This is a genomic window from Cupriavidus sp. GW823-FHT06D04 (assembly GCF_058795055.1).
On sequence record NZ_JBXAHL010000040.1, the window covers coordinates 1 to 55,874 of the forward strand.

Genomic DNA, 55,874 nt, shown 5'->3' on the forward strand with positions numbered 1-55,874 from the left:
GCCGCATCCCGCTGGGACACCTTCGCAGCAAGAATCCGAATGTCCCGAACGGGACACCTTCCTACCGGGTAAGCGCGTGGCCGCATCCCGCCTGGACACCTTCGCAGCAGGAATCAGAGTGTCCCGAGCGGGACACCTTCCTACCGGGTAAGCGCGAGGCCGCATCCCGCTGGGACACCTTCGCAGCAAGAATCCGAATGTCCCGAACGGGACACCTTCCTACCGGGTAAGCGCGAAGCGGCATCCAGCCCGAGACACCTTTGCAGCGAGAATCCGAGTGTCTCGACCGGGACACCTTCCCTACCGGGAGAGCGCGAGACAGTATTCCGCCGGACACCTTCACAACGAGAGTCAGAGTGTCCCGAACGGAACACTTTCCTCCCGAGCGGCTACGCGGTGTCCCGACCGGGAACCCGCTAGAGGCGGCTAACCAATCGTACGGGGAAGCAGACGTCGTAGAGTTAGGTCGAGCGTGGGGCTACGCGCTCATTGCCGAAGGGCACGAATTCAGTGACTGAAAAACTTCGTCGCCTCGTCGATGCCACGGGCACGCTCGGCCTGGACGTAGATGGACGTGGTTTGTTGGAAGGCGTGACCCAGCAAGCGCTGAAGCACGTCGACGGGCATCAGCTTGGCGGCGGCCTGCGTGGCGAAGGTATGGCGGAACGCGTGCGGGGCGGCTCGCTTGAGCAGTATCCGTTCTTCAGGGGAAAGGCTGACGTCCTGGTCGTCGGCCAGCCGGAGCAACGCACTCTTTATGACCTTGTAAATCCCGTCCGGTGAGAAGCCATTTCCCGACAGCGTGCTGATCGCCTCGTTTGGGACAAAGTGCTTGTCCTGGGCCCAAGGCGTATTCGGCACGACGACGGGCGATAGCAGTGCGTGGACACCATCGGGTAAGTCGAAGTCGTGGCCGCGGTCGTCCCAGTGCGCTTGGAGCGCATCCACGACTCGCTTCGGCAGGAAGACGGTGCGCCACTTCTTCCTCTTGCCCTGCACGGCAAGCTCCCAGAGCCCATTTGCTGCCCCAGCCTGCTCGCGGACGGGTTGCAGCTTGTCGCGCGTAGCGCCAGCCGCCTCCTCCCGCCGGATGCCGGTGTACCCCAGCAGGAAGATGATGGCGCGCGCGAGGCGGTACTGCGCGCCGGGCGTGGCTGCTTGCTTGGCCTGCAGCGCGCCGGCGGACGCCAGTCGGGCTTCATCGTGACGGTCGCACGCGCGGTCGAGCAAGCCGCCTTTCGCAGTGAGCGCCTGCCAGAGCTGGGAGGGCAATGCCTTGTCGATGGCCATCTCCAGCTTTTTCTCCTCGACTACCGGGTCGGCGACGGTCGCCCAGGGATTCCCGCCAAGGTAGCGCACGCGGACGAGCCACTCGAAGAAGGCCCGGATGACCTGCACCGCGTACTTCTGGGACTGGGGCGACAACGGGCCCTCGAATGGCCGCCACCGCGGCGAACCGCGACCACCGGGGACTTTGGGCCCAATCCATTCCGGGTCGGGATTAGCCAAGAAGTCCTTGTAGGCTTCGCATTCGTCAGTCAGGACGCTTGAGAGCGGCACCTTGCGATTGCACACACACCACAGCAGGAAGCGTTCAAGCTCTTTCTGGTAGGCACGGTGCGTCTTGTCGCGGCCGCGATAACGGTACAGATAGGCTTGCACCACCTCCAGGTCGTTGCGCGCCGAGATGAGGCAGAACGCGGCATTGCGGTTTCGACCCTGGCTGCCATCGAGCGAGTGGACGATCGTGGAGACGCGCTCCAGCGGCACCAACGGCATGGCGACGTCGGGTGTCAGCGTAACCAGGTTGTTGGGTAGCTTCTCGGGCTGTAGTTGAAGGCTTCCCAGGGAGGCCTGGTTGGTCGCAAACCACCGCTCGAACGCGCGCGCCTTGCCAGGACCGATGCGCGGAATCGGCCGGTGCCAGCCGCTACCCCGAGTTTCAATGCACTGCTTCAGGTCGCCCAGTGTTTGCAGCCCTTCGGCCGCCAAGGTGCGAAACACCACGGGGCGAAACCAGACCGAGATACCGTCCGACAGCTTCGGCAGGGCCCTGTCCTGTTCGCCGGCCTTGATGATGAAATCGAGAACGGCCTTCGGCCAGGAGCCCCGGCGGCGGGCGTCGTCCAGGGTGTTGGAAACAAGAGGGTTGGCCAGACGTGCGCGTTCGACCAGATGGTCGCGCAATTCGTCAAGCCAGGCGTACAGCTCGGCAGGGGAGGAGAGGCCTCGCTTTTCGAGTTCCTCCTCGCTGTACAGGTTGAGAATCGCCGGCCCCTCGACGCGTTGCAGCTTGAAGCGCAGGGCGGCGAAATCGGTCCGGGTGTACTCCCGTACGGGCTCGGCAATGTTGTTATGTTGGGCCATGGGCCATCCGGTCAGAAACTCCCGCTAATCATAATGGATTCATAGGGCCCTCCGAAGCGATTCAAATAGATAGGTAGGTAGATAGGTATACAGACTGGCCGCCTCTAGATTGCCGCTTTGGGGGTAAAAAACCTTGGGGCGGGGAAGGGCGTGGAGCGGCGGGAATCCGTTCACTGGGCCGTGACCGGGGGCGCCTCTGGAGTGGATGGACAGCTGAGGCATCCGGCTTGGCGCCGGGATTGTCTATCAGCACAGCAAAGTTAGCAGGCAGGCTCTCGAAGTAACCGTCTTCTTGAACGCCACGAACGCTGTCGTCGTGCGCGGAAACGCGTTCCACGCGACGCAGCACCTGTTCCAGCCATTTTGGCCAAGGGTCCGGACGCCTGTCGTTCACGTCGAACGCGTTGACCGAGTTCATGTCGCGGTAGCCACCGCTGGTCGCAAGGAGCTCGGCCGTACGGAACACCCCTCCACCGTTTCGTCGCACACTTTGCGGTTGAAAATGAAAGCGCGACCGATGGTCTTGTCAGGCTCCGGAGCTTTCACGCCGGCGTCGAAGTCACCCTGCTTGACGACCTCCTCCCAGTCACGGCTGTACGGCACCATCACGCCGGTGTATTTGCACTTGGCTTTGCCATCAGAGCGCACCGTGCGCGGTACGTGCTCACCGCGACCACGGATTCTCGGTCTGGGTGATAGTCCGCGTCGTCCCATATAGCCTCCGACGCTCCCGGAAACCGGCAGCCAGGCTCAAGGTGCGCTCTAAACATATGTTGGGCGGCTGCGACGCCATGCCGAACCCCGACGAAAAAGGCACCAACGCGGCGCAATGCGACGTATCATTTACGTAGTCCGAGAGGACATCGCGCGGCCAACGAGCCGCCAAATCCGACCAGGCTGCGGCAAGCGCGCCGGGTCGCCGCAGTCGGCGCCACGGGCGCCGGACAGCCAAATGCCCGCCAAGCCGGGCGTATCAAGGCCTCGGAACCCCAGGAAAGCCGTCAAGGAAACGCCAAAACCCCGTACTTCAGGCAAAAAATCTTTACTGATAATATGGATTATCAGTAAAGAAGGCCGTATGGGCCACAAAAGCACCGGCGACCTCCATCCGCTTCTTGCCGACCGACTTGACGGTCACTTTCGCCGCTCGATTTCTTCGCGTTGCCGTTCAAACTGCAGTCGAACCACAGCTTTTGGCCTACCACGGGTTTTTCATAGAGAGTCCTATCGGCGACGCGAGCGATCCGCCTCTGCCTCTATCTCGACGGCGCGACCGACATCCAGATCAAAGCGGCCTGCGGCATGGGCCGCAGCCAAACCTACCGATTGCTGACCGAGCACTGTCTTAAGCAGCATCCCGACGGGCACGTCTATGGCTGGCGCGGGCTGTTACCGCAAAGTTGCAGTACCAGTTCGATCCGCTCGGGCGTCACGGCCAGCGGTGATGGGCCGAACGGTAACGCGACCCGGCCGATCCCGCTGGTAGTCCTTCGCACAACGCCGCCGGCCTGCGATCGCCGCGCTCAGTGTCGCGGCGCATACCTGCAGCAGGTCCATGATCCCAACGAGCGACAAAGCGGCAATCGGCCGCGCGACAGAGCCTTCACCACGCTCGCCCGTCCTTCAGACCCAACACTTCGCCAAACCTCTTCTGACCGCCCATGCCGCGAGTCGCAAAATTGAGTCCCTCGTTTGCTGGCAGGCAAGCTCAAGGTATGTGCCTCGAACTCAGGGCACAAAACCTCTTGAGAGGCCAGTCTGACACCCCACCAATTTGCGAAGGCGCTGAATAGCTGCGTCTGCCATGGCCGACGACGACCGTTTCGTTGACCTTGGTGGGGGAAAAGCAGGGGAGGGTCCGGCAGCTGCTCGGTCCATCTCGATTAGCCAGGCACGGGCTTGGTCATGCCCTAATGAATTACGGCGACCGTTGGCCTCGGTGATCACAATCGACGCCGAGTCGACCTCATAGATCCGACCGTCTGGCGCAGACACCCGTCGCCCACGGTATCGCTCAATGAGTTGGGCAACCTCCAACCGGTCCTGCGCCGCCTGCGCGGCGGTTGCGCGCCTCTCGTCTTCTTGGGCCTTCCGACTTCGGACGACATAGCTATAGTCTATGGGCTTTCCGAGGAGCGACTTGAGGTAGGCGAACAGCTCTCGTCCCCGGAGCGGCCCAAGAACATGACCCGCTGCCGAGACAACGTCCGACAGTCGGTGGCCGGCCTCCCTCGCGAGCCGCATCAGAAGGAAGAGGGCGGACGTCGTCAGCTCTTGGTCGCGCACGAGAGGCGCTAGATCAATGGGCACAGCCCGATCGTGAATTTGCACAAACTCTCCCGGCCCCGAATGTTTCTTCGTAGAAGACTGCTTGGGTCTGTTTACGTCACTCACCGGTGCGAGACACGCAGCGCTTGGGCGACACGTCGGAGCCCGTTCGAGGTTCTGGGTACCCCAGCTCCCGGCCAGCGAGCCCAATGCACTGTAGCAACTTTGCGGTGAACCCGATCCGCCCGACGACCTCGAGCTGCACCCTCGTGCGTTGCTGCCTTTCACGCTCAATAAGCCCGGCATCTTCAAGTACACCAAGCGCCCGATAGACAGTGGCCTCGCTAATCGCAAGATGCTGCGCAATCGTTGCCTTCTTTATGAAGGCGAGCGAGGTGGGATCCTTCTGGTTCAGGGCGAACCGGATGAGCGTTGCCAAGACTTGGCGATTGGTGATGTGTAAAGCCCGGAGCCCATCGGACTCGTAGACCAACGCGATCGCTCTGAGAATCCGCTCCGGCAGCCGGTGGGCATCGCACCTGGCTGCCTTGGGTTGCGAACCGCTGCTTTCGACAGCGGCCGGAGAGTGCGGCGCACCGCCACACGTTGCTGTTCTTCGGGCAATAGGAAGCCCGTCGAAGCGATATCTCATTTTCTTCGATCAATGCGCAAACTTGTGGGGAGCATTGACAACGCTTCATAAACCTGGACTGTCTTGTTGTTGGACGAGTCAAGAGGGTTTCGAAGCCTGCTACGCCTGTTGTCAATGCCGATTAAAAGCCTGGAGTTGGCGGACTCCAGGCTTTTTTTGTTGGGGCGTGCCTACGGGCTCAACGACAACTTCTCCAAAATGCAATTGGTCGCGCTAGCTCCAGAAGGGTCCGCGCGAATAATATTGGGCGCCTGCAGGGCGCCGCAGGCATCGGCGACTCGATCGGCGGGTTCCATTCGCCGTGCGCCAACATTCGCCGGCGGCGTAATGCGGGGTAGCGTGCAGTACCTTCTTGTTTTCGACATCGGCGGCTGCAATTGCTCATCTCGTCGAGCAGTCTCTACTCAACCGCAAGACACGTACCAAGTCACCCAAGCTCGGCTTCAAGGATGAACCTGGAAGTCGGGTTCTTCTTGGTCATGGATACCCGTAGATCCTGCCGGGCACGCGTCACTGCTACGTAGAAGAGGCGGCGCTCCTCAGCCTCGGTGCTCTTCTCGTCGGGGACCACCGTCTCCTCCGCCCTGATAATCCAGACGCGGTCCCATTCGAGGCCTTTCGAGCTATGCATCGTCGTCAGCACCAGCGCATCAGGCGCCGGCTTGTTGTTGTCTCGCCGCAGGAATTCCAAGCGATCGGAGAAGGGACCGTTCAACCGCGACAGCACGTCATACGTCGTCGTGATGGCGCGGCGGGCCTGATCAGCACCTGCGTGCTGCATCATCCACTCGTGCACACCCTCCAAAACTAACGAGTAGAACTGCCGGTCGCAGAGCGCGCGCCATTCAGCCAAACGCTTCATTAGCTCCCGATACTTGTCGGCCGAATTCTCGGAGAGACCCAATTCGACCAGGTCCTTCCTCTGATGCTGCTCGCCGGTGGTCTTGCCACTGTTGTGGAGTAGTCGCAGTTCATGCGTTCCGACACCCACGAACGAGAGCAATGCGTCGATCCCGGCCTTCCTAGTCTTCTGGACGAGTTCCAGAAGGGTGCACATCAGGGCACCCTCAGGGCGGCTGAGAATAGATTTTCCCGATGCCCTGAAGTATTTGATGCCGTGGGAGCGACAGACTGCCTCGACCGGATCGAGGATGCGATTCGTACGGGCCAGTATTGCCGCAGACTGGCTTTGGGAGAGCGCAGGCGCGAGGTGTTCCATTGCGGCGACTGCCTCGGCGTATTCGTCCGCAAACCTTTGGAAGGCTACATCGCCGCCTGGGCCTTTGTGAGCGACGAGGACTTTCGGAATCCGATCGCGGTTGTTGCGGATGATCTTGTCGGCAGCGCCAAGAATCTCAGCATGACAGCGATAGTTGTTGCCCAGCACCACAGGTTGCGCATCAAACTGCCGAATGAAGGACTCCATGCCACGGAAGCCAAGGGCCGACCGGAAGCCATAAATACTCTGATCGTCGTCACCTACGACGGTCACAATTGAGCCTGCGTGAGCATGGAGCGCGATCCACTGGTACTGCAGCGGATCGGTATCCTGAAATTCGTCAACGAGCAGATAGGTGAGGGGGTAAGGCGCGATCGTGCCGCGCTGCATGCCTTCGACCGCCAAGCGCAGCATGTCCTGAAAATCGATCTTCCCATTGCGCTCCAGCGAATCCTGATAGGCGCGGTACAGGACCTCCTCGGTTGTCCCTGCCTGGACTTGGCCAAAGTTTGTCTTGATGGCCTCGATGGCAGTGACAGCGTCCTCTACCTTCCAGTCCAAGCCGGTGTCAGAAAGCGCCTGCGTAAGCAATCCGATGCGATCTCCATCGGTTGCAATATCGCGTCGTCCCTCGACGCCGCTGCTGAGCTGCTTGTAGGCGAGCGAATGGAATGTGCCCGCCATAAGCCGCTTCTTGGCGTTACCGCCAGCCAATGTCGCAATACGGTCGCGCAATTCGACGGCGGCATCCTTGCTGAAGGTGACGGCGCCAACGGTCGCGTTGGGCTCTGACAGGAGCATCGCGGCCTTCGTGGCAATGGTCTTCGTCTTGCCGGCTCCAGGGCAGGCCACTGCAACGCAATGCCGGCGCAGCTCCACCACTTCGCGCTGGGCCGGATTCAGTTCATCGAGCATGGTTGAGTACCACGATATGATCCTCGACGCCGCGCCAGTGGATGCCTTCGGCGTCACGGATCACGATACTGCCGTTGCTCTCGACATGCACGATTACGATGCCTTCGCCGAATGAATCGACGTCGGTCTGGAATTCAACAGTGGCGTTCTTCAGGCTCATAGGATGGTCAACCGGTTGGGATTGCGAGGGGGCCGCCGGCCAGCGGCGGCACGTCAGGTTCAGATGCCGCGAACAGTGGTCATCAGCTTCAGGTGGGTCATGTAGCTGCGCAGACCGAGCGGGTGGAAGGTGCGCAGAAAGCGCGCCACCTCGTCGTTGATATCGGTCTGGTCGCGAATACCGTTCCAGACCATGAAATCGAACTGATCCATCGCTCGGTCGAACTTGGCCAGCACGCCCAGTACCCGCATCGAGAACCGGGAGTAGGCTTCGACAGTCAGGTTCAACGACGGCAGCGTGACCGACGGCTCAAACACAATGTCGTTCTTCGCGCGCATCTCGGCTTCACGCTGGGTGCGCAGCGCCTCGGCCACGCGCAGCTGCTCGTCGACGTAGTCCTCCAGGCGGGAAAGGGCGCTCTCGAAGTACGCTTCGACGGTGGCCAGCTCGGCCTTGCTGTACGTGGCCACGCCAAAGCGCTGCAGGTTGATGCTCATGCGGTTCATGAACGGCCACCATTGTTCGAACAAGGGGCGCAGGCGGGTGTGGTTCAGCTTGATGGCGACCGGCACCACCGCGGCGCCAGCCAGTTGGCGCGTCAGGATCTGGACGCCGATCTCGCGGCGGCGGCGGACGATCGCTGCGCGGTCTTCCGGCTTCAGTTCGCGGAAGCGCTTGCGGGTGTTGGCAACCTCTGCCTTCTTCTCTTCGGCTTCCGCCGACGAGATCAGGCCCTCCTTGCGCAGCGTCTCCGCTGCAGCATCCATTTCCTGCAGTTCGCGTTCGAGCGAGCCATCGTCCGCGCCGTCGGTGACGCCGGGGGCCGCGAGAGCCAGGGTGTCGGTTTCAGCGGCGAGCGGGATGTCGTCCTGGACGGTGGCAACGGTGGCGGTGTCGGTGATGGTGGTCATGCGGTTTTCTCCTAAATGGACTCCCACGGGTGGGTGATCCGCGTTGAATGCGTGAAGTTGTGTTGAATGCGAGTACAGCTACCGGTTCACATGGAACGACGCGGCCAGGCGCCAGGCAAGGGCACCGACGCAGGCCGCGGCAATCGTCCAGACGCCGGCCGGCAGCGACACTGGCAGCAGCAGGGCCGAAGCGCAGACCCCCAGCGCGATCAGCAGGCCGTGCGCGGCGAGGTGGAAGCCCAACGGGCTCGCGACCCCGGCCGCGGCGGCCCGGATGCGCCGCTGCACCGCGCCGTCGTTGAGCATGGCCGCCCCAAAGAAGAGGGCGCCCCATGCCCAGTTGCCGGCGACCGTTGCACGGTAGATGGCGCGGTATAGCTCCATCCAGAGGTGCCGCATCCACGCCGAGGCAATGCCGGCGGTGCCTCCGTCGCTGATGAGCGACTGGTTGGCAGACCCGGCATAGGAGCGGCGGATTGCGCCAGAGTCGACAAACCACGCCCGGAACCGTTCGTTGGCGCGGCTGGCCAGGTCATCGGCCCGGTCTTCCCCAAACAGTGCTTCGACCGAGGCCAGCTCGGACGTGTCGATCTCGAAGTGCCTGTCATCGGGCAGCATGGGCGCGAGCGTCGCCAGCAACACGGGCGTGACGATCAGCCACAGGCGCAGGTGGGAAACGAATCGGCTGTTAGACATATCAGCGCAGCATTGAATGGAGGGCGAGGCACGGAATGGCGATGAACGCGAGCAGGCCACCCCAGAACTGGGAAGGGCGGTCCTGTTCGAGCTTCACCAGTGCCATCGCGAACGCGTGACGGCCTTGGGCGAACTGCGCCGGCACCGGTGCATCAACGTCGCTGGCGCGCACCCATGTGCGCATTTTGGCAACCTCTTCCGGCGCGACGCGGGCGACCTTAGCAATGAGCGAGCTGGCCAGTGACATCGTATTCCTCGAAATAGCGGCGGAAGGTGGGTCCCCTGAGGACGCGGGCAGCGAGCTGGAATGCGGCGCTGCGGGGCGTGATCGGCTCTGGGCACGGCTCATCGACCATGCGGCAAACATAGCCCGGAGCTTGGCGAGCTTCGAACAGCGGGATCGGTTCCAGGAATGGCGCCCAGACGACATACTTCTCGCCCTTGAAGGCGGCATAACGCTTGGCATACAGTTCATGCGAGCGCCCGAAGAGGCCGCGCATGAAAGCGACATTGCCGGAACCGTCTTTGCGCTCGGCCTTGAATCCGGCCAGGGCATCCACCAGCATTTCCTTCACCAGCGGCTCGTCGCGCACGATGAAGTTCAGTCCGATAAAGTCCACGAGCCGCGTGCAGACGTCGTCGAGCTCGGGAAAGCAGATGAAGACGGGCGATAGCTTGGCCGAGAGCTTGTGCTCCTTGACGATCTGGCGAAACAGGCTGGTCATTGAAACTTATCCTTCGATGATGGGAATGCGACCCTGGTAGACGGCGCCACCGGAGACCCGTAGGAAATATTGGAGGTTGGGCAGCTGGGTAATCAGCCGGACCGGAATCAGGGGCACCTTCTCCAGTTGCCGCGAACGGGACACCGACCCGCTGAATTCGCCCACGTGGGCCTCACTGCCGGTGCTGGTGGTGTTGGACTGGACGATGTTGGTGATGCCGGTTTCGCCCACCTTGTCGGAGAACCACTGCGCCGTATCGGTGTCTTCCAATCGTAAGATGATCTGGTTGTTTAAGTTCGCCAAAACCTGCAGCATTTTTGCTGCGTTACCGAGTTTTGCCTCCAAATCCGACCGGCTCTGGAACGCCACGAAGGCCTTGAAGCCTGCGCCGCGCCCTTTGTTGAGAATCTGGATCACCTGTTCGTTGATGGCCTCGGCCACCTCGTCGATGATGAGCACCACGCCGGGCGGCTTGTCATAGAAGTTGTAGATGGTGCCTGCCACGGACGCGATATCGGACAGGATCATCGAGGCGATCGCCTTGGCGACGATGCTGTTGGACATGGAATCGAGCCCGACGCACAGCACGGCCTTCTGCTTGATGATCTTGTCGATGTCCCAGATTTCCCGGTCGTCCTCGAAGTCGTCGGCCTTCGGTGCAAGCATCAGGCCGGTCTCGCCGGTCGCCAGCATCTGCAGCAGCGGCAGTGCCGAGGCGATGATGCGCATGTAGTGCTCGCGGTCATGCGTGAAGGTCGAGACCAGGCCGTCGAGCGATTCGTGGCCGCGCCCGACGTTGGCAAAGCGCTGCAGGTAGAGCTGCACCATGCCGTCGAGCAGTGTCGCGCCGCTCTTCTGGCCAAGCTTCTGCATGAAGCCGTTGACCTCGTCCTCCCAGTCGGCCATGCCGGCTTCGGGGAAGAACCGCTTGAGGCAGCGTTCCAGCAGGCTGTTGATGCCGGACTGCGCGTAATTGAGGATCGAGCGCAGGTTGGGCTTGTCGCCGACATACAGTTCGCCCTTGACCGCACGGTCGATGAAGAGGAAGGCAAAGTCGCGGAACGGGCCTTCCTCCATCAGCTGTGCGATGCGGCTGGGGATTTCGGATGGCTGCGACCAGTTTTCCAGCGGATTCAGGCGGATCGACTCGGACGGCGCGGCCTGCTTCCAGTACAGGAACTTGCGCCCGGTGCGTTCGCACTCCCTTTTGACGCGGTCCTTTAGGTCGCGGTCGTTCTTGGGGTCGATGATGATCAAAACGTCTTCGGCGTTGTGGATCACCTGTGTCACGATGACTTCATAGGTACGGGTCTTGCCCGCGCCGGTGGTTCCGCCAACGGCCGTATGGCCGCCGAGCGCCTTGTAGTGCAGCGGCACGCGAACCTTCTTCGGTTCCATCCCGTGAATCCACGACTGGCCCTGCGGCGTCAGGTCGCGAATGCTATGGGCGGGGCCGAACCTGGCTTCGATGGCGCTGGCAACTGGCGTGGGCAGCCAGCGCGGCAGGCCCGGGATCTCAGTGGAGGGCATGCGCAGAATGTCGTGCGCAATCTGGCAATGCTTCTGCGTCCATTCGAAGCCTGTCCCGAGGTACATGGCGTCGTCGCTCTTGCGCAGCTGGCCGCTCTCTCCGAGCAACTGGTCGATGCGGATCTTGGCGAGCCACTTCGTGGAAATCGCCATCCGAAAAGCCAGTGCCCGCCATACTTGGGTGCCACGCAGCAGCAGCATGACAGTGCAGAGCGCGGCGAAGTAGCCCGCGTGCGGCATGCCCGAGGCAGCGATCAGCACCAGGCCCAGCGCCCAGCCGGCAGCGGCGCGGGCCTCGAACATGGGGCGGAAGTGATTGATATAGCGAACCATGGGATCAGGCCGGGGTGTTGGGACGGGGCAGAATCAGCGTGCCAATGCGCTCTGCGAGGACCAGGTCGGGCCCTTCGACCGCGTACAGCAGCGACAGCTTGCGCAGGTTATCGATCAGCGTGTCGCTGGCGATGCCGTAGTTGCCGATCATTTTCTTGGGCAGCACGAGGCCTTTTTCGGCCCAAGCGACCTTGATCTTGCCCGCCGTCACGTCCTGGGCGAGCGCGCGGAAGAATTCGCTCATCATGCGCGAGCCACCCAGCAGCACGGTGAACGGATCTGGCGTGTCGCGGCGTGCCCGGCCAAGTGCGGCGGCATCGATGGCGGCCGGTGCGGGCCCGCTTGGTGCTGACGTCGGCGGGGCGGTAGGGGCTGTGGGCGCCGTAGCAGGCGGCGGGCTGGCGGGTGTCGATGCGGCAGCCGGCTCGGCCGCGGCAGGGGGCTGGAACAGGGCCGCCGCGCCTGCCGCCGCGCTCAGTGTCGGCGCAACGGGCTCCGGGACCTGGGCGGTGAGGCTGGCTTTGGTGTTGGTGGTCTGCGCCCCGGGTGTGGGCGCGGCGGCGAGCTTCTCGGCCGACGGCGGAACGGTGGGGTCGGGGGCGAAGACGGCGCGGCGTGCCTTTTGCTCGTAGTCGCGGGCGGCAGCAACGGCCTGGCGCACGATCTTATGCAGCTGAGCCTCGAAGCCGGTCGGCATCGGGGCTGGGTTGATCGCGCCGAACAGCTCCGACAGCACCGGGCCTTCCAGCCACGACAACGATTCGGCGCCAAGAATTGAGCGGGCCAGTAGGGCGCTGCGCATGCGCTCCACCGGCAAAGCCACTTCCAGGCGGATCACACGGTAGGGGCTCCCCGCCAGCCACGGCTGAAACGCGCCGTGCGCGGCGGGCAACCACTGTTCACCGGTATCCTCGCGCACGAAATGGAAGTGCCGGCAGGGTTCATCGAGCCACGAGCAGCACGCGGCTAGGAAGAGCGCGTACAGATACTGCGGCTCAAGCCGGCGGCGACGCTCCGAGGGCTGGTCGGCGGCGAACTTCTGCCCGCCCGACAGGCGCATGGAAAAGTAGGCGACTTCGACCGTGGCGCGGAACGCACCACCGGGCTCGGAATGCAGCTCGGGCTGCAGCGGCATGGTGGAGAACCAGTTGGCGCAGGCGCGCAGCACCGAGAGCCACTTTGCGTCGAACTCGGCCGGGTTGGCCTCGTTGGCGTATTGGCGGATCAGGGCGATGCGTTGAGCGTGGGAGGCGAGCAGTGTCTCGGCGTCCTGGGGGAGGTGCTGGTTCATGGTCAGCCTGCGATTTTTGCGCCGAGTTTCCACCCGCCCCGCGCCACGCCAGATATCGCTGAGCCGCCCGATGTGCCCGCGCCGCTGCCGAACACCGCGCCGGCCAGCTTCGGGATTTCCAGTGAGACCAGGAGGAGCATGATGGCCATGCCAAGGGCGTAGGCAGCCGCTGCGACGGTATCGGTACCGATATCGTTCATCTTGCTCAGGCTCGGTTCCATAGTTCCGCCGACCAGGTTGGCGAGGACCGCCGCGATGACGACATACATGCAGCCGCCGATCATGAAGTCGAGCCACGACATGAAGTAGCGTCGCGTGTAGTCGGAGAAGGCGAGCGCGACGGCGAGCGGGCCGAGCACGATGCCGACGGCGACCTGGATTTCGCCAAGCACCATGAAGAAGGCGTACACGAAGGCCGTCAGAGCCACGACCACGAAGGCGAAGAACAGAACCAATGCGCTCACGATGCCCTGCAGAAGTTCGCCGGACTTGAGCACGCGCCAGACGGCATCCCACAGCTTGCCGGCGGTCGTCGCCAGCGTGCTGGCGATGCTCAATTTGTCATCGCCGCTGAGGCTGGCGGCGAGGGTTCTGAACCACTCATACAGGCCCGACGCAAAATTGTCATAGGCAAGATAGATGGCTGCGAAGATACCGACCACCGTGATCGTCTCGATCAGATTGACCCATGCCCCGACGGGGTGCATCGCGCCCATGAAACGGAAGCTGGCAAGGGTCAGCGTGATGACCGCGAGGGCGAAGGCCAGCTTGTTGGCCTCGGGGGTCACTTTGTGGCTCAGGTTGATGGCGGAGCTAATCAGGCCGCTGGTGATGTTGGTCGTCTGATCGACTGCATTCTTTAGCCCCCGTTGCGCACTGTTGGTCGCGTCTGGCCCAGCGGCGGCGGTTTCGGCGAATGCCCCGTGCGATACCAGCCACCAGGCCAACACGCACGCCAGCAGTGCACGCAGAACTTGCTTCATCGACATAGTGCCAGCCTCAGCGCTTGCGGAAGACGCGGGTTTCCAGTTCGCGTAGCTGGGCCTCGCGGTCGCGCTGAAGTTTCTCGCCGGCGTCATTACGCTCGGTCTCCTGCGCATTGGCCCTCTGATCCTTGACGGCATCGGCCTCCGTTTTTGCGCCGATGAGCTGCAGCAGGTCGGCGTTCTGCCCGGACATGACGTCGAGCATCTGGTTGGTGAGCTGGGCGGTAGCCTGCGCGGTCTGATTCAGCTCCAGATCGGACTGCAGGTCGCGGCGGCGCTTGGCGAGCTTCTGGTTGTTGCTGGTTACTGCCTGGCCGAGCCCAAAGAGGCGCTTGGCCGTCTTGTCGCCGGTGTCGAGCAGCGTGCGCTGGTCGCGGAACCACTGGTCTGGCGACTTGCCGGAAGTTGCCATCAGACCCTGCACGTTGTGCAGAAAGTCGGCTGTGTCTGCGACGTTGCCGTACAGATCCTTCAGTGTCTGGCCGTAGCGCTGGTACTTCTCGATATCCTCCACGATGCCCTTTTCCTGCAAAGCCATTGACACGGCGTCAAGGCCAACCGCCTGCTGGAGCTGGTTGAGCATCATCTTGTTCTGGTAGACGATGTTCGTGTTTTCGTAGATCTCGGTCTTGAGCGCCTGCGAGGCGGTCATCGTATTCTTGATGAAGTTGGCCGCATCGAACACCGGCATGCCGCCGGCGTGGACCAGTGTCGAGGTCATGAGCGTTGCCGCTACCAGCGCGCCGGCGAGAGCTTTTTTCATAAGATGGTTCCTAAGAAAGGGGGAGGGGATTACTAGGCACGCGCCAGCACTTCGCGCACGTACCGGTCCTGCCAGTCGGGATGCCCGGAGGCGTAGTGGCGGTCGAGCACTTCCTGCGCATAGCCGTCCGAGCGCAGCATGGCGACCATTTCCCTGTTGAACGCGGTCTGCAGCATCCGGCTCTGGGTCCTGGTGGTCCAGTAGTAGTCCCGATTCGGTACCGCCTCGGCAATCAGCTTCACTTGGTCGAGGGTGAGGCCGAACACGTCGCAGTACAGCTCTTTGCTGGTGACGGCCTGGCTGTTGGGCAGGTAGAGGATGTTGGCGATGTTGTCCTTAAGGATTTCGAAGTCGGCCACGCGGGCAACCTGCTGCAGCGATTGCGTCGCCATCCAGATCGCGCCGTTGAGCTTTCGGATCGTAACGACCCACGTCTCCAGGCGAGCGTAGAAGCGCGGGTTGGTGAAGAAGAAGCCGGCTTCCTCCACCTCAATGATGGTGTAGCGTGTGCCGCCCATCGACTGGCTGATGCGATAGAACGCATAGTCCATGAAGAGGGCCGCGGCGCGCGGGAAGTTGCTGAACAGGTCACCCATCTCAATCGACAGGTCGTCACTGACTTCGAAGGCGTCCTCGACGTGATCGAAGAAGTGCCCGTACTGTCCGCCCTGCACCCAGATCTGAAGGCGCTCGCGCAGCGAAGCGTGCAGCTGCGTGCAGAGGTTCGAGAGCGTCCAGCGTTCGCGCGGGAAGCGCGCAAGGATCTGCACAGCCTGATACAGGTCGGTACGTTGTTGCGGCGTGACCCGGAACTCTTCATCCTCGATGGCGAGCACCAGCCAGTCGGTGACGTAGGCGTGGTTGTCCGGGTTGCCCAGCAATGACAGCGGATTGGTCTGCGTGGCGCCCTGGAAGCGCCCGGTCACGTCGACGAACTTGCCGCCGGCCAGCAGCGTCGGAATCCGGGTCGAGCGGTCCTTGTCGAAGCGGATGCGCCGCGCCCCCTGGCGGCCCGCCTGCGTGACGAGGAAGTTGAGCATGACCGACTTGCCTGCACCGATGGGCCCGAGCACGAGCAGATGGCCGTTGCCACCCGGCTGGTGGAGGTCCACCCGTTGGGCGGTGCGATGGCGCGTCGGCAGGCAGGTCAGGGGCGGTGTTTCCACGCCAGACAGGTTGGTGAGCCAGTTGTTTCGGGTCGGGCCGGCCCACACCGAGCGCAACGGGGCAATGTCTGAGACGGCCGGCGTTTCCACGAACTGCAAGCGGCGCTGCTTGTCCCAACGGCCGGGCAGGGTGCTGTTCCAGGCGGGCAGCAGATTGGCCTTCTCGCGGATCGGGCCGAAGCCAGCGTTAGTGATGGCGCCCACCACCTCGCTCACGGCATCCTCGCAATCGACCTCGGTGTCGCCGTAGACAATCACGGAAATATTGACGAAACCGTGTTGCCGCCCTTCGGCGGTCAGGCGGCGCAGTGCATCGCCCGCTTCGGCTGCCAGTTGCTGACGGCCCTCGTCGTTCTCCGCTTCCTCCTTGGCGGCCATCTGCTTGACGACCGACCAGAGGTTGAAGCTCGCCATCTTGTAGAAGCGGCGGATCTTCTCGATATAGTTGGTGGCCTTATGGGTGTCGAGGAAGCGATAGAGAATGCAAATATCCAGTTCGACGTCGAGTTGCGTAAGCACGTCGAGCGCCGCTTCCTGGAATCCCATCCATTCCTTGACGGCCACGATGGCGGCAAAGCGCTTGCCGTGGGCCGATTCGAAAAGCAGCTTGTCCGAGCCGCTGGTGACTTCCGACTCGGTCAGATGCGTGTCCAGCAGCGTCACAGGGAAACGCACGCGGCGCGGCGGCACGGTCGGATTAGCGGTCTGGTGTAGGGCCCCGAGGCTGTCCTGCATCGACAGGCGCGACAGGCCGAGCCTGCTCGCGCCCCCGGCGAAGGCATCGAGCATCGATTCGAAGCGCCTGGCGTCCGCCTCAGTGCGCTGCAGGTCGAAGGCGAAGGCATTGCGGGCCAGCAGCACGTCCTTGGCGGTCTCGAACGCAGCGACGGCGAAGTTCTTGGCGCCCACCGTCATGTGGTAGGCCATGCGCTCGAACACCTTGTCGATGCCGTTCTCTGGCGTGTAGGCCAGGGCGAGCGAGTGCGAGTTCTGGAAGTACCGGCCGCTGGCCATGTTCGCGCGGTTGAGCGCATCGAGCCGGGCGTCAGACGCGGCGGGGAAGGTGCCGCCAATATACTCGCGGGTACGACGGTGGCGCAGGCGCCACCACGCGGTCACACGGCTGTCGAAGCTGCGGCAGGCCTGGTCGAGTTGGTCGCGGGCCGAGGACACGTCGTGCGTGTTCGGGCTGTCCGCGTCGATGCCGTCGAACTCATAGGTGGCCAGCAGCGAGCCGTCCTTGTTGAGCACCAGGTCGGGGGTGACAAGCGTCATCCACGGCGCGATTTCTTGGATGGGGCGGCGTGTCAGCATGGCAGGTCGCTATCGAAACCGTAGGGGCGGCGAAAGCGCGGGCTGAGCTTGCCATGCCACGGCGTCGACTCGTACACATCGCCGTAGTGGTTGTAGACGTTCAGCACCAGGTTCCACCACGGGTCACTGGTGGTGAGCCAGCGCAGGAAGAAATGGACGCACAGGCCGAACAGGAAGAAGCCGGCCACCGTCCAGAAGCCGCCCGTGTAGGTGGCGTAGCACAGCAGGGCGGTGATCGTACCGTTGGCAATGGCGAGCCCGCGGACAGCCCCGCCGAGCATACGGGGCAGGGAGAGCGAGCGGCTGACGGCGTGCTTGCGCATGGACGGTCAGCAATACTGGGTGAGACCCATGTTCTTGGCGATTGGGATGGCCGCTGCCGCCAGGCCGATGCCCATGATCGCCGTCATGACGACTTTAACGATGGTCGATTCAGAATTGGCAATGCCAATGGCGCCCAGGATGATGACCACCACGCCGATCACGAAGAGGACAGGGCCGCTGACCAGAGCCTGGATCGAGCAAATCATGTTGGTCAGGCCGCTGAACATGCCGAGATCGGCGGCGAAGGCGCTTTGCGCGCACAGGAGCATCGCGGCGGCCAACAGCAGTTCAGTGTGCTGGCTACGGGTGCGGGCGGCGCTGAGTGGCATTCCCGGTTGCGGATTGGATCGGAACATGTGGTTAAACTCCGGTTAGAAAACGCGATTGACGACGTAGTCGCTGTGTTTGAAGCCCTGGATCTCCAGGATCTCCGATACGTGCCGCATCTCGCCGGTGCGGCGCAGATGCAGGACATAGTGGAAGCATTCGGCAATGAGCTTGCGCATGTCGTCCAGCTCCCAGCGTGAGCCGGCCGGGATGCCGACCATTGCCAGGCTCTCCAGCCGCGACAGGGCCGAGCGGGCGTTGTTGGCGTGCAGCGACGCCATGCCGCCGTCATGACCGGTGTTGAGCGCCTGCAGCAGATCGAACGCCTCGCCGCCGCGTACTTCGCCAACGAGAATGCGGTCGGGACGAAAGCGCAGCGACAGGGCGACCAGCTGCTGGGTGGTCACGCGGGTGTCGGCGTTGGACAGCAGGCGCACCTTGTTGGGCACCGCCAGCTTCAGTTCCATCGTGTCCTCGATGGACAGCACGCGCTCGCTGTGGGGGATCTCGGCCACCAGGGCATTCAGGAGCGTCGTCTTCCCCGACGACGTGCCACCGGCAACCAGGATGTTCTTGCGCTGCACGACGAGCTGGGTGAGCGCGGCCCTAAGCCCTTCGTCTTCCACTGGGCCGTCGAAAATTGGCACTTCGTCGGCGGTGTTGCGGGCCACGCGCGCGGAGAATGCGCCCATCTCCACATAATCCGCCAGCGACAGGTTCTTCTCGCGATGGCGGCGGATACTGAGGGCGTTGCCGTCCATGGCGGTGGGCTGCATGACGGCAGCAATCCGCATGCCCTTGTAGCCGGCGTTGATGATGCCCTGGTCGGTGCCGCGCACTGCGGACTTTTGCACCGAGGCGGCCAGCGCCCGCACCGCGCCTTCGAGCATGGCCGGATCGAGCCGGATATCGAGCTGGAGCAACTCTCCGTGGCGTTCAATCCAGACGCTCTCGGCATGATTGATCATGACCTCGGCAATGTCCGGCGCTTCGACGTACGTCTTGATGGGCCCAAGCGCCTCGAAGAACATCGCGACCGCGCTCGCTTCGAGCTGGTCGAACTGCAGGGGAGAGTGTGCGGCGGATGCAGACATGCCGCTATTGTTCTCGTTTGGCGTGCGCGTGTGCGGGCAAAAGGTATGCGATTTTCGTGAGCTTTCACCGGCCCTAAGGGAGTCATGAGGAAGCCGCGGCAGACAACTTATGGGGCGAGCACATGAGTCCACCCTACTAGCGATAACAGAGCGATTTCGATCGCGTTATTGCAAATAGGGTGGACTCATGTGCTCGGGGGTAGATGACAGCAACCGGGAGTGCAGGTCAAAGACAAGCGACACCGATGAAGGTGATCACTGACATGGAGTCTCATCGTTAGTGATTTAAGAAAAATTGAAAGCTGTCGAAAATCGCGTATCTTTTGCGGCGCAGTGAGTACCGATTCGCTGGTTCAATAGGCGGCATCCAAACAGGTGCCGCATGCCACTGTTCTCCCGCCGCAACGAATCCAAGAAAGTTCTATCACCCGCGCCGGGCATGTACGCCGGCGAGGACGTCACGCAATTCCTGTTTGACCGCACCGCTCGCGTGATGGTCGAACGCAATCACTGGAAGCTGGCGACGCTTGTGGCCGCTCTGGTGGCCGTGGCAGCCGTGATGACACGCCAGCCACCGGAGCCGGTGGTGCGCGTGGTAGGCGTCTCGGCCGATGCGAACGGCAAGCCGGTGGCGCGCGAACTGGACGCGTACCAGCCCCAGGCGCTGGAGATCAAGGTCGCCTTCAAAGACGTGGTCACGCGCATGTTCACCATCGAGCCGGTGCTCACGCCGGAGATCGAGGATTCCCGCATCTTCCAGAACATCAACGGCGTGAAGAAGCAGATGGTAGGCGCGGCGCGCAAGCAGTTCGAGGACTGGCTGTCCGAAGACGCACCGTTCCGTGCCATCGCGCAAAGCCCGTCGCTGGTGCGCGAGGTCCAGATCACCAACATCGCCTTGCTGCCGGACAACACCGTCGCGGTGGAGTTCGTCACGTCCACCCGGGACGAAGGCTCGAAGCCGCGCAGGCAGCGTTACGCGATGACCTTCCGCTATCAGATTGACCCGCCGAAAAGCGACGCTGCCCTGACCTCGAACCCGTTTGGCATCTATCCCGTGTTCTTCAGTATCCAGAAGTCCGCCGCCTGAGTTCGCCACCGAAGCCATGTCCCAATCCCTGCGTTCCAAACTTTCCGTCGTTGTCCTTGCTGCGGTCCTTTGCCTGATGCTGTCGGCAGGCCCGGGCTTCTCGGCCGACAAGCCCTCGCGCAAGGCGCCGCCGCCGTTGCCGATGCTCGGCATCGGCGACATGGCCGACGCGATGAACCCGATGAACCCATTCAACGGCGGGGTCGAGCCGGTGGCGTTGCCCGGCGACTCGCGCCTGGTGGTGTTCCCCTACAGTGCTGATCAGATCTTCCGCGTGCTGACGGCGCCGCTCAAGGTAACGACCATCGAATTTGCCGCCGACGAGCAGATCGTGGGCGAGCCGGCCTGGGGCGAGAATGTCCGCTGGAGCTTCGAGACCGACGGCGCAAACCACCTCTATGTGAAGCCGAGCGGAGCGGGGCTGGTCAACACGCTGTCGGTCAACACCAACAAGCGCAGCTACGAATTCACGCTGGTGTCCTCGCCATTGGGCGGCATCTTCTATCAGAAGGTGCGCTTCCGGGTGCAACAGCCGTTTGGTGCCAAGGCGAAGGCACGTGCCGATCAGGGGCCGGAGGCGGGTGACGCTGGTGCCGCCACGCCCGATGCAGTGGCCGTGTCCCCGGACAAGATGAACTTCGACTATCACGTTTCTGGTAGCGCGAACTTCAAGCCCGAGACTGTGTTCGATGACGGTAAGGCGATCTGGATGCGCATGCCGAAGTCGGCCGACTGGCCGGTGGCGCTGGTTAAGGACGGCAGCGATTACGTGGTGGCGAACTTCATCCGGCGCGGCGACTTCCTCGTGTTGCAGCGCATGGCCGAAGAGGTGGCGCTGCGCTCCGGCGATACCGAAGTGACGGTGCAGCGCGGCCGCCGGCGTTTCCTGGGCCTGTTCTGAGCGAGTCGCATACCGTGAAACAGCAGCCCGTGACCGACGTCTCCGACGCTAAAGAGCGCCTCACCAGCGGCAAAGTGCCGCGCAATATCGTCATGACGCTTGGCGTGGTCGCCGCGGTCGTGGTGGGCACGCTCGGGTATTTCTATCAGAGCGGCATGGAGTCGGACCTAGCCAAGGAAGCCGAAGAGAAGAAGGCCAAGAAGCTGCAGGAGCGCACCAGCAACCCGGACAGCGGCGGCCTGGATCAGCTCATCCGCCAGCAGCAGGACGAGGCGCGCAGGCTAGCCGATCTGCAGAAGGGAGAAGGCACCAAGGCCGAGCCGGCCGGCAAGGCGCCGGTCATGACCGCGAAGGATTTCGTACAGCAGTCCACGACCTCGCCGGCGGGCGAGCTGGCGAAGGCGAACGACATGGATACCGTCATGACGTCGCCGATCTTCAAGACGGACGGCAAGGCCATGCGGCGCGATTCGGGCAGGCGGCAGCCGGATCTGAGCGGCGTGACCGACCCAGCGCAGATGCGCGCCCAGCAGCAGGCCGCCGTCGCCGGCATGGGCGGCGGCACGGCTTACGGAGCTGGCATGGGCGCGGGGGCCGTGGGCGGGACCGACCCCGGCCCGCAGTCGAGCGACACTCAGTTCCTGCGCGGCGCGGCGGCCACGACTTTTACCCGCACCGGGTTCGCCGGCAAGCTCGCGCCCTGCACGGTGAGCCAGGGCTTCGTCATCCCGGCTACCTTCGTGGGTGGCCTGAACTCGGACAAGCCGGGGGAGTTTCGCGCGACGGTCACCAACGACGTGTACGACACGGTGCACGGCAACTGCAAGGCGATTCCGGCCGGCTCGACGCTGGTCGGCACGTACAGCAGCGACATTGCCATCGGGCAGGAGCGCATCCTGGCCGCTTTCGTGCGCATGCAGCTGCCCAACGGCAAGTGGGTGCCACTGCTCGGCATGGGCGGGGCTGACCCGAATGGCTACGCGGGCATCAGCGGCGATGTCAACAATCATTTCTTCAAGATCTTCACTGGTGCCCTGATTATCGGCGTGCTGGAACAGCGCTTTAACGAGACGGCGACGGCCACGACGGCCGGCCCCAGCGGCATCACCACCTACGGCAATACCGCCGGGCAGGTCGCTGCGCAAACAGCGCAGACGATGCTGAACCGCAACCAGAACATCCGCCCGACCATCACGACCAAGCCTGGCCAGAAGATGATGGTGCAGGTCAAGCACGACATCGTGCTGGAGCCTTACCGTGACTAGCCGGGTAAGACGACTTGCCTTGGCCGCTCTGCTGGCGCTGACCATGACTGGCGTCGGTGCCCAGACCATCGAGGCGATGGTGAGCCCTACTACCGTGCTGGTGCGCGAAGGCGCGGCAGCGCGCATGGTGTCGTTGCCGGGAAAGCCCGTCCTCTACTGCGGGCTGAATCCATTTCTCGGCTGGTCGGCGCGGTTGATTGGCGCGGCGCTGCGTCTGGAGCCGGGCAAGGAGCCGGAAGTCGAAGCACACGGGCAGCGACTGGCGTTGACCACAGTGCTTGCCCGCGACGGCTGGCTGCGCCCCGAGCGGCTGGATGACGGCGCGCAGGTGGCGCTGGTCGAGCGCCGCGGTGGCTGGGCGTGCGCGCCCAAGGTCGAAGCGTTCGCGCAAATGAGCACCAAGGTCGATCCGCGCATCCTGGCCGGCATCGCCATGAACGAGTCAGCCTATCGGGGGCGGCCGTGGCCATGGACCCTGAATGTCGCCGGGCGCGGCATGTTCTTCGCCTCCCGAGAGGACGCGCACGCCGCGATCGAGCGCCTGCTTGCCGCCCGGCGTTGCGACTTTGACGTGGGGATCATGCAGATCAACTGGTGCTACCACGGCAAGCGCTTCGCGTCGGCATGGGACGCGCTAAGTCCCGCAACCAACATCGGCGTGGCCGAAGCGATCCTCATTGACAACCTGCAGCGCAGCGGCTCTGCGATGAAGGCCGTCGCTTGGTACCACAGTGCCAATCCGGCGCGCGGCGGCCCGTACTTTGCCCGATTCCTGAATCACTTCCAGCAACTGAAGGCCCCTCAACCATGATGAAGCCGCTTCTGATCTCCGTGCTGGCCCTGGCGGCGAGCGGCGCTGCCGTCGCGGCGGACACCGATCCGCTGGACTTCGACTATCAGGTGGTGGCGCGTGCGAGCGACCGCCCGGCCCTGATCTTCAACGATGGCTTGTCCACCTACATTCAGCCGCGTCGCGGTCAGGCCGTGTCGGCAGACGGTGCGCAGCAAAGCGGTCCGTACTGGGTGATCGACGGCGTTCCAGATGTCTTGCGGTACTCGGTCAATGGCCAGACGGTTGAGGCGCGCTGGAAGCGCGCCAATGGCTTCACGTCCGAACCGGCGAACCCAACCGGCGACCTTCCGCGCAGCCTCGCTAGCATCTCCGGTCGGCTGGCAGTGATCGGCGAGTACACCACGCTGGCTGTGGTGCGTGCAGGGCGGTCGTCGCTGCCTCTGGCGCAGATGATTAAGTCCATCGCCCCGGCGGGCTGGACCGGCACGGCGCAGAAGGACATTCCGCTGACCGAGGATGTCACGGTTGAACTGAACGGCGGCGAGAACTGGCTGCAGGCGCTCTCACGCGTACTCGAGCGTCGCAGCCTTTACGCCGAAGTGGACTTCACCCGGCGCAATATCGCACTGCGTACCGTGCCCCCGAAGAGTTTCTCGGTGGTGGGCGAGCCGTCGAGCGGGCCAGCAATTGCCGAAGCGCTCCAAGCCTCAGCTGCGGCAGCGGTTGCAGCGCCAGCAGCAGCGCCGTTGGCGACAGCCGGCACGCCGTTGCCAGAGGGCCATACCCTGGCCTCTGCATTCGGCGCGGTGGCGATCCGTGACAACAAGCAAGGCCGGATCGAGATCAAGTTCGAGCAGGAGCCCAGGGACCTGGGTCTGCGCGACGCGTCTGATAGCAAGATTTGGACGAAGTGGGACGAAGCTCAGCGCGTCCTGTCGTTCGCGACGGTTGACCAGTTCACGGCGACGGCGGGCGGGAAATCCGTGGAAGTGAAGCGCACCCCGGAAATTGCCTATGAGTTTTCCCGTCAGAACAGCGCCGGGCTGGATATGGTCTTCGAGAAGGACGGTGCCACCTACCTGAGCTTTGCCAAGTCGATGTTGAGCGTTACCGTGTTCGGCGATGACCACCAGCGCAACGGTGAGCAGAAGGACCGCTATTACAAGTTCGACGGCATTGCCGCGCGCCTGACAGTGATCGCCGACGGCAACGTGGTCTATGTGGATCGCGTGCCGCAAGTGCGGTTCAAAGAGCAGCCTGGAAAGGTGGCGCTGTGATCCGCACGACGATCGGAGCGTTGCTGGCCTCGGCCTTGCTGGCCGGTGCAGCCCAGGCCGACTGTCTTGACGATGCCGCAGTCTTCCATGGCGTCAGCTCGCCCCTGTTGCGGAGCATTGCGATGCAGGAGTCGGGAATGAAGCCGTGGGTCACGAACCGCAATGCCAACGGCTCCGAAGACATTGGTCTCATGCAGATCAACACGATTCACCTCCCGCGGCTCGCCAGGTACGGCATCACGCGTGCCCACCTGTTTGACGGCTGTACGAATGCCTACGTCGGTGCGTGGATTCTGCGCGAGAACATCCAGCGCTTCGGCCCGACCTGGAAGGCGGTCGGTGCCTACAACGCGGCATCGCCCGACAAGCAGTTGCGGTACGCCAACCAGATTCATGCGCGGTGGCAGGCGCTGCAACGCGCTGCCTTGCGGTAGTTCCTTCAGATCAATCGGAAGCCTAGCTATGTGCCAATCCAACCGAACCCTCCGCATTGCCGTCACCGCGGCGTCGCTACTGAGCGGCTTGAGCCTCGCGCCGGCAGTGCATGCCTCGCAACTGTCGAGCGACGGCTGGCAGCAACTGCAGCCGGCGCGGATCAACAAGGCAGCAATCGACCAGACATTGCTGGCCGCGAATACGTCCTCGCTGACCGCAGCATCGGTCCAAACCAATACGCCGGCATTGGCAGTTGCCGCTTCGGGCGGCGCTCCAGTGGTCGGCGATGTGTTCCGCCTTGTCAAAGGGCAGGCGCTTCAACAGCAGCTTCAGAGCTGGGCCGCCAGGGCGGGCTGGACAGTCGCATGGAATGTTCCAGACGGCTGGATCGTGCCGGGCGACAAGGACTACGGGAGCGACTTCGAAGGCGCTGTGAAGCGCGTTGTCGAGGAGCTGGCCAGCAACGGTGCAGACGTGGTGGGGGATAGCTGGCGCGGCAACCGCACGGTGATCATCAGCCAAAACGGAATGGTGCAATGAAGATGCAAAGCAAACGTTATACCGCCGCTGCCGTGGCGACCGCCACGCTGCTATCAGGATGCGGCGTGATGGAGACGCGCAATGTGCAGAACGCCATCGGCAGCGAGGCGCATGCGCGTTACGCCGACGCGCCTCGCAGTCGCCCTGTGTTTCGGGTGCATGAAGGCGCCTGGTTGCTGGGCGAGAAGATCCGCGCCAGCAAGCCTCAGCCGGACATCTACGGCAAGCATGTGACGTTCAAAGGCACACTTGGTTCGTTGAACGAAGCCGTCAACTGGATCGCGCAGAGCGTCGGCGTGCGCGCGACTCTGGATGTGTCGGCCGTTGCGTCGGCAGCCGCCGGTACGCCGGCGCAGCCTGCTGCCGCGGTACGGCCAGGCGGTCCAATCCCCATGGGCGGAGCGCCGCGTGTGGTCGACCTCGCCGCACCATTGGGCAGCGTGTCTGCTGGCCCGGCCGCCAGTATCGCCTCGGTTATGCCGTTGACGTTGCGGTACGAGGGCAACTTCAAGGGCTTTCTGGATGCCGTTGAGGCCCATTTCGGTGTCTGGTCCCGCTACAACGACGGCACGGTGACGTTCTTCAGGACGGAAACTCGGACTTTCATGCTGCCGAGCCTTGCCGACGCCTCGTTGATGAACGGATCGATCACAACGTCAGACAGCAGTTCTGGCGGGATGGCAGGCGCTTCAAGCAATGGCGGGAGTGCTGGCGGCAGCGGCGGCAGAAGCGGGCAGTCGATGAGCATGTCCATCGAGATGAAGCCTTGGGAAACCCTCCAGACCACCGCGAAGGCAGTCGCCGGCGCGAGCGCTGAGGTCGTTGTTGACAAGAACCTTGGCACCCTGACGGTCACTGGCGACCCCGTGCAGTGCGATCGCATTGAGCAGTTCGTGAAGAGCCTGGCAGCCATGTATGGGAAGCAGGTGGCCATCGATGTGCAGGTCTACGACGTCCGCGTGACGCGGGAGGACAACTATGGTCTGAATCTCTCGCTCGCCTACCAGAGCTCCAGTGGCGGCACCGGCGTATCGTTCAATTCGGCAAGCATGCCGGCAGTTTCTGGCAGCGCCTCGCCCATGAACCTGGGCGCGACGATCATGAGCGGGCCGTTTGCTGGCAGCAAAGCCGTGGTCCAGGCGCTTTCGACGCTTGGCAATGTGTCGCAGGTGGTGTCGCGCTCGGGCGTTACGCAGAACGGCAAGGTGCTGGCGCTGCAGACTGCAACCCTGCAGGACTATGTCTCGCAGTCGCAAACGACGCTCGCCTCGAATGTAGGTTCCACCAGTTCGATCCAGACCGGCACGGTGACTTATGGCTTCACCAGCAACTTCCTGCCCAAGGTCGTTGACGGACGAATCCTGATGAACTTCGACATGACGCTGTCCGACCTGCTGCCGCTGGAGCGGTTCAACTCGGGCGGGACCTCGAACCAGACCAGCGTCCAGCTGCGCACCATGCCGACCAATCGGTTCACACAGTCGATCACCCTGAAGCCGGGCGAATCACTGGTGCTGACCGGGCTGCGCAACCAGAAAGTGACGACGACCAATAACGGGATTGGCGAGCCCTGGATGGCAGCGCTCGGCGGCGGGGTCGGCGCGAGCAAAGGCGACACGGTTATCGCGATCGTGATCTCGGCCCGCCTGCTGTAACACAGAGACCACACCATGCAGAAACTCGCATTCAATCTTCGTTGGGCTCCGCCCGCGCTGGCTGTTGCCGCAATCGTTGGCCTGTCGGCATCCTTCTCGGCCAACGCGCTGCCGGCGACGTCGAACCCCGTCTCGGCGGCGATCGCATCGGCTGGGGGCGGCGCGGTGACGTTGCAACCGGCCTCCGCCCCGGCGGCGCTGGCCAAGGCCGACACGGCGACAACTGGCGCCGGCAGTGCCGCTACCGCCGCGATGGCGGCAACGGTGGCCGAGAGTACCCAGCCGTCGCGCCCTTCCGACGCCTCGGAGCTGGCGGTGTTGCAGTCGCAGATTGCCCTATGGAAGGCACGCGCCGAGATCGCCAAGTACAAGGCGGAAGTCAGGCGCGCGGAGGACTCGCTGGCGGCCGCGCCCGCGGGCGTACCCGCGCCGCCGGCAGGGGGGGCGCCCTCGATTTCGTTGGCTGGCCCGATGCCGTCGGGCGGCGTCGCCGAACGGGGCCCGCGGCTTGCCTCGGAAGCGCCCCGACTGATCTCGTTGCGCGCTTTCGATGGTCACTACAACGCCTTGATGGATGTCAACGGGCGCACAGTTCCGGTCCAGGCTGGCGACACGCTGGATGGCGGCTGGAAGGTCGTGAGCATCGACGACGGTGGGGTAAAGCTTGCCAACGGGAAGCGCGTGCGCGCTCTGAGGCCCTGAGCCATGGCGGAGATCCTGTCATTCCCCGGGCTGAAAGGCGGCTTCGCCATCGGGCTGTCCTGGCAACACGAAGAGGAGCAGCCGCGCAAGAGCGCCCTCCGAGCGAAAGCGCTGGAGCTTGGCCGCAACGTGCGTTGGGGCGTGGTGCATCAAAGCGCGGAAGGTGCCGTTCAGAGTGGCTTCTGCGAAGCCATCGCCGGCGCGAAGCCGGCCGCCGTGAAGCCGCTGGCCGCCATTGTGGCCGGCCAGCACCGTCAGCCATGGATGGGGCTCTTTCACCTGCACGGCAGCCGGTACTGGTACATCGCGGTCCGGCAGGGTCATGCGGTCATTGCTGGTGGTGATCGGGTTGGCTCGCTGGAAGAGCTGACCGCACTCCGCGAGCGGCATCGTGCCTTAGGGGACTGGACGGAAGTCGAGGGCACGCTGCGCGATCTCGCGAGCATGGCGCGCGCGTCGAAGGGTGTGTCGGTACTGCGAGATGTCCAGTCCGGCCCATGGAAATCGGCCGCCTATCCGGTCGCTGCAGTCGCTGGCGTGGCCGCCCTTCTCGCGGGTGGGTGGTACTGGTATGACCAGAAGCAGGAGGCCGAGCGCGAGGCGCAGCTGATGCGCCAGCGTGCGATCGTCGCCGCGCAGCGCGCCAATGAAGCTGCCCGGCAACAGGCGTTGCCTTGGGTGGAAGAGGCTGCGCCGACGGCTTTTCTGCAGGCGTGCCGGCGGGCGTGGGACAGGCAGGTCCTCGCGGACGCCGGGTGGACGCTCGCCACCTGGCGCTGCAAGCCTGCTACCACGACGACCCTGACAATCGAGACCGGCTGGAAGCGGGATGGCGGGGTGGCCGCCAATGCCCCAGGCGTGCTTTCGGCGGACGGCAATCAGGCGAACGCCACGGCGAATGCGCCGGCTGTCTTCCTGCCATCCTCGCGCGCGGTCAACGCGCCTTCCGTGGCGCAGCGGTCGATGTGGACGATTGCGCAGGGCAACGGCTTGAGCTTGCAACTGACCATGCCGCCCGCGCTGCTCCCTGCAGACGGAAAGTCCCCGGCTGACCCGTGGCTGGCAATGTCGGCGGACATCGGCTTCGGCGCACCGCCATGGCTGGGCGCCGGTGAGGGCCTGGACGCTGTGGCCGGCTTGCGCCTGACGGAAGTCAGCTATGAAGCGGCCGCCCAGGCATGGAAGGGAACCGGGAAGCTGTACGCAATGCGGGACAGCGCGTCGCTGCCCGCGAGGAATTGATGATGCTTGCGACTATTACGCGCCTGTGGGGCAGGCCACGCAAAGAGTCTGCAACCGGCATGGCATTCCCCATGCGGGCCGAGCCATCGGTGAAGACGGATGTGCTGAAGTTGCCACCGCCGCCGGATGTCCTGGATCCGCATGTCCTGTATCCACGCAGTCTGCCCGCAACCTTCGACCGTGTTGCCTGTAACCTGGGCCACTTGACGGCGGAGCAAGCGGCGGCGCTGCGTCAGCGCGCGTCGGAAAGCGGGCTCTACGTCGAGGATCTTGCCAAAGGGCTTGGCCTGACCGATGACAACGTTCAGGAAGTGCTGGCGGTGCACGCGTGTGAAGTCTATGTGGATGCGCGGCACTTCGGCACCCCGCGGCTTCTGACGTGGGAGGCCAAACTGCGGCGCAGCGGCGCAGCCCCGCAATTGCGCAAGGTGTCCGCGCAGGAGCTGGCCGTGCTGCGACAGCAGCGCGGCTCCGGCCAGCAGCTGGATACTGACCTGCAGACCTTGAGCCTGGCGCGGCGGCTGATCGCGGATTGCGCTGTCCTGATCGCCTCGGACATCCACATTCTGGTCCGCGAGCACCATACGGAGATTCAGGTACGGATCAAGGGCGACCTGCGCACGATCTCGGCCTTGTCGATGCGCCGGGAGGAAGGGGAACGCCTGATTCGCGCCATGTACACCGGCTTGGCCACCGTGAAGGCGGCCACCTACAACCCGCTGGACGTGCAGGACGCCCAGATCGCGGGCGACGCGCTGCCGGGCACTGGCATTTCGAGCGTGCGGATTGTGCGCGGACCCGCTTACCCGGTAGAGAGCGGCGGCGGCTTTCTCGTGGCGCGGCTGCAATATCGTGAGCACCACGAGGGAGCCCGCAAGGCCGATGCCATCGAGGCGGCAAAGCGCCTGGACTTGCGCATCCCCGAGGCGTCGCCCAGCGCGTTCAAGCTTGGTCAGATGGGATACACGCCGCTCCAGGTGGAGCTCGTCTCGCAACTGCTGCGTCGTCCCATGGGCGTGATCGTCGTGACGGGTCCGACCGGCAGCGGCAAGACGACGACGCTCTTTGAGTGCACCCGCCATCAAGCGCGGCTATTCCCGCAGAAGCGCCTCATCACCATCGAGAACCCAACCGAGTATCCGATGGACTGGGCGATCCAGCTTGTTACGGAAAGCGAACGATTTCCCGAGATGCTGCGCATGACGCTGCGGATGGACCCGGATGTCATCCTGCTAGGTGAAATCCGGGGTGTAGAGGAGGCCATCGCCACACTGCAGGCCGCTGCCACGGGTCATTTGGTGGCGACCACCCTGCACGTCACCGATCCCTTCGAAACCTTTTCGCGCCTGGCGATGTTGGATCACGTGCGACTGGCGATGGAAGTCATCTGCAATCACAACCAGATTATCGGTCTGATTGCACAGCGGATTGTCCCGCTGCTCTGTCCCGAATGCGCCGTTCCACTCGAAAGCGCGCAGGCAAATCTGCCGGACTACATGCTGCGCGCGGTGCGCTCGTGGGGAGATACGTCTGCCGTGCGAGTCCGTGGGGCTGGCTGCGATCACTGCCATGGCGAGGCGATCATTGGCCAACAGGCGGTGGCTGAGGTCGTGGTGGCCAGTGAGGCGCTGATGCAGGACTGCATTGAGCACGGCGTGTTGGTCGCGAGGCGGAACCACCGGGCGCGGCATGGTTCCGACAAGCCGATGATTGCCCATGCGATGGATCTCGTCCTGACCGGCCGGCTTGATCCGGTGGACGCCGAGCGTAGTGTTGACGCCATTCCAATGCGGGAGGAATCGTGAGCGGACTGTCATGGGCAATGCGGCGACGCCTGTATCAGCAGGCATCCAGCCAGTTGGAGAACGGGCTGACCCTCGCCCAGATTCTGGACGATTTCCGAGAGCGGCAGGCAAGGCGCGGACGCAAGCGCGCGGCAGACGCTGCACACGAGGTTGGTCGCCAGGTCCGGGACGGCAAGACCCTGATGGCGGCAATGGGTACGAGCCTCAGCGACCTTGAGCGAAGCGTGCTGGACGCGGGCGAGAAGGCAGGGCAATTGTCGGACGCGATGCGGCTTGTACTGGACGTGCGGGATCTGACGACTCGCCTTCGCCAGAAACTGCAGGCGAGCTTCTTTGCGCCCGCGGTGTACCTCGTGACGCTCTACGTGGTCTTGCTGCTGATCGGTGGCTACATCGTGCCGCAGTTCCTTGACGTCCTGCCGCTCGAAAAGTGGACGGACTGGGCCTATGCAATGTACTGGATGGGGCAGCTGGCGGTAGGGTGGCCGGCGCCAGTGATCTTCGGAGGGTTGGGTGCGTATGCCCTATGGAGCTGGTGGGCACTGTCCAGATGGACCGGCCGGGGCAGGCGGTTCTGTGACCAGCACGTGTTCCCTTTCACCGCATACCGGGAGATCACCGGCTTCACCTGGTTGATGTCGTTTGTCGCCCTGCTGCGGGCGAACGTTCCTGATATCGCCGCGCTGGAGGGACAGATCGGCTCGGCATCGCCGTGGCTGGCGTCTCGCCTGCGGCCGATTCGGCTCGGGCTGGCCGATGGCCTTGACCTGGCGGAAGCGATGCGCCAGACCGGGAACGGCTTTCCGTCCCTGGATCTGATCGACGAGATCGGCGCGTATGCGGGCTTCGACGACTTCACGGAGAAGATCACGGTGGCCGTGCGGCAAAACGCTGAGGTCATCGAGCGGCAGCTGCTTGCGAAAGGGATGGTGATGTCAGCAGTCTTCACCGGCCTGATGTTCCTGGCCTTCGTGGTGCTGCAACTCGGCTCCAACTCTCTCTCATCGATCCTCACGTCCTCGATGGGGCAGTTCTAACCTACGACAGTTTCAAACTCAAAAGGGGTATCACATGGATGGAATTCTCGGGCGCATCGTCGCCATCGTCTTGGGCCTGCTCGCACTGGTAGGCATTGCTTATGCCGGCTACAACGGCTTTCAAAGTCACAAGGCCGGCGTCGTTGCGACGAACATTGCGCAGGTGATTACGAACGCCCGTGCCGGGTTCTCGCAGGGCAACAACGGCTACACGAATTTCACGACGGCGAACGCTCCAGCGATGATCACCGGCGGGATGTTTCCGACGGACATGGTCCGCGGTACGGCGCTGGTCGATCCGTGGGGCAACGCAGTCACGCTGTCGTCGGCCAACAACGGCTCCCAGGGCGTCATCACCTTTGGCGGGGGCAACGCACAGACGGCGAAGCAATGCGTGAGCGCGGCTCTTGGCCTGAAGGACTACGTGACGCTGACGGTAGGCTCCACGACGTTCAATCAGAACAACATGCCCGACCAGGCCACTGCAGGCGCGGCGTGTAGCGCTACTGCGGCCTTCGCGCTCACCTTCCAGTAAGCAAGCAAGGCGGCCGCCTTAAAGCAACGCGTGAGCGGCCCTTGGCCTCAAGGACTATGTATCACTGATCGTTGGGACCACAACGTTCACGCAGGCTGCTTTGCCTGACCAGGCGACCGCGGGCGCTGCGTGCAGTGCAACCGCTGCCTTTACGCTCGTCACCAGGAGAAATGTCATGGGTTTCCTGATCATGCCGATTGCCACGGTCCTGTTCTGTCTTGGGGTCGTGGCCCAGCTTGCGCAGCTGTCGCAGGCGGCACCGGGTGCCGGTGTGCCCGGGCGCATGGAATCCGTCGCGACTGTCACGGCACAGCAGGCACAGGCCTACGGCGCAGCCTGCGTAGCGACCGCCGGCGCGACGCCCGGCCTGGTCGGCGCAAGTGTGGTGGCGGTACTGCCGACGGGCATGGCGGCCCCTGCGGACGCTGGCTGTATGGCCGTGGCCAACCCGGCCGGCGGGCGGGACGTCTACGGGTATATGCGCGTGTCTTCAGGGGCGAGCGCCTCGCTGCTCGGCAGCACACAAGGCAGCCTGGCTTGGTTTCGGGTCCGAAGCCAAGGCACGGCTGTCAATCTAGCAACCGGCGCGGCATACAGCGTGCCGGCGAACATTCCCGTTGGGGCGCTGGTCCACTGGGTCCAGCTGAACACCTGAGAAACGCATGGAAGCGATCCTCGGATATCTCATCGCGCTGATGCTCTCGATGCTGAGCCTTGCTGGCTTTGCGACGTGGGCGAAGGCAGGCGTCACGAACGTGCAGACCGCAGCCGCGGCGAGCCAAATGCTGGTGTTTGACAAGGCGGCCCTGCAGTTCGTGCAGGACGAAGCCGCAACGCTGGTCGCCCAGGCAACGGCGAGTGTGCCGGTATCGGTCACGACAACGATGCTGGTCAATGGTGGCTATCTGCCCGCCGGATTCTCAGCGACGAACGTGTTCGGGCAGTCCTGGCTACTTCAGGTCTTGCAGCCAACGCCAAACAACCTGCAGGCGCTCGTCACATCGCAGGGCGGCCGTGCCATCACGGACACGCGCCAACTGGTGCAGATCGCCGCGCAAGCTGGTGCGCAGGGCGGATTCGTGCCTTATGCGGGACAGAACGGCGATCCAACGATGGTGTCCTCCAAGGCCTATGGGGCATACGGCGCATGGCAGGTGCCGCTGGCGAACTACACCAACCCGGGAAGCGGCCGTCTGGCGTCGTTGCTGGCATTCGCTGGCGCGCAGGCTAACAACGGCTATCTGTACCGGGTACAGGTTCCGGGCCATCCCGAGCTGAATCAGATGCAGACGTCGATCGATATGGCCGGCAACGACGTCAACAACGCTAGGCGGGTAACCGCAAACACGTCGCTGACGAGTGGGGGCGAGACCTACCTCACTAATACCGGCAGCCCCGGCGCGGCCTGCAGCGTCGATACCTCAGCCCGTAGAAGCACCACAGGCACTGGTTTCGTGATCTGCTCCGGCGGAATCTGGCAGCCCGTTGGTACTGCGGTGGCAAACGTCTTTGAAGGTATGTGGTGCGGAAACAATGGCCAGATCGCGACAGGAGGAACGAACATCGGCTACGTCTGCAAGGGCAACCGATATGTCGCGTTGAACAACGCGCTGGGGAATTTGTCGATCACGCGCAAGTTCGAAAACGTGACGGATGGCATGACGTTCTCCAAGGATAACTGTCCTGGTGGCACCGCATGGGCGCTATACACGCCTAAACAAGAAATGGTGAATATCACGGGCTACGTGATGCCGCCGATTCAAGGAACGTACTTTTCGATGAACGACTACGGTACCTACTGGTACGCGCAGGCTAGCGCTATGTCGCCAGCCGCGTGGTATGGCGGTAATGATACCGGCGCGCTTGGGGGCCAGCTGGTTGGCACCGTCACAACGGGCTGTATGTTCTAGAAACATTGGATGGATCTATGAAGCGTTTTATTCTGGCGTGCGTTCTGGCTACTGAGGTCGCCGCGGCTAACGCACAGCTGTATTCGTACCCAGCGCCGCCGATGACCGTCGCAGACTGCAAAGGTGGACATATCTGGAGGATGAAGAACGGATTACCTACCTGTGGATTCGCGGATCCGCCGCCTCCGCCACCCCCGCCACCGCCCCCGCCCCCACCGGCATGCCAGTATGAATACAAACGCTTCGCCATCTATATCGGCGATATGGGCTATTGTTCAGCAGATGGCGGCTGTTCGGGCACGGGATACATGATTTACTACGGAGGCGCCATTGTCGCGAGTGAAATGTGGGTTGACACATGGGATTGGCCCTCTCTTAACGCTCGCGCCGTTGCCGCCATCGCAACAACTGGATACAGCCTCGGCAGAGGCCTTGGGACCGAAATAGGCAATGGCAATAACATGGGAGTCTCCATTAACGAAGTCTGCCGGTAGAAAGACGGAATAGCGACCTCAAAGAGAAAGGCCCCCGCAGGGGCCATTCTTGCTTTCGGTGCCTACTTGCAGCGAGTCTTAGAACGCCGTGAAGCTCCACGACTTGGTGATCGCCACGCCGTTGCGCGCGCCGCTGAAGGTAGCGGTGTAGGTGCCTGCGGCAAGCGGTTGCGTCGGCAGCATGAAGACCACGCCAGCGTAGAGATTCTTGTCCTCGATCGCGCTGGCCACGGAACCGGCCTTCGCCTTCGACGGAACCAGCACGCGCACCGGGATGGCGGCGCCACCAGGCCCGCTCAGCGTGAAGCTGGAAACGGTCAGCACATCATTGGCGTCCGGGGCCGGTACACGGAACATGATCGGGCGCCCTGCGCTGGTCAGATCCGGTGCCGGATTCGGCGACTCGGCGGCGGGCGTAAATCCACCGTAGACGGTTTCATTGTCCACCGGGCTGTATGCAACGGCGTTGCTGGCCAACTGCTGGCCACCCCACTGCGGCAGACCGTACCCGCTCCCGTTGGCGCCGGTTACGACACCGAAGTTTATGACGCAGTACCCATGACGCGCTGCAAATCCGACGGATTCTTGGTTCCCGGTGATAGCCTGCAAATGGTAGACGGTATCCTTGAAGTCGCCAAGACAGTCGGTAGAACCGCTTGCAACCTGCCCGATCCACTGGTTCTTGTTACCACCAGCTGCAACAACTTGGTCGTATGGATTAACGCCTGTAAAGCCAGCGCTGCCTGCCACTTCGAGATGCCCTCTGGTGCCATTCGTTTTCATGTACCCCAGATGGTTGTCCGCGGCGACATCGAGGGCAGTATCCTGCTTCAAGGCACCAACGCCCATCTTGATCCGATAGTCGTTCAGGGCATTGAACGCTGCCAGGCGCAAGTCACCTCCGGGGTAGGAGGAAGCCGGGGCCGTTGTCGCGGGCGGTACCGACGTTGGTTCCTGGGGAGTCGTCGGCGTGGTAGGGGGCGGGCTTGCCTGCTTGGACCCGCCGTCGTCGCCACCGCCGCCACCGCAGGCGGCCAGCGCGAGCAGCGAGGCGAGGGCGAGTGCGGAGAGACCAGGCTTAATCATCGTTTTCATTGTTTTTCCTTCTCGTGATTTGAAATTTTATCCTACCGTCTTGAATCGAAAGTCAAGGCTGCGGCACGGGACGCGAGCTAGTGACGCGGGCAGCCACGCGTGACAATTGGAGTTAATCGGCATAACGGCGCATGGCTGCGAGACTTGAGAACGGGACGGATCAAGTCCGCTCGCCCGCCTCGTTGGAAGTCTCGGGGACTGGCCTTAGCTGTCGTAAAGGTAGGAGCCGCAGTGGTTGCAAAGATGCTGGTCGCGATTGGACAGCAGACCGCTGTTGCGCCACATCCGAATGCTGCCGGAATTGCAATGGGCGCAGGCGATGCCCCGGTTGGTTCGGCAATGCGGGTACTGCGCCAGGTATTGCTTCAGCGAGACGTGCTTCTGGCGTGTGACAAACAGGAGGACGAATGGCGTGGCGAGGGTCAACACATACGCCAGCGCGCCCCAAAGCCTGGGATTCCTGCCACGACGGTGGGCAAGGTAGGCCGTGTAGAGAATGCACAGCCCTTGAAACATCCAAAATCCGTAGTCCAAGAGACCTCCCTTAGGATGCTGGTGACGTGGCGTGTCAGCGCACGCCGGTGGGTGTCAGAGCTTCTTTTTGCGCGGCCGCGTTCGCCCGACCCGTCCCACGTTCGGGGACGTGAGTGTGCCGCTACAGCTTGGGCACAGGACCGAATGCGCCAGGTCGCCGCTCGCGGTCAGGTATGCGGTGCTGCAGGTGCGGCATGCGCGCACATCCAGATCATGCTCGGTTGCCATTGAGCGCAACAGGTGGAATGCCCGGTCGGCGGTAACCTTGGACTCATCGCCGAACATGTGCCTGCCAGTATCGACCGCGGAAATGAACGCCTCGGGAATGGTGGCACCCGTCGCAAACGCAGAGCGGAACAGCCAGAGATGGAACGTTGATTGCAAACGCTTCCCAGCGGATTCCAGGTACCAACCGGACGAGGTTGGCGAATGACCGGACGGCGAGGATTCGCCATGGATGCGGAGATACATCTGGCGCACCGTCGTGACGTTCATATTGAACAACGATGCAACGCCTTTGGCGCGGCACTTGAAGTAGACGAACGCCTCGGCATAGGCTTCCTGCAGTGGACGCGCCATCCTAAGACCGCCCCAAGCGCCGGAGTGCGGCAGCTTGTCGGCTTTTACCGGAGAGTGCACCATCAGGTAGTGCGCCATGACTTCACAAGACAGACGACCCGCGCTGGCTTCGGCCCAGAACATGGGATTGGCGAAGCGCCACTTAAACAGCGGGATCGCCCGCGACGAGATCGCGAGTTCCACGCGGTGCTGCGGAAGCGTGCGCAGGTACTCGGCCAGTTCGTTGGAGATGCCAAGGAGCGGTGCGGCGAGCACCGACATATTGAGGACGTCGTACAGGGTGCCCACGTAGAGCCGGTTGTACTGCTCCAGCAGCATCTTGTCCACCGGCGTCAACTCGGGAGTCGCCATTGCCAACCTGTCAAAGGTCAGCGTTGACGTGGAGCCTTCAGTAAAACAAGCCCAGTCTGCCGGTGTTTCCAGGGTAGGCGCGAAGGCGAGAAACGGCGAGCCAAGAACTGTTGAAGACTGCCCGACGCTGTCACGCAAGGCCTGAATATCATCCTTCTTCGCGCCAAATATCGCCTCGAACATGGGCTTCACGGCGAGGGTATTGACCACCGCGGTGGACAGGCGCAGGTTTGCTGACAGCGTGCGATCCCGCACCCATGCGGGATGCAGGAATTGCTCGTGAAACGTTCTGGTGTGGCGTCGTGTCATTCTGGTGTCTCTCAAGCGGTCTTTGCTGCGGCGAGCAGTTCCTGGTGGAAGGTGGCCACCGAAGCGGCCAGGGAGGCGAGCGTGCTGCGATGGTCGCGCAACTCGCGAGCCTGCTGGCAGGATTGAAACTTTCCGCGTAGCGCGTCGAAGTCCGCAACGAGGCCCTCGAGGCGCAGACCGATATGGCGTTCGGCAGGTGGCGCGCTTAGCGCCGGAGCGGGTGACTCGTTGGCAGCGATGGCCTCCCGCGTGCCGGCGAGTTGCGCCTCGGATGCCTGAAGCTCGCAGGTCACCTGTTGCAGCCGGGCTTGGGCGTCTTCGATGGCCTGTGTCACGGACGCATAGCCCTCCGGAACCACTGGCACCTCCTTGACGTCGACGCGGATCTTCATATCTGCGAGCTGGCGCTGCAGGTCGGCCTTCTCCCGGTTGACCTTCTCGACAGCCATCTGCAGGGCGTCGACGTTTGCGCTCTGTGAGGCGAGGGCAGTCTGGGCCTCCACAAGGGCGGCTTGTTGGGCCTCGGTACTTCGGCCGGCGGAGGCGATCTGCTCTTTCAGGTACTTCAGTTCGAACTGGTATTGATCCTGCTGCGCCATGCTGGCCGAAAGTTCTTCCTCGGTGCCGGCAAGCTGGGTCTCCAGCGTCTCCATCTCCGCGGCCAGTGCGCGGTAGCGGTCAATGAAGGGCAAGATTTCGTGCCGGCTGAACGATTCGTTTGCCTTCTTGGCCTTGACGACTAGGGCAACTTCGTCTGCCGTGATGTCGAGTCGCTTGAGAGTGTTCAGTTCGCCGACATTCAGGAAGGTCAGCGCATCGTTGTTGTGCATGAAGCGCTCGTAGATTTGGACGTAGCGCTTGGCTGACCACTTGGGGATCTTGAGCGAGTGCTCCGCAAATCGGTAGAGCAGCGTGCGCGCTTCATTTGCCGCCTGGGCCGGGTCAGAGCGGTGAGCGGTCAGCGATGTGCACATGATGTGCTGGATCTGTGCGAGCCGAGAACCGATCATGACGTGCTCGGAGAAGATCCGCTCACGTGCAATGGCAATCTCTTCGCCCGCCTGGACGATCCTTGCGATTGCGGTCTGGTCAAAGTAGGGCGTTAGTTGCTCACGTGCCAGGTCCAGAATGGACGGCTGGCGGGAGCTATCCGTCAGTTCAAATTTGCTTTTCTTATCCATGTTCTTGTCGTAGTGAAGGCGGGCCGAGAGCGGGAGCCTGACCCTTTCCTCACCCTAATGGATGGTGAAAGAAGTCAAGTCAACGCATCGCGCAGCACAGAGGTTAAAGCGACTTGCGACGCGTATTGCGGTCGTAAGCTCGCTTTTTTGGGGCCCTTTACCTTGTCAAGGTGTAAAGCGCGGCGATTTCGCCCTTCTTTTATCGGCTCAATATGCATAGGTGTTAACACTCATCCCACTTGCGTGGGGTGTGGCACATGGGCGCACCCGAAGCCGGATGTGTGTGTAACCGGCAGGCTTGGGAATGCTATTGGCCGCTGTTGCATGCAGGGAATGGGGCGAGCACATGAGTCCACCCTACTGGTGATAACAGTGCGAATTCACTCGCGTTACCGCAAATAGGGTGGACTCATGTGCTCGGGGCGCGCAGAGGCTCCGACCCTTTCCCGTTTCGGTCATGGCCCTTGCTGGCGTCTGGGTTTCTGCGCTACTATGGGTCCACTTCTCGCGTCCCTGACGCATCGACTTTCGACAAGCAGTTCGGGCCTCCTGGGCTTGCTTCGTCCCCGTAGTTCACTTCCCTCGCGATTTCCCCTTGCGCAGCGCCTTTGCTCGATGCCCAGGCATCCGGCAAGCGCGTTGCCGCTCCAAGGATTCCTTGCTCACCTGAGCATCGAATAATCGCCCGACCTATCTGTCGGGAAATCCCATTTACTGTTTTCAAGAGAGAAAACCATGGAATCCTTGGCCAATTTGCTGCGCTCGCCTGCCCGCCTGTTCTTCACGCTGATGGCAATTTACGTGGCATCACAATCAGCAGTCTGCGGTCTCTTCCTCGCGATTGTTGGGGCGTCGTGGTGCTATCACAAGATCTTCGGCCGTAAGCACGCTGTGCCGACGCCGCAAGATGTGGTCATGCCCAAGCCGCAAGCTGCAACTGTTGCAGAACCCGAGCAATCGCAGACGCGACAAGCGCCTGTGTATGCGAAGTCCCCTGTCGTTGTCCCGTTGAAACGTCAGGACGCTGCCCGTCGCAGCGCCTGACCTGCTCCGCCCTCGTGTGAGGGCGGCCTATCCACCTGTCGTGGGAACCTTGTTCCCACCGGCAGGTGGGCTAGGGTTCCCGCTCGGAGAACCCTATGGAAATGAAACCCGCCGGCTGGCAACTCGATTTCTTCGGGGACGCCGCGCCTGTTGTGAACGATCCTCCCAAGCGCGACCCGCTGCCCGATCCAATGTATTGGAGCGAGACCGTGCGCGACCAGATGATCGATGCGCTCATCAGTCTCGCCTGCGACAGCCGTCGCGGTGACAACCTGCCCGAGTCGCTGGCTGACTGCGCTGAACTGCTGCGTGCGCGCATGCAGGGCAAGGCAGTCGAGAAGGACGACTTCGACATGACGCTTGGCTGGATCTTCGGCTACTGGGACGGGGCATTGCCCTATGCCTATGTATGCGCCGTCACTGGCGTCGATCCCGAGGTGCTGCAGGACATCATCCTCAATCACCCCCGTCTCAAGCGCGACCTGGAGGAAGTTCGCCGGATGCGCTGTGGCACCCTGCTGTAGGAGTTGCCGTGGCATTTATCCAGCGATTCCTTGGCGTCCTGCAGGACGCCCTACAGCCTCGCCCGGCCGAATCCGCTCCAGCCGGCGCGCAAGCCGTCGGTACCGGCTCGCGCAACGAGGTTCACATCGAGATCGGCGGCGTGCCGAATCTCTTCCGCGACGAAGGCGAGCGCATCGTTCACTTCGTTGCTGCCTTCGACCCCCGCCCGACTGTGACGCGCTTCGGCCAGAAGCTGCTGCCTGATCCGGTTCCCTACTGGAGCCTGACAGGGGAGCATCCCGGCGCGAAACTGTCCGGCGTCATCGCCACCGCCATCCGCGCGCACGCCACGCCGGCGGCGCGCACGGACGTGCCGACCGGCAACGGCGCTGTCCAGTCCCCTCATGAGACCCAGCCCAGTTCCCAGCGAGCGGCATCCGATATGCCGAAGACAGCGGCACGACGCGAGCCAGGCACCGCGGTGCATCGTGGCACGATCGCCTTCTGGGGCGAGGCTGAATTCCCTGACCGCAAGCGCGTCGGCGGCACCTACACCTCGTTCGCACTGAAGCTGGAAACGGCGACAGGCGTTGAAACGCTGCAAGGCGAGGGGCTCAAGGACGCCATCGCGGAAACCGGTTGCCAACTTGGCGACCTGGTGGAGGTGCGGCGGCTGAAGAAGGTCAAGGTTCCGGCCTTCCACCGTAGATCGGGGAAGCCAAAACTCGATAACAACGGCCAGCAGATCCTGTGGGACAAGTGGCTGTGGTCGATAACCCGTTCAGATTAATCAATAAGGAAATTTTCCATGGCATCCGTCAACAAAGTCATTCTCGTTGGCAACCTCGGGGCTGATCCCGAAGTGCGTTACCTGCCCAGCGGTGACGCCGTCACCAACATTCGAATCGCCACCACCGACCGCTACAAGGACAAGCAGAGCGGGGAGATGAAGGAAGCCACCGAGTGGCACCGGATCTCGTTTTTCGGCAAGCTCGCTGAGGTCGCGGGCCAGTACCTGAAGAAGGGCTCATCGGTCTATATCGAAGGCCGCATTCGTACCCGCAAGTGGCAGGATCAGTCCGGCCAGGACAAGTACAGCACCGAGATCGTTGCCGATCAGATGCAGATGCTTGGCAGCCGCCAGGGTGGCAGCACCGGTGATGACGATGGCTACGGCCAACAGTCGTCCCGTCAGTCGCAAGGTCAGCAGCCGGCCCGCCAGTCGCAGGGCGAGCAGGGCGGCCAGCAGCGCAGGAGTGCGCCACCGCGTCAGCAGCAAGCGCCATCGAACGGGTTCGCGGACATGGATAACGATATCCCGTTTTGAGATTGTGTAAGGAAAATCTGTAAAGAAGACCCCGCCTTCGTGCGGGGTTTTTTCTTTTCTATCAGTACCTTATGGGGCGGTGGGGCAGTGTAAAGATACCGGGGTATGTTGCGCACAGCGAATAAATCTTTGTCAGGAAGCGTGACCGTCAACTTTCGAGCTGGCGTTCGAGACCGTGCGCGATCCTGATTCATCAGGCTCGTGGTCCCGAAGCTGCTGGCATTGATTCGGCCCCGAAGCGGGTGAAGCTTTGAAGTCACCAGAAATAGCCGTACGTGACACAGAAAAGTCGTAAACATTGCCTACGGTGGTTCGGACGCGCTGGCCGGGAGACAGCCCATGCACGCCCGATTCCATGTGGTGATCGTTCGCCACCCAGACGGAGAGCGATTGCCAATCCTGCTCGATGCGAGCAGGCAGCCCATTGGCTGGATCAACGCCTACGCGATCCAGCGCCTTCGCCCTCGGCTGGCGGCCAACAGCCTGGCCAAGTCGCTGCATATCCTGGGCTTCCTATGGTCGTGGGCGGCGAAACAACCATTCTCGCTGCAGGAGCGCCTGAACACCGGTGAAGGCCTCTCTCCAGACGAGATCGTGAGTCAGCTTTACCCGTGGCTGCGGCGTAGCTTCCAGGGACACCCGAAGGTGCACAAGCTGGTGGTTTCGCCCAGCACGGTTGCGCAGCGATTGCAGGTCGTCGCCCGATTCATTAGCTGGCATCTTGAATGCGCCATGGCGCGTTGGTCACCCGGGAGCGCGGAGTTGCGCGACATCAGGGACAGGCTGAAGATAATCGAGCGCGCGTTTGCCCACGCAGGGCGCGCTCGCGTCGCGTCGCCACAGCACGCGAGGCCGCTGTCCGAGGAAGAAGTCACTCGGCTCTTGATGGTGTGTCGCCCCGGCAGTGATAAGAATCCATGGAAGCGGCCCTATCAGGAGCGCAACTACCTCATCGTGCTGATGTTGCTGCTGCTGGGGCTGCGGCGAGGGGAGTTACTCAAGCTGAGAGTGGGAGATTGCTTGCTGTCGCGCAGGATTCCAGAGGTACGAATCGAGCGATCTCCAGATGACGCAAGAGACCCCAGGCGCAGCGAGCCCCAGGTCAAGACAGATTCGCGACAGCTACCTTGTGACGCCTCCCTTGCCCGGCTTCTCAATGCCTACATCTGCCAGACCCGCCGCGAAATTGCAGGCGCGGACAAAACGCCCTTCCTGTTCCTGAGCCGAGATGGAAAGCCCATGAGTCTGGCACGCGTCAACGGCGTACTGGGCCAGGTCGGGGCGATGGATCCGGAATTCCGCGATCTGCATCCCCACTCTCTGCGCAGCACGTGTGCCACCAGCTTCCGGGCACAAGGTCTGCGAAACGGTCTGGACGAGGACAGAATCGAGAAACACATGATGTACTTCTTCAGTTGGCGGTCGTCGGATTCGCTCAGACCCTACGTGGCGGAGGCCATCCGCAGGGAGTCATGCGAGCTCAGCCTTGGCTATCAGTCTTTGCTCTTTGCGTGTCAGACCGCGGAGACTGGCAATGACCAATGGTGAGATCAATTGTGCGATTGAGACATTGCTGAGCAGACACCGGCTCGCGCTGTTGCCAAACCATGTCATTGATCGAGACGGCCGTCGCATGGACATGACTAGCGCGCGATGGAAGTTCAATGTACCGACCGCGCATGCGACATTCGATTGGGCGAAGCATTCTGATGGCAATGTCATCGTGGGCTACGCCGTGCGAAGGTGGGCAGCAATGCTGCTGACCCAGCAATCTGGGACGAGCGTTGTAAACGCTCTGAAGACAGTCGTTGGCGCGCTGCGAGGTAGAACTTGTGACGCGGACACTGGGGATGGCGCGCTGCGGCAACATTGGGAATTGCTGTCGTCCATTGAGCACGCTGACGATCTGCAGGATGCGCTGCGCCGGCACCTGATGAAGTCGATTCAAGTTCTACGTGCCCGTAAGGCGATGGATGGCTTTTACTTGCTGCGAAGCTGGTATCTCTGGTCGGCGGAAATGCTGGAGTGCCTAGGCTTCGATGAGGAGTTCGCACTGGATCTGGACGACACGCCGGTTGCGGCGCGGTACTCACGCCTGGCCGTGGAGCTGGAAGACGAAGAGTGCGGTCCGCTATGGGATACAGAGGTGACAGTTCTGCGGCGTGCATTGGCAGAAGATCGGTCGCCGGCGCGGTCACACGTGATGCAGCGCGCTGCTGTAGCGCTAAGCTTGGCCTACGGTCGCAATCCGTCGAACTTCTGTCTCTTGAGAGAGACGGATCTGTCGAATCGGCTTGCCGGCTTCAATGTGCCGCCACAATGGGTGCTGTCCATTCCCAGAATCAAGAAGCGGGGGCAGAGGGTCCGTCAGCAGTTTGTTGAAGAGCGGGTGAGTGATGAACTTCTCGTCATGCTGCAGGATCTCCTTGCCATGAATCAAGGGATTGACTGTGGTGGATACCCGCGGCCGCTCTTTATGCGAGCCGACGCCGATGCCTGGAGAGCAGGGACAGGTGTGGACGAGTACGCGTACCACATGACGGTCAAGGAGTTCTTGTGGCTCATACGGAAGTTTGCAACCCGGATGGCCATCGTCTCTCCTAGGACAGCAGCTGAGCTTCGCCTTAGTTCGCGCCGGTTGAGGTACACGTTTGCGACGACGATGGTGGAGCTTGGCGTCTCCAAGACGGTTCTCGCCACGATGCTTGATCACTCTGATACGCAGCATGTGCGTGTCTACTACGCATTGAAGGGGAGGCGGCTGACACGCATCCTGGATCAAGCGGCTGCGATACGGCTTGGCCCCCTCATGAAGCTGTTCAAGGGGACGCCCATTGGAACAAGCCAGGCGGAAACCGGAAAGGTGAGCCCGGACAAGAAGATCCGCTTCGTGGGCGACATGAACGCGGTGCCACCGGTGGAAATTGGGGCATGTGGGCAGCCACGGAGTTGCTCGCTGGATCCTCCGTTCTCCTGCTACCTGTGCCCAAAGTTCCAGCCCTATGTGGAGGCAGACCATCAGGCCGTACTGGTCGAGTTGATTCGTGGGCGAGAGGCCCGTCGCAGCCGGCTCGGCATGCGCCTATCGGTCCAGATGGATGACGTGATCTACGCCGTGGCGGAAGTTGTGCAACTCGTTGCTGGCTATGGAAAGCGGAACGGCAAGCAGACGTAAGACCATGGCGGCCGTTGGCCGCATTGGCGATCGCGCAGGAGAGAACTGGCTTGAGAGCCGCGAAAGACTAATCGCTGCGGCAAAGGCGTCCTCGCCCTTCGGCGACGTCGAATGGGATGCCGCGGTCTGGGACGTCTCAGTCGCCTATCAACATCGCACCCGCGGGTACAAAGCACGCGCGCTGCGTCTTCCGTTCACCCAACACAGGCGTAGAGGCTGGGGTGTGGGAGATCCTATACCCGCCCCCTTCTCCGACGTGATCAAGGCGCTCGTTTGCGTGCGTCACCAGAAGCGAGGGCAGTCGGCAGGCAGTCATAGCGTGTTCATTCGCGCTGCGCGTTACGTGTTCGAGGCCACGCGAAAAGCGGGGCATGACGTCGGTGAATTGCGAAAGGACGATCTGGACCGGGCAGCGGCCATGGTGTTCCGCCGTGAGCGGGAGACGTCGGCATACAAGGTTATTGGTCATATGGAAGAGTTGGCCGATGCCTTGGATCGGCACCGACTCTGCCGGGTAAGGCTGGATTGGCGATGCCGACGGAAGTCGCGGCCCCAGTCGCTGACACCGGACAGGATCGGCGATCGGCCCACTGAGGTCTCGGACCGGCTCCCGAGTGAGGAAGCCATCCGTGCCCTCGGGAAGCTCTATCAGACGATTCCGAAAGGGGAATCTGCCGATGACTCAACCCGTGCTGATCGGATACTGATTCTGATTGCCACGATCATGGTTTGTACTGGCCTTCGGATCGGGGAGATGCTCACGCTACCGGTCAAGCCGATCACCATCTCTAGGGATGGAAGTAGGAACCTGCGCTATGCCAGGTTGAAGGGGCGTGCCGACGACGTGGCGGTGCTGTGGCATCTTAAGCCGTTGCTCTCAGAGACAGTGGAGCTGGTGGAGGCCGCGGTTGCGGAACTGCGAGAGGTCACAGCCGGGGCGCGCCGGGTAGCACTTCTGGCCAATCGCCATGGTTTGCTTCTGCGGGGGAAATCCATACCTGAGATGCTAAATGGCCACGACATACGGGCCGTGCTGGGGCTGAAAAGCCGGAACATTGCTCAGTTCCTGAAGTCGCGCGAGATTCCCTTCGAGATCGTGAATCGGGGACTTCTCATTGGCCGAGATGCGCTGTGCAAAGGCATCGCGAAAGACCACTGGTTCGGGCCGTTGATACCTGGGCCCGCAGGCAAAGGGCTCGAGCTCCACGAGTCGTTGTGCGTGGTCTATGCAAACCAGATACACCGAGGGACGCACACCACGCTGACGTATGCGGCCAGGCCCGTGACCGATCAGAATGTTCACGACTTCTTGACTGGACGAGCCGGTTCCCGATCCGTATTCGACCGCTATGAATTCCGCGGAGAGGATGGTCTGGCATTGCGGGCTCGATCCCACGGGTTCCGCCACTTCCTGAATCATCTGCTAGATGAAGGTGGGGCCCCGGACCTTGTGCAAACCAAATGGTTTGGCCGCCATCACGCCGCGGACACCAAGAGTTACCAGCACCTCACCTCTGCTCAACGGGCTGCGCAGGTCGTGCAAGATGTGCTTGATGGCCGGGTTGGCGGGCAGATTGGTGAGATCGCAAAGGCGCTGCCTCGTGAAGTCGCGCGCACCTTCCTTACTGCACGCATCCAGGCAGTTCACGACGTTGGGCCAGGGCTATGTATCCACGACTTCCAGATGTCGCCATGCGAGCGTCATCTCCAATGCACGGCGAACTGCAACGACTACGTCTGGATCCAGGCGGATGAGGCGAAAGCGCAAGAGCTAAAAAGGCAGGCTGCAGTTGCGTATCTCAGCCTTCATGCAGTGAAGGTTCGCGCCCGGTCGCAATCCCTGACGCAGGCCGATTGGTATCGGCACTTGATGACCAGATACCAGCAGCTGATGAAGCAGCTGGCGACGCAGGGCTTCCATGAAGCCGACCTTGTGCGATACCTGAAGCAGGAGCATCGAAATGCCGACTAGCATCCGCGCGAACGCGAAGATAAGTGAGCGCAAGAAAGCGGGAATCATCGCTGAGCTTGAGCGCTGGCAGAACCGGGAGCTTGGCACCACGCTGACCTGGGAGCGTATTGAAGCGTACTCCGGATATACGCGGCAGGCGCTGAGTCGCCATCCGGAAATCGTGCATGCCTATCGAGAAGCGAAGCGCGCTCTGGCCGATGGCGCCCGCCCATCGCGGTCCCGGACGCACAGCGATGAACTCGCCTACCTGGATCGAACGGTTGCGAGCCTGCGGGCAAGGATCTGCTGGTACGAAGAGCTCGAGACGCAGTGGTTACAGCGGTGGCAGCGCATTGCCTTCCATTGCCTCCAGCGAGGCTTAAGCATCGAAGATCTGGATGTTCCGCTCGACCCCTTGAACCGAAAGGGGTAGAAAAAATTGGTTCGTCAGTAAAAAGTGTGGGTTGTCGGCGGCTCAGGGAGTTTGCCAAGTGCATGATATAGCGCGATTTCCGTCGCTTTGAAGGTCTTGAAACCATAGGCTTTTCTCATGGTGACTTTGGCCTTGTTGTTCAAGCCCTCAACGATGCCGCTGGAGAACTGCCCGCGCGCGCGGAAGTAGTTGAGGATCAGTTGCCGGTGCACGCGTACAGTACGGGCGAATTTCTTCATCGGCTCGATGCGCGAGCGCATGACCCGGGTGCACCACTGATCGAGGAATCTTTCGGCCCAGACCGGCGAGACGTATTCCCAGAGCTGCTGGAATTCCTCCTTGAGCAGCCAGGCGCGCACGGTACGCAGGTTGTACTGCAACAGCTCACGCAGGCGCAGCCGCTGTTTTCCGGTGAGGTTTTCCTGCCGCTTGAGCAGGCACCAGCGAGTCTTCTTGAGCACCGGTTCATAGCCGTCGCGGTTCATGCGGCGGGCTTCGTCAGCACGGACCTCGTCGATCGCCTTGTTCATCTTCGCCACGATGTGGAAACGGTCGAGGATGTTCAGCGCATTGGGGCAGTGTTTTGCAACCATGTCGAGGTAGGGCTGCCACATGTCGGAGCAGACAAACTCGACGCTTTCGCATAGCCGTTCGCCGATCATGCCGAAGAATCGAGCGAAGCTTTCCTTCGTGCGCTCCTGCCCGACCCAGAGCAGCCGCGTGCAGCCGGCCTCTATCTGGTAGACCAGCGTGAGGTACTGGTGTCCACGGCCATACTGGATCTCGTCGACCCCAAAGGCGCGGATCGTGCCCAGCTCACGATGGGCCAGTCCCCACTGCACCACCCATTCCACTGCATTGAAGACCTTCTCCCAGCTGGTCCGGAAGCTTCGTGCCGTTTCTTTCCAGGACAGCTTTCGAGCCCATTGCGCCAAGAACAGCATGTATGCCTTCGTCAACGTGTGCTTGCCGCTGGCCCACGGCACCTCTTCAACCTTCACGCCGCAATCGCGGCAGTCAACGCGGCGCATGGCATAGAGCAGAAACACCGCAAAGCCCCACACCGGGATAAACTCGAACTTGCGCTGTGCGAGCGTGTCGTAGCCCCGGGCGGGCCGACTACAGCATGAGCAGATCGCCTTTGAACCCTTGCGCGGACGTACGTCGATTTCGATGGACTGGGTTGCCTCGCACAGCCGCGCACCTTCGTAAACAAAACCGGGAACATGATGGCAAGCATTGAGCAGGCGGGTCAGCAACATGGCTAGCAAGGCCGCGAGCGGCAAGGGCAAACCGGCTATTGTCGCGCAGGATCCGGACACACTGGTGCGATATGTGCCCGACCTGCAGGAATGGCCTGCATCGTGGCGCGTCGAAGACAGGGATATCCCGCCAGGACAGGCAATCGTGGCCATATTCACGCCTTTCCTCGAGCATCTGCTGACTATGGGATACGCACGCAAGACACTTCTTCGCCACCGCGATCACCTCTGGATGCTCGGCGGCGAAATGATCCGGCGACGCTACGAGGATCCCGACTCGCTTGCCATGCCCGTGCTGACCCTCTTGCACAACCTCCTCGAGGAGGACGGCGGCCCCCTCATCTGGCCACGTATCTCCGAGTCTGAGCAGAATTCGTTTGATGCAACCTGCCGAAAGCTCTACCAGTATCTGAATCGGTCGCCGAACGCCTGACCGCGCCTCGATTCACCCACAGATTTCGCTGACGAGCCAAAAAATTGAGATGGTGATGAAGAGGGTTCGTGGCGCCATCCGGCGCCTACCGAGCCAAAGCATCGGGCAGCTTGATCTCGAAAGAGATATGAAAACAGTGAGTATTCGATGCGCACGCGTCCCCAAAGCTGCGGCACACTATCCATACCCAAGCGCATAGCGCATCGACCCCGGCGGCAAGCTCTGCCCGACAATCTTGACGCTTCATCGACCACGAAGACCTGACTGTGGCTCGTGGACAGCGTTACCGGCGAATGTTTACGCCGTTCCGCAATAGAACCGTTCATGCGCCCTGCGGCGCTCGATGGGATTCCGTTCCGCTACGACGGTGCGCCGATGCACTGAGCACCGGAAAAGTCCGTAGTCCCGCCCCATTCTCCACGTTGTATCGCTACTGCTGCCGGCTCGCGCCGGCGGCAGTGGTCCCTTCCTCTTCCAGCCCGGTCCCGGGCCGTCCATACCCCATCCCACCCGCGATGCGCCATGCTGAAAAGACCCTCTGGCTCGGCCGGGGTGTCCTTTGAGCAAGCGAGTTTCCCCGCCTGTCTCAGGCATCGACCAACCACTCCAGTTCGGAGGCATCCCATGACAAGACTGAGTGATATCGTGAAGCATTGGACGCCCGCTCAATGGGACGCCCTGATCATGCAGTACCTGCCGGCGAACGTCCTAACGGACAAGTTCTGGCGCGGCAGGCCAGGCCCTTGCCCCATCTGTGGGGGGCATGACCGATTTACCTACGACAACAAGCGTGGTCGGGGCGATTGGGTCTGCCGTCAGTGCAAGGACGGCCATCCCATGGCTGGCGACGGTCTGGAGCTCATTCGCCGCTCATCAGGCCTGTCGTTCGCCGAACTGGCCAGGGAGCTGGAAGGCAGTCGGGCACCGCGCGTGTTGCCGCAATCAGCGCGGCCGGCGTCACCGAAAGCAGCCATGTCGGACGAGGCGAAGGCCAAGCGAATCCAGCGCGTCTGGACCAACGCCACGCCGTTGGTGCCGGGCGATGCCGCGATGCGGTATCTGGCCGCTCGCATCCCGGGCCTTGCTGCCCCTTGTCCGAGTGCGCTGCGGCTGGCGACGATGGACTACCGGTACGACGGCGTTCTGATAGGTCGCTATCCGACGATCGTTGCGCAGTTCACGCTGCCCGATGGCCGCATGGCGACGGTGCACCGCACGGCGCTGGACCCGGCTAAGCCGGCCAAGGCGTATATCGTGACCGCTGACGGGGAAATCCTGCCGGCCAAGCGCAATGACGTCTCCGCGCTACCAACCGCCGGCGGGGCAGTCCGTCTCATGCCGCCGCGCGATGGAGTGCTGGGTGTGGCCGAGGGGCTGGAAACGGCCTACGCCGCCCACATGCTATTCGGTGTGCCTACCTGGTACTGCCTGAACCGCGTGTTGCTCAATCGGTTCGTGGTGCCGCAAGGTCTGGGCATCCATACGCTGCATGTGTTTGCTGACTTCGATGAAATTGATCCGAAGACAGGAAAATCGCCTGGCATGGCGGATGCCTTGGCTCTGGCCAAGCGCGTGCGCAACGAAGGTCTGACGGTTCACGTGCATCGCCCGATGGTGCGCGGCACGGACTTTTGCGACCAGTGGCTGACCGCCAACCGGTTGCAAGGCATTGCTGGCCCGCGCGCGGTCTGCGCTTAAACCAGTCGTTGTTATTGCCGGCTCTCAAGGCGGCACCTCTTTCTCACTCTGCCCCGCGGGTTCTTGCCCGCAGGGGAGAACCCTTGCGGCAGCTCATTTCTTGGAGTTCTGCTATGTCGTTCAAAGGGTTCAGTGTCATCGTCGGTCGCTTGCAAATCCGCGCCATGCGGCAACTGGCGTCCGGCACCGTACCGGCCTGCCAGTCGGATGCCGAGACTTACCATGTCTACCGTCGCAATGCCGACGGCTCCACTCAACTTCAGCACACCGAAGCGGATTTCGATGCCGCATTTACTTACTGCGCCGGCCGGCAACGACCGACTCTGCACTGACAACTACCCCATATAAAAAGACCCGGCGATGCCGGGTTTTTTTTTGTCCGCTCACTTCTTGCGGAGCGCCATGACAACTCTCAGCGCGGCTTCCCACAGGCAAAAGCCGATGCCGATCGTCAGCAGAAACTTGAAAAAGCGGATGATTTCGTATTCGGTCACAGTTCTGGCCCCTCTTGGTGCGTTGCGGTTGATTCTACTGTACCCGCCTGCGCGCCAAGTCAAGGCCTCGCACCTAGCCGTTGAAGCGACTTGTCGCAGCCACCAGCGCGTCTAGCGTGAGGGAGGAGAGTCCGCCAGCGACTGCAGCCGGGGCAGACGCCCCGAGTGCTGGCGTCTCGTTGGTCGGATCGTTGAGGGACGCGAACGGGAGTGAGGGAGCTGGCGCTTGGCCGCTCGGGACGTCCGACACCGGAACCGCCACGATCACCGGCTCAGCTGTACTACGACGCGGCGGGGTGGACACGGTCGGCGCCGACGAAGCAGCGAGGGGAGGCGTCACAGCCATGCCGATTCCCTCGGAGACATTGCATGCACCGTACTCGGCGAGCTGCTTCAGGAAGAAGGCACGTTGCCGGGGGTCGCCCATGGCGGAAAGTCGTTGGTACAAAGCAGGTGTTGCCGCCGGCGAGATCGTGACTTTGATTTCGAGCTTTCCCACAACCTCTCTCCGTTACCGGCCGCCACCGCGTGCCTGGTGCGCCGAGCCAATCAGGTAGAACCCGCGGACATTGGCAAAGCAGGGCGATTCCATCATGTGCACCGTTGTGCGCGGGAAAGCGGCCTTGATGAACGGGGCGTATATGGCAGCGCCGCCGCCGGTCAGGACGATGGATCGAATGTCTTCGGCGCGGCCGACACGAGATTGCATCTCCTTAACCGTGGCATGGCAAAGCGACCGGGCTTCCTCGAAATAGGGGCGCAGGTCGAGATCCTTGCCATAGAAGAGCATCGGCAGGTTCTCGCGCAGGCATTCGTCGATGCGTTCGATGCCGGAGACCGCTTCGCCTTCGGCCTTGCCGATCAGCGCGGCCATCTGTTGGTAGATCTTCGCAGCGCCACCTGGGACGCCGCCGCTGCGGCTGTCATCCATGGTGAAGCCGCGGGCCACCACCCAGTCCGTCGTGAAGTAGCCCACATCCACGATCAGATGGGAGTTTCGTGGGTCGAACTGGTCCCCGCCGTACTGGGAAAACGAAACTAGCGCGCCGAGCGGTTGGGGCAGCGGCATGACGTTGCGCACGACGATGCGCATGTCGCCGAAGTCCAACTCGCCGGTGTAGCGGTCGCGCAGGTAGTCCGAGTATTTCGGGGTAGTGTGCACCGGCAGACCGAGCACCAGACGGTCCACCTCGGTGACGCCGGCATATTGCAGGGAGCCAGCCAGCAGTGCGGTGTAGTTGGGCGTCGTCACAAAGTCTTCGGAGAGCGTGCGGCCCGTGTCACCGTAGGCCGTGGTGAGCGTGATGTCCGGGCCGACCTCGTAGCGGGATCCATCGACCGTGACGGTGATGACATCGCGAGCCTTCAAGTATCCTCCGCCGTGTTGGGAGAGAGTCGAGTTTGTTGCAGGGGGGGCGAGGGATGGAAACATCTGCAGGCCGATCTCGGCGCCGCGTGCAAAGGCACTCTTGGTGTTGCCGTATCCAACGTCGGTAGCAAAAACTGTGGCTTTCATGTAGAGGTCGCTTCCTGAAGAGCAAGAACAAGGTGAACGGTGGTTGCGGCAGCGATCTGGGCACTGTCAGTCTCTGGCAGTGACTCTCCGAAACTGTCAGACAGTGCCAGACAGTGTCAGACAGTGTCAGTGGCACGGCGTGGAACCCTCTATCAGACAGTGTCAGATAGTCGCCGTGAGTGTCAGTGTCTGTCAGTTTCTGTCAGATCGTCCGCCCAGCTACTGTATGGCTGTTTCGGCGCTGCGCGACGATCGAAAGCTCGCCAATTTCATGCACGTTTCGCAATGCACCGGGGTTGCGCAGGCGGGCCTGGCTCGTTATCCTTAACGTACTTCTCGCGTCCCCGACGCATCGACCCTGCCGCCACGTTGGCGGCCATCCCAAAGCACCGACACCGCCTGAAATGGGTTCTCGGTCGCCACGCTGTCCACGCCGCACACTGTCGCGGTATTTTTTTCTTTCGCCACAAACACATACTGGCCCACACTGAGGACACCGGACACTGCGATGCCGCCTGGCTTAGCGGGTTGTCTGGAGGAATTGGACGTGATGAGGACATGTGGAAACCGGACACCGGACACATTGCCGCCTCCGATACCTAACCACGCCTGACAGCGAGATGCGGGGTAGACGAACACTGCGGGCCCAATACACGGCGGTCCAGATGTCGTCACCTGGGAGGCGGGGGATTGCATGGCGCAAGGGCCATGAAATCTCTGGAACGATACGAGCACGGTGAGCGCGACCGTCACAAGAAACAGCGCAACAAGAGTTACACGAGTGGCGAAGGCGGGTGCGTAAGCACTGGTCGGCGTTCATGTCAGGAGCGATCCTGGCAATCGTGTAGCCCGAACTCTGCCGGCCATATTGCGCGCAGCGCGACTGGTGGCAAGGGAACGGGACGGTCATGACACGCACTTCCACGTGTGGGGCCGACCAGCAAGGGGATCGCTAAAGGATCGGAAGGCAGGACCGTGGTCGACGGCAAACGGCAACACAACACGTGCCAGAAAGGGTTACGCGCAGCGTCACGGGGGATGCGGGCGTAGGTCCGGCGCGCAGCGCAACGCGTGATAGAGGAATGACGGGATGCGGCAGGCAATCGCGCTTGACGTACGTGGCTTGCTGGCCAGGTATGACTTGCCAACGAGGATGAAGGCTGAGATCGAGGTTGCGGTCGCCGGCAACGTGAAGAAGATCCTCAGCCAAACACGGATCAGCCACAAGAACGCGTCGATCAAGACGCAGGAGCGGCGGATGTACACGGTGTGTCGCTCGTTCGGGGAGCTGCGCGGATGCGGCTTCCACATTGAGAGCCCATACTCGCTCCGGCACAAGCATGTGCAGGCGCTGGTGGACTACTGGGTGTCGCAGAAGCAGTCAGGCGGGACGATCGAGAACAAGCTGTCGCACCTGAAGGCCTTTTGCCAGTGGATCGGCAAGCACAACCTGATCCGAACACTGGGCGACTACGTTGATCGTAAGGAACACGGCCTCGTGCGCAGCTACGTGACGACGACGGACAAATCCTGGTCGGGAAACGGCATCGACGCCACGGCCAAGATTGCCGAGATTGGCGCCGAGGACCCTCGCGTCGCAATACAGTTGAAGCTGCAGGCGGCCTTCGGCCTGCGCATTGAGGAGAGCTTCTCGCTGAAGCTCAGTACTGCTTTGCGCAACCTGGACACGATGCGTGTCGTCGATGGTACGAAGGGCGGGCGCGCGCGCGAGGTGCCGGTGCAGCTGCGGCTTGCGGTACTGGAGGAGGCGGCGGCGCTGGTGGATCCCTCAAGCGGCTCGACAACGCCTGCGTCCTATTCCATCAATGACTGGCGGTCCCGCTACTACGGCGTTCTGCGCAAGTACGGCATCTACAAGAAAGGGCTGGGCGTGACCAGCCACGGTCTGCGGCATCAGTGGCTTCAGGAGCGCTACAAGACGTTGACCGGTGTGGACGCGCCGATCAAGGGCGGGAAGGCACCAGACCTAGAGGCGCACCGGCAGGCGATCCAGGCAGTCGTCGAAGCTGCGGGACACAGCAAGGCGTCGAAGACCGGCGCTTACCTGTCGACTTTCACTGCCATGGCGCGAAAGGAGAAGCCACAGGTCAATCCGGATCAGGCTAAGGAGGCCCTCATCGCCGCCGGTGGCAACAAGGCTAAGGCCGCCCAGGCCTTGGGCATCTCGCGGCAGGCGTTGTACCGACTGTTGGACCGGCATCAGGCCGGGGGGAAATCGGTGTAGTTATCATTGGAGGGCGAGCATGCTTATCGACAAAATCTATTCGGACAAAGAGATTAACGTGATAGTCGAACGTGGTCTCGATGCGGCAGCGGTCGCTGAATGGCCATGGGTAGCACTTCCGGATTACGTTATCGGCGTGGCGAGTGTGAATTGTATGGAGGACAAGCACGATCCATACGTTCAGGAGGCCCTGGAGGAGGCGACTCGCTTGCGGCGGGGCCTGCGTACGCACTGGGGACTTTTGGTGGTGGACCAGACAGAGGATGAAGAAGGGCTGCTCACCGAGGTAATCGGGTATCTGGCAGCCGATCCGTATGTGGAGCTTTCGCACTTGAGACGCAATGGCGAAACGGTTGGCACATTCCTAAGCGATGTTGTGAGCTTCGAATTCACCAAGGCTGTTGGGGGAGTGCTTGACGGCGGCGGGTGGGACTGGGATGGCAACGACGGTACTGGCGAGTTCCTTCGTGTGCAGTGGTTTCAGGAAGTTGGGGTGGGGTGGGAAGGCGCGCCTAACGCATACTCTATGAGCTCTGCAATCCTGAGGGCGAACGTTGCAGAAATCTCACGTCGGTGCCAACAGCCCGAGTATCTTGCTGATTTGCGGGATGGAATCGGTGCCGGGCGGCACGTTTCACGGGCGGTGCTGCACTGAACGTGATCAGGTCGCAATAGGTCGGTCGGATCCAACAGGAGGCCGGTAGCCGAGGGGCGCGATTAACCGGTTAAATGCGCTCCCAGGGCATTCAGCGTAGGAAGTCCGGCAGGTAAGGGGAGTCGTCCCAGTGCCCGGTTGCGCCCCACCAGCACAGGAACAGGATAATGGCGAAGACGCCGGAGACGTAGAAGCGCGCCTCCTTGTCGGTGCGCAAGACGTGGATGATTTGCTTGATGCGATCCATGGCGGTTTCCTGATCAGTTGTGGGTGAGCACGGCGCGGACGAAAGGAAGGACGCCGGAGTCCCGGAAAGCATGTTTCGGCTCCTGGGACTGCGCCGACCGGTCAACGAGGGTGGACGTG

Annotated in this window: 53 protein-coding genes (1 of these 53 running past the window's edge); 28 read left to right on the top strand and 25 right to left on the bottom strand. The window is 62.4% G+C overall.

From position 1 onward, the window contains the following. Nucleotides 1-507 precede the first annotated feature (507 nt). The 16 genes from AC1Q7H_RS32680 to AC1Q7H_RS32755 form a co-directional block, all read right to left on the bottom strand. Nucleotides 508-2,367: a site-specific integrase gene (locus AC1Q7H_RS32680; RefSeq protein ID WP_492316504.1), complete on the bottom strand. Its 1,860-nt coding sequence runs from the start codon at nucleotides 2,365-2,367 to the stop codon at nucleotides 508-510. Nucleotides 2,368-4,753: 2,386 nt separating this feature from the next. Next, nucleotides 4,754-5,287: a helix-turn-helix transcriptional regulator gene (locus AC1Q7H_RS32685; protein ID WP_492382147.1), complete on the bottom strand. Its 534-nt coding sequence runs from the start codon at nucleotides 5,285-5,287 to the stop codon at nucleotides 4,754-4,756. 427 nt (nucleotides 5,288-5,714) lie between these two features. Continuing rightward, entirely contained in the window at nucleotides 5,715-7,421 is a 1,707-nt protein-coding gene (locus AC1Q7H_RS32690; RefSeq protein WP_492316506.1) for an ATP-dependent helicase, read from the bottom strand. Continuing rightward, nucleotides 7,411-7,581 (bottom strand): hypothetical protein, encoded by a 171-nt coding sequence (locus tag AC1Q7H_RS32695; RefSeq protein ID WP_492316507.1) that lies wholly within the window; start codon nucleotides 7,579-7,581, stop codon nucleotides 7,411-7,413. The genes AC1Q7H_RS32690 and AC1Q7H_RS32695 overlap by 11 nt, the downstream gene beginning before the upstream one ends. Nucleotides 7,582-7,640: 59 nt before the next feature. Beyond that, a complete protein-coding gene (locus AC1Q7H_RS32700; RefSeq protein ID WP_492316508.1) occupies nucleotides 7,641-8,492 on the bottom strand; it encodes an ATPase in 852 nt (283 codons plus the stop codon). 78 nt (nucleotides 8,493-8,570) lie between these two features. Further along, nucleotides 8,571-9,188 carry an IncC plasmid conjugative DNA transfer DtrJ family protein gene (locus tag AC1Q7H_RS32705; RefSeq protein ID WP_492316509.1) on the bottom strand — a complete coding sequence of 206 codons (618 nt, stop codon included), beginning with the start codon at nucleotides 9,186-9,188 and terminating at the stop codon, nucleotides 8,571-8,573. 1 nt (nucleotide 9,189) lies between these two features. Further along, the gene (locus tag AC1Q7H_RS32710; RefSeq protein WP_492316510.1) at nucleotides 9,190-9,435 is read right to left on the bottom strand and encodes a hypothetical protein; all 246 of its coding nucleotides are present in this window, start codon (nucleotides 9,433-9,435) and stop codon (nucleotides 9,190-9,192) included. Next, nucleotides 9,407-9,913, bottom strand: a complete 507-nt coding sequence (locus tag AC1Q7H_RS32715) for a hypothetical protein (RefSeq protein WP_340526937.1) — start codon at nucleotides 9,911-9,913, stop codon at nucleotides 9,407-9,409. Before AC1Q7H_RS32715 ends, AC1Q7H_RS32710 begins: the two co-directional genes overlap by 29 nt. 6 nt (nucleotides 9,914-9,919) lie before the next feature. Then, nucleotides 9,920-11,776 carry a conjugative transfer system coupling protein TraD gene (traD, locus tag AC1Q7H_RS32720; RefSeq protein ID WP_492316511.1) on the bottom strand — a complete coding sequence of 619 codons (1,857 nt, stop codon included), beginning with the start codon at nucleotides 11,774-11,776 and terminating at the stop codon, nucleotides 9,920-9,922. A gap of 4 nt (nucleotides 11,777-11,780) precedes the next feature. Continuing rightward, a complete protein-coding gene (locus AC1Q7H_RS32725) occupies nucleotides 11,781-13,067 on the bottom strand; it encodes a TraI domain-containing protein (RefSeq protein WP_492316512.1) in 1,287 nt (428 codons plus the stop codon). Between the two features lie 2 nt (nucleotides 13,068-13,069). After that, nucleotides 13,070-14,056 (bottom strand): TrbL/VirB6 family protein, encoded by a 987-nt coding sequence (locus tag AC1Q7H_RS32730; RefSeq protein WP_492316513.1) that lies wholly within the window; start codon nucleotides 14,054-14,056, stop codon nucleotides 13,070-13,072. A 10-nt stretch (nucleotides 14,057-14,066) separates the two neighbouring features. Further along, nucleotides 14,067-14,744, bottom strand: coding sequence for a TrbJ/VirB5 family protein (locus AC1Q7H_RS32735; RefSeq protein WP_492382148.1), 678 nt, complete (start codon nucleotides 14,742-14,744; stop codon nucleotides 14,067-14,069). A 104-nt stretch (nucleotides 14,745-14,848) separates the two neighbouring features. Beyond that, the gene (locus AC1Q7H_RS32740; protein WP_492316515.1) at nucleotides 14,849-17,296 is read right to left on the bottom strand and encodes a VirB4 family type IV secretion system protein; all 2,448 of its coding nucleotides are present in this window, start codon (nucleotides 17,294-17,296) and stop codon (nucleotides 14,849-14,851) included. After that, the gene (locus tag AC1Q7H_RS32745; protein ID WP_492316516.1) at nucleotides 17,290-17,619 is read right to left on the bottom strand and encodes a conjugal transfer protein; all 330 of its coding nucleotides are present in this window, start codon (nucleotides 17,617-17,619) and stop codon (nucleotides 17,290-17,292) included. The genes AC1Q7H_RS32740 and AC1Q7H_RS32745 overlap by 7 nt, the downstream gene beginning before the upstream one ends. Before the next feature lie 6 nt (nucleotides 17,620-17,625). After that, nucleotides 17,626-17,976 carry a TrbC/VirB2 family protein gene (locus AC1Q7H_RS32750; protein WP_492316517.1) on the bottom strand — a complete coding sequence of 117 codons (351 nt, stop codon included), beginning with the start codon at nucleotides 17,974-17,976 and terminating at the stop codon, nucleotides 17,626-17,628. Between the two features lie 15 nt (nucleotides 17,977-17,991). Next, on the bottom strand, nucleotides 17,992-19,041 hold the full coding sequence (locus AC1Q7H_RS32755; protein ID WP_492316518.1) for a TadA family conjugal transfer-associated ATPase: 1,050 nt from the start codon (nucleotides 19,039-19,041) through the stop codon (nucleotides 17,992-17,994). A gap of 382 nt (nucleotides 19,042-19,423) precedes the next feature. Here AC1Q7H_RS32755 and AC1Q7H_RS32760 point away from each other — a divergent pair, with 382 nt between their 5' ends. The 15 genes from AC1Q7H_RS32760 to pilV all read left to right on the top strand — a co-directional run bounded on the left by AC1Q7H_RS32760 (nucleotide 19,424) and on the right by pilV (nucleotide 34,228). Next, nucleotides 19,424-20,131 (top strand): VirB8 family type IV secretion system protein, encoded by a 708-nt coding sequence (locus AC1Q7H_RS32760; RefSeq protein ID WP_492316519.1) that lies wholly within the window; start codon nucleotides 19,424-19,426, stop codon nucleotides 20,129-20,131. A gap of 16 nt (nucleotides 20,132-20,147) precedes the next feature. After that, nucleotides 20,148-21,032 (top strand): TrbG/VirB9 family P-type conjugative transfer protein, encoded by an 885-nt coding sequence (locus AC1Q7H_RS32765; protein ID WP_492316561.1) that lies wholly within the window; start codon nucleotides 20,148-20,150, stop codon nucleotides 21,030-21,032. Between the two features lie 14 nt (nucleotides 21,033-21,046). Then, nucleotides 21,047-22,297: a TraB/TrbI/VirB10 family type IV secretion system protein gene (locus AC1Q7H_RS32770; protein WP_492370397.1), complete on the top strand. Its 1,251-nt coding sequence runs from the start codon at nucleotides 21,047-21,049 to the stop codon at nucleotides 22,295-22,297. A gap of 43 nt (nucleotides 22,298-22,340) precedes the next feature. After that, a complete protein-coding gene (locus AC1Q7H_RS32775) occupies nucleotides 22,341-23,108 on the top strand; it encodes a lysozyme family protein (protein WP_492316562.1) in 768 nt (255 codons plus the stop codon). After that, nucleotides 23,105-24,367 carry a TrbG/VirB9 family P-type conjugative transfer protein gene (locus AC1Q7H_RS32780; RefSeq protein ID WP_492316521.1) on the top strand — a complete coding sequence of 421 codons (1,263 nt, stop codon included), beginning with the start codon at nucleotides 23,105-23,107 and terminating at the stop codon, nucleotides 24,365-24,367. Before AC1Q7H_RS32775 ends, AC1Q7H_RS32780 begins: the two co-directional genes overlap by 4 nt. After that, nucleotides 24,364-24,801, top strand: a complete 438-nt coding sequence (locus AC1Q7H_RS32785; protein WP_479944807.1) for a lytic transglycosylase domain-containing protein — start codon at nucleotides 24,364-24,366, stop codon at nucleotides 24,799-24,801. Before AC1Q7H_RS32780 ends, AC1Q7H_RS32785 begins: the two co-directional genes overlap by 4 nt. Before the next feature lie 28 nt (nucleotides 24,802-24,829). Beyond that, the gene (locus AC1Q7H_RS32790) at nucleotides 24,830-25,342 is read left to right on the top strand and encodes a toxin co-regulated pilus biosynthesis Q family protein (RefSeq protein WP_479944806.1); all 513 of its coding nucleotides are present in this window, start codon (nucleotides 24,830-24,832) and stop codon (nucleotides 25,340-25,342) included. After that, complete coding sequence (locus AC1Q7H_RS32795) at nucleotides 25,339-26,997, top strand: type II secretion system protein GspD (protein ID WP_492316522.1); 1,659 nt, start codon at nucleotides 25,339-25,341, stop codon at nucleotides 26,995-26,997. Before AC1Q7H_RS32790 ends, AC1Q7H_RS32795 begins: the two co-directional genes overlap by 4 nt. 15 nt (nucleotides 26,998-27,012) lie before the next feature. After that, nucleotides 27,013-27,699, top strand: a complete 687-nt coding sequence (gene pilP, locus AC1Q7H_RS32800; RefSeq protein ID WP_492316523.1) for a type IV pilus biogenesis protein PilP — start codon at nucleotides 27,013-27,015, stop codon at nucleotides 27,697-27,699. 3 nt (nucleotides 27,700-27,702) lie between these two features. Beyond that, entirely contained in the window at nucleotides 27,703-28,941 is a 1,239-nt protein-coding gene (gene pilO2, locus AC1Q7H_RS32805; RefSeq protein WP_492316524.1) for a type 4b pilus protein PilO2, read from the top strand. Nucleotides 28,942-29,000: 59 nt separating this feature from the next. Continuing rightward, nucleotides 29,001-30,746: a GspE/PulE family protein gene (locus tag AC1Q7H_RS32810; RefSeq protein WP_492316525.1), complete on the top strand. Its 1,746-nt coding sequence runs from the start codon at nucleotides 29,001-29,003 to the stop codon at nucleotides 30,744-30,746. Beyond that, nucleotides 30,743-31,783 (top strand): type II secretion system F family protein, encoded by a 1,041-nt coding sequence (locus tag AC1Q7H_RS32815; protein ID WP_439672810.1) that lies wholly within the window; start codon nucleotides 30,743-30,745, stop codon nucleotides 31,781-31,783. The genes AC1Q7H_RS32810 and AC1Q7H_RS32815 overlap by 4 nt, the downstream gene beginning before the upstream one ends. A 34-nt stretch (nucleotides 31,784-31,817) precedes the next feature. Continuing rightward, a complete protein-coding gene (locus AC1Q7H_RS32820) occupies nucleotides 31,818-32,318 on the top strand; it encodes a type 4 pilus major pilin (RefSeq protein ID WP_492316526.1) in 501 nt (166 codons plus the stop codon). Between the two features lie 175 nt (nucleotides 32,319-32,493). Continuing rightward, a complete protein-coding gene (locus tag AC1Q7H_RS32825) occupies nucleotides 32,494-32,973 on the top strand; it encodes a hypothetical protein (protein WP_492316527.1) in 480 nt (159 codons plus the stop codon). Between the two features lie 7 nt (nucleotides 32,974-32,980). Next, nucleotides 32,981-34,228, top strand: coding sequence for a shufflon system plasmid conjugative transfer pilus tip adhesin PilV (gene pilV / locus AC1Q7H_RS32830; RefSeq protein WP_492316528.1), 1,248 nt, complete (start codon nucleotides 32,981-32,983; stop codon nucleotides 34,226-34,228). A gap of 572 nt (nucleotides 34,229-34,800) precedes the next feature. On the opposite strand, the gene AC1Q7H_RS32835 is transcribed toward pilV, so the two are convergent. The 4 genes from AC1Q7H_RS32835 to AC1Q7H_RS32850 form a co-directional block, all read right to left on the bottom strand. Continuing rightward, the gene (locus AC1Q7H_RS32835) at nucleotides 34,801-35,817 is read right to left on the bottom strand and encodes a CAP domain-containing protein (RefSeq protein WP_492316529.1); all 1,017 of its coding nucleotides are present in this window, start codon (nucleotides 35,815-35,817) and stop codon (nucleotides 34,801-34,803) included. 204 nt (nucleotides 35,818-36,021) lie between these two features. After that, nucleotides 36,022-36,333: a hypothetical protein gene (locus tag AC1Q7H_RS32840; protein ID WP_492382149.1), complete on the bottom strand. Its 312-nt coding sequence runs from the start codon at nucleotides 36,331-36,333 to the stop codon at nucleotides 36,022-36,024. 72 nt (nucleotides 36,334-36,405) lie between these two features. Further along, nucleotides 36,406-37,590: a FlhC family transcriptional regulator gene (locus AC1Q7H_RS32845; RefSeq protein WP_492316531.1), complete on the bottom strand. Its 1,185-nt coding sequence runs from the start codon at nucleotides 37,588-37,590 to the stop codon at nucleotides 36,406-36,408. 11 nt (nucleotides 37,591-37,601) lie between these two features. After that, nucleotides 37,602-38,771, bottom strand: coding sequence for a hypothetical protein (locus AC1Q7H_RS32850; RefSeq protein ID WP_492316532.1), 1,170 nt, complete (start codon nucleotides 38,769-38,771; stop codon nucleotides 37,602-37,604). A 735-nt stretch (nucleotides 38,772-39,506) separates the two neighbouring features. On the opposite strand from AC1Q7H_RS32850, the gene AC1Q7H_RS32855 reads away from it, so the two are divergent. From AC1Q7H_RS32855 to AC1Q7H_RS32890, 8 genes are all read left to right on the top strand, one after another. Further along, nucleotides 39,507-39,815 (top strand): hypothetical protein, encoded by a 309-nt coding sequence (locus tag AC1Q7H_RS32855; RefSeq protein WP_492316533.1) that lies wholly within the window; start codon nucleotides 39,507-39,509, stop codon nucleotides 39,813-39,815. 95 nt (nucleotides 39,816-39,910) lie between these two features. Continuing rightward, nucleotides 39,911-40,339, top strand: a complete 429-nt coding sequence (locus AC1Q7H_RS32860; protein ID WP_492316534.1) for a hypothetical protein — start codon at nucleotides 39,911-39,913, stop codon at nucleotides 40,337-40,339. An 8-nt stretch (nucleotides 40,340-40,347) separates the two neighbouring features. Continuing rightward, nucleotides 40,348-41,109 (top strand): hypothetical protein, encoded by a 762-nt coding sequence (locus AC1Q7H_RS32865; protein ID WP_492316535.1) that lies wholly within the window; start codon nucleotides 40,348-40,350, stop codon nucleotides 41,107-41,109. Nucleotides 41,110-41,127: 18 nt separating this feature from the next. Next, nucleotides 41,128-41,646, top strand: coding sequence for a single-stranded DNA-binding protein (locus AC1Q7H_RS32870; protein WP_492316536.1), 519 nt, complete (start codon nucleotides 41,128-41,130; stop codon nucleotides 41,644-41,646). Between the two features lie 339 nt (nucleotides 41,647-41,985). Beyond that, on the top strand, nucleotides 41,986-43,194 hold the full coding sequence (locus tag AC1Q7H_RS32875; RefSeq protein ID WP_492316537.1) for a tyrosine-type recombinase/integrase: 1,209 nt from the start codon (nucleotides 41,986-41,988) through the stop codon (nucleotides 43,192-43,194). After that, on the top strand, nucleotides 43,181-44,821 hold the full coding sequence (locus AC1Q7H_RS32880) for a tyrosine-type recombinase/integrase (RefSeq protein ID WP_114131538.1): 1,641 nt from the start codon (nucleotides 43,181-43,183) through the stop codon (nucleotides 44,819-44,821). The genes AC1Q7H_RS32875 and AC1Q7H_RS32880 overlap by 14 nt, the downstream gene beginning before the upstream one ends. A gap of 4 nt (nucleotides 44,822-44,825) precedes the next feature. Next, nucleotides 44,826-46,793, top strand: a complete 1,968-nt coding sequence (locus AC1Q7H_RS32885) for an integrase (protein WP_114131539.1) — start codon at nucleotides 44,826-44,828, stop codon at nucleotides 46,791-46,793. Further along, nucleotides 46,783-47,205, top strand: coding sequence for a hypothetical protein (locus AC1Q7H_RS32890; protein WP_226797586.1), 423 nt, complete (start codon nucleotides 46,783-46,785; stop codon nucleotides 47,203-47,205). The genes AC1Q7H_RS32885 and AC1Q7H_RS32890 overlap by 11 nt, the downstream gene beginning before the upstream one ends. Before the next feature lie 14 nt (nucleotides 47,206-47,219). Here the strand turns inward: AC1Q7H_RS32890 and AC1Q7H_RS32895 are convergent, their stop codons facing one another. Then, complete coding sequence (locus AC1Q7H_RS32895) at nucleotides 47,220-48,467, bottom strand: ISL3 family transposase (RefSeq protein ID WP_492316538.1); 1,248 nt, start codon at nucleotides 48,465-48,467, stop codon at nucleotides 47,220-47,222. On the opposite strand from AC1Q7H_RS32895, the gene AC1Q7H_RS32900 reads away from it, so the two are divergent. From AC1Q7H_RS32900 to AC1Q7H_RS32910, 3 genes are all read left to right on the top strand, one after another. Then, entirely contained in the window at nucleotides 48,466-48,900 is a 435-nt protein-coding gene (locus AC1Q7H_RS32900; protein WP_492316539.1) for a hypothetical protein, read from the top strand. The two genes, AC1Q7H_RS32895 and AC1Q7H_RS32900, sit on opposite strands and share 2 nt — an antisense overlap. 624 nt (nucleotides 48,901-49,524) lie before the next feature. Next, nucleotides 49,525-50,598 (top strand): primase-helicase zinc-binding domain-containing protein, encoded by a 1,074-nt coding sequence (locus tag AC1Q7H_RS32905; protein ID WP_492316540.1) that lies wholly within the window; start codon nucleotides 49,525-49,527, stop codon nucleotides 50,596-50,598. A gap of 113 nt (nucleotides 50,599-50,711) precedes the next feature. Further along, on the top strand, nucleotides 50,712-50,930 hold the full coding sequence (locus AC1Q7H_RS32910; RefSeq protein ID WP_492316541.1) for a hypothetical protein: 219 nt from the start codon (nucleotides 50,712-50,714) through the stop codon (nucleotides 50,928-50,930). Between the two features lie 235 nt (nucleotides 50,931-51,165). Here the strand turns inward: AC1Q7H_RS32910 and AC1Q7H_RS32915 are convergent, their stop codons facing one another. Together AC1Q7H_RS32915 and AC1Q7H_RS32920 are read right to left on the bottom strand one after the other, a co-directional pair. Then, complete coding sequence (locus tag AC1Q7H_RS32915) at nucleotides 51,166-51,591, bottom strand: hypothetical protein (RefSeq protein WP_492316542.1); 426 nt, start codon at nucleotides 51,589-51,591, stop codon at nucleotides 51,166-51,168. A gap of 12 nt (nucleotides 51,592-51,603) precedes the next feature. After that, nucleotides 51,604-52,608, bottom strand: a complete 1,005-nt coding sequence (locus AC1Q7H_RS32920; RefSeq protein WP_479944787.1) for a PRTRC system protein D — start codon at nucleotides 52,606-52,608, stop codon at nucleotides 51,604-51,606. 1,090 nt (nucleotides 52,609-53,698) lie between these two features. Between AC1Q7H_RS32920 and AC1Q7H_RS32925 the strand changes: the two genes are divergently transcribed. Further along, nucleotides 53,699-54,853 carry an integrase domain-containing protein gene (locus tag AC1Q7H_RS32925; RefSeq protein ID WP_492316543.1) on the top strand — a complete coding sequence of 385 codons (1,155 nt, stop codon included), beginning with the start codon at nucleotides 53,699-53,701 and terminating at the stop codon, nucleotides 54,851-54,853. A 19-nt stretch (nucleotides 54,854-54,872) separates the two neighbouring features. After that, entirely contained in the window at nucleotides 54,873-55,508 is a 636-nt protein-coding gene (locus AC1Q7H_RS32930) for a hypothetical protein (RefSeq protein ID WP_492316544.1), read from the top strand. Between the two features lie 91 nt (nucleotides 55,509-55,599). Here AC1Q7H_RS32930 and AC1Q7H_RS32935 read toward each other — a convergent pair whose 3' ends face one another. Next, nucleotides 55,600-55,755 carry a hypothetical protein gene (locus AC1Q7H_RS32935; protein ID WP_492316545.1) on the bottom strand — a complete coding sequence of 52 codons (156 nt, stop codon included), beginning with the start codon at nucleotides 55,753-55,755 and terminating at the stop codon, nucleotides 55,600-55,602. A 13-nt stretch (nucleotides 55,756-55,768) separates the two neighbouring features. After that, nucleotides 55,769-55,874 carry the final stretch of a DNA/RNA non-specific endonuclease gene (locus AC1Q7H_RS32940; protein ID WP_492316546.1) on the bottom strand. 839 nt of this gene lie beyond the right edge of the window, so the window shows 106 of its 945 coding nt (coding positions 840-945); its start codon lies beyond the right edge, outside the window; its stop codon occupies nucleotides 55,769-55,771.

What these genes read in the sequence shown, in the direction of transcription:
- AC1Q7H_RS32735 (WP_492382148.1), bottom strand. Translation starts at nt 14,744, where the DNA reads ATGCCGGTGTTCGATGCGGCCAACTTCATCAAGAATACGATGACCGCC.
- AC1Q7H_RS32700 (WP_492316508.1), bottom strand. Translation starts at nt 8,492, where the DNA reads ATGACCACCATCACCGACACCGCCACCGTTGCCACCGTCCAGGACGAC.
- AC1Q7H_RS32745 (WP_492316516.1), bottom strand. Translation starts at nt 17,619, where the DNA reads ATGCGCAAGCACGCCGTCAGCCGCTCGCTCTCCCTGCCCCGTATGCTC.
- AC1Q7H_RS32725 (WP_492316512.1), bottom strand. Translation starts at nt 13,067, where the DNA reads ATGAACCAGCACCTCCCCCAGGACGCCGAGACACTGCTCGCCTCCCAC.
- AC1Q7H_RS32790 (WP_479944806.1), top strand. Translation starts at nt 24,830, where the DNA reads ATGTGCCAATCCAACCGAACCCTCCGCATTGCCGTCACCGCGGCGTCG.
- AC1Q7H_RS32780 (WP_492316521.1), top strand. Translation starts at nt 23,105, where the DNA reads ATGATGAAGCCGCTTCTGATCTCCGTGCTGGCCCTGGCGGCGAGCGGC.
- AC1Q7H_RS32870 (WP_492316536.1), top strand. Translation starts at nt 41,128, where the DNA reads ATGGCATCCGTCAACAAAGTCATTCTCGTTGGCAACCTCGGGGCTGAT.
- AC1Q7H_RS32810 (WP_492316525.1), top strand. Translation starts at nt 29,001, where the DNA reads ATGGCATTCCCCATGCGGGCCGAGCCATCGGTGAAGACGGATGTGCTG.
- AC1Q7H_RS32795 (WP_492316522.1), top strand. Translation starts at nt 25,339, where the DNA reads ATGAAGATGCAAAGCAAACGTTATACCGCCGCTGCCGTGGCGACCGCC.
- traD (WP_492316511.1), bottom strand. Translation starts at nt 11,776, where the DNA reads ATGGTTCGCTATATCAATCACTTCCGCCCCATGTTCGAGGCCCGCGCC.
- AC1Q7H_RS32835 (WP_492316529.1), bottom strand. Translation starts at nt 35,817, where the DNA reads ATGAAAACGATGATTAAGCCTGGTCTCTCCGCACTCGCCCTCGCCTCG.
- AC1Q7H_RS32730 (WP_492316513.1), bottom strand. Translation starts at nt 14,056, where the DNA reads ATGTCGATGAAGCAAGTTCTGCGTGCACTGCTGGCGTGCGTGTTGGCC.
- AC1Q7H_RS32935 (WP_492316545.1), bottom strand. Translation starts at nt 55,755, where the DNA reads ATGGATCGCATCAAGCAAATCATCCACGTCTTGCGCACCGACAAGGAG.
- AC1Q7H_RS32685 (WP_492382147.1), bottom strand. Translation starts at nt 5,287, where the DNA reads ATGAGATATCGCTTCGACGGGCTTCCTATTGCCCGAAGAACAGCAACG.
- AC1Q7H_RS32910 (WP_492316541.1), top strand. Translation starts at nt 50,712, where the DNA reads ATGTCGTTCAAAGGGTTCAGTGTCATCGTCGGTCGCTTGCAAATCCGC.
- AC1Q7H_RS32880 (WP_114131538.1), top strand. Translation starts at nt 43,181, where the DNA reads ATGACCAATGGTGAGATCAATTGTGCGATTGAGACATTGCTGAGCAGA.
- AC1Q7H_RS32850 (WP_492316532.1), bottom strand. Translation starts at nt 38,771, where the DNA reads ATGGATAAGAAAAGCAAATTTGAACTGACGGATAGCTCCCGCCAGCCG.
- AC1Q7H_RS32765 (WP_492316561.1), top strand. Translation starts at nt 20,148, where the DNA reads ATGTCCCAATCCCTGCGTTCCAAACTTTCCGTCGTTGTCCTTGCTGCG.
- AC1Q7H_RS32710 (WP_492316510.1), bottom strand. Translation starts at nt 9,435, where the DNA reads ATGTCACTGGCCAGCTCGCTCATTGCTAAGGTCGCCCGCGTCGCGCCG.
- AC1Q7H_RS32695 (WP_492316507.1), bottom strand. Translation starts at nt 7,581, where the DNA reads ATGAGCCTGAAGAACGCCACTGTTGAATTCCAGACCGACGTCGATTCA.
- AC1Q7H_RS32930 (WP_492316544.1), top strand. Translation starts at nt 54,873, where the DNA reads ATGCTTATCGACAAAATCTATTCGGACAAAGAGATTAACGTGATAGTC.
- AC1Q7H_RS32885 (WP_114131539.1), top strand. Translation starts at nt 44,826, where the DNA reads ATGGCGGCCGTTGGCCGCATTGGCGATCGCGCAGGAGAGAACTGGCTT.
- AC1Q7H_RS32895 (WP_492316538.1), bottom strand. Translation starts at nt 48,467, where the DNA reads ATGTTGCTGACCCGCCTGCTCAATGCTTGCCATCATGTTCCCGGTTTT.
- AC1Q7H_RS32715 (WP_340526937.1), bottom strand. Translation starts at nt 9,913, where the DNA reads ATGACCAGCCTGTTTCGCCAGATCGTCAAGGAGCACAAGCTCTCGGCC.
- AC1Q7H_RS32775 (WP_492316562.1), top strand. Translation starts at nt 22,341, where the DNA reads ATGACTGGCGTCGGTGCCCAGACCATCGAGGCGATGGTGAGCCCTACT.
- pilV (WP_492316528.1), top strand. Translation starts at nt 32,981, where the DNA reads ATGGAAGCGATCCTCGGATATCTCATCGCGCTGATGCTCTCGATGCTG.
- AC1Q7H_RS32875 (WP_492316537.1), top strand. Translation starts at nt 41,986, where the DNA reads ATGCACGCCCGATTCCATGTGGTGATCGTTCGCCACCCAGACGGAGAG.
- AC1Q7H_RS32855 (WP_492316533.1), top strand. Translation starts at nt 39,507, where the DNA reads ATGGAATCCTTGGCCAATTTGCTGCGCTCGCCTGCCCGCCTGTTCTTC.
- AC1Q7H_RS32900 (WP_492316539.1), top strand. Translation starts at nt 48,466, where the DNA reads ATGGCTAGCAAGGCCGCGAGCGGCAAGGGCAAACCGGCTATTGTCGCG.
- AC1Q7H_RS32680 (WP_492316504.1), bottom strand. Translation starts at nt 2,367, where the DNA reads ATGGCCCAACATAACAACATTGCCGAGCCCGTACGGGAGTACACCCGG.
- AC1Q7H_RS32705 (WP_492316509.1), bottom strand. Translation starts at nt 9,188, where the DNA reads ATGTCTAACAGCCGATTCGTTTCCCACCTGCGCCTGTGGCTGATCGTC.
- AC1Q7H_RS32890 (WP_226797586.1), top strand. Translation starts at nt 46,783, where the DNA reads ATGCCGACTAGCATCCGCGCGAACGCGAAGATAAGTGAGCGCAAGAAA.
- AC1Q7H_RS32740 (WP_492316515.1), bottom strand. Translation starts at nt 17,296, where the DNA reads ATGCTGACACGCCGCCCCATCCAAGAAATCGCGCCGTGGATGACGCTT.
- AC1Q7H_RS32905 (WP_492316540.1), top strand. Translation starts at nt 49,525, where the DNA reads ATGACAAGACTGAGTGATATCGTGAAGCATTGGACGCCCGCTCAATGG.
- AC1Q7H_RS32840 (WP_492382149.1), bottom strand. Translation starts at nt 36,333, where the DNA reads ATGTTTCAAGGGCTGTGCATTCTCTACACGGCCTACCTTGCCCACCGT.
- pilO2 (WP_492316524.1), top strand. Translation starts at nt 27,703, where the DNA reads ATGGCGGAGATCCTGTCATTCCCCGGGCTGAAAGGCGGCTTCGCCATC.
- AC1Q7H_RS32845 (WP_492316531.1), bottom strand. Translation starts at nt 37,590, where the DNA reads ATGACACGACGCCACACCAGAACGTTTCACGAGCAATTCCTGCATCCC.
- pilP (WP_492316523.1), top strand. Translation starts at nt 27,013, where the DNA reads ATGCAGAAACTCGCATTCAATCTTCGTTGGGCTCCGCCCGCGCTGGCT.
- AC1Q7H_RS32820 (WP_492316526.1), top strand. Translation starts at nt 31,818, where the DNA reads ATGGATGGAATTCTCGGGCGCATCGTCGCCATCGTCTTGGGCCTGCTC.
- AC1Q7H_RS32755 (WP_492316518.1), bottom strand. Translation starts at nt 19,041, where the DNA reads ATGTCTGCATCCGCCGCACACTCTCCCCTGCAGTTCGACCAGCTCGAA.
- AC1Q7H_RS32690 (WP_492316506.1), bottom strand. Translation starts at nt 7,421, where the DNA reads ATGCTCGATGAACTGAATCCGGCCCAGCGCGAAGTGGTGGAGCTGCGC.
- AC1Q7H_RS32925 (WP_492316543.1), top strand. Translation starts at nt 53,699, where the DNA reads ATGCGGCAGGCAATCGCGCTTGACGTACGTGGCTTGCTGGCCAGGTAT.
- AC1Q7H_RS32920 (WP_479944787.1), bottom strand. Translation starts at nt 52,608, where the DNA reads ATGAAAGCCACAGTTTTTGCTACCGACGTTGGATACGGCAACACCAAG.
- AC1Q7H_RS32750 (WP_492316517.1), bottom strand. Translation starts at nt 17,976, where the DNA reads ATGTTCCGATCCAATCCGCAACCGGGAATGCCACTCAGCGCCGCCCGC.
- AC1Q7H_RS32860 (WP_492316534.1), top strand. Translation starts at nt 39,911, where the DNA reads ATGGAAATGAAACCCGCCGGCTGGCAACTCGATTTCTTCGGGGACGCC.
- AC1Q7H_RS32825 (WP_492316527.1), top strand. Translation starts at nt 32,494, where the DNA reads ATGGGTTTCCTGATCATGCCGATTGCCACGGTCCTGTTCTGTCTTGGG.
- AC1Q7H_RS32760 (WP_492316519.1), top strand. Translation starts at nt 19,424, where the DNA reads ATGCCACTGTTCTCCCGCCGCAACGAATCCAAGAAAGTTCTATCACCC.